A 56,128-nucleotide genomic window follows, 5' to 3' on the forward strand; every position below is an offset into this window, starting at 1 on the left:
TCTTCATAATGTCGTTGTCAGCACCCCGAACTGGGGTTGGACAGCTACAGGAAGGTCGAACAGCTATGAACAAGCTGCAGCAGTGGTGGTACGGCAGGTGGGCGATCCCAGTGGTCTCCGGGGCGCTGATCCTCATCTCGTTCTTCGTGGCCCGCGGCCTCGGTTCCGATGCGTGGAGCAACGCCTTCATGGTGGCCGCCGCCGTGGTCGCGGGTACCCCGATCGTGACCAAGGCAGCCCGGGCGCTCATGGCCCGGGTCATCGGCATCGACCTGCTGGTCTCGGTGGCCGCGATCGGCGCGGTGATCATCGGGGAGTACTGGGAGGCCGCCGCGGTGACCTTCCTCTTCGCCATCGGGCACGCCCTGGAGTCCGCAACGCTGAACAAGACCCGCTCGGCACTGGCCGAGCTGGTGGCCGTGGCCCCAGACGTGGCCGTGGTCATGCGCGACGGCGTGCAGGTGGAGGTGCCCGCTGCGAGCGTGGCCATGGGCGAGATCGTCCTGGTCAAGAACGGCGCTAAGGTCCCGGTGGACGGCGAGGTCGTGGCCGGCACCGGCGCCCTGGACGAGGCCTCCATCACCGGGGAGTCCATCCCCGTGGAGAAGTCCAAGGGCGACCACGTCTTCGCCGGAACCGTCGCCAAGGGTGGGTTCCTCCAGGTGCTCGCCACCGGCATCGGCGCCGACACCACGCTGGCCCGCATCATCCACCGCGTCGAAGACGCCCAGGACGCCAAGGCCAAGACCGCCCAGTTCATGGACCGGTTCTCCGCCTGGTACACCCCGGCCATCATGGTCCTGGCCCTCGTGGTCGGACTCATCACCGGTGACGTCGTGCTCGGGCTGACCCTGCTGGTCATCGGCTGCCCCGGCGCGCTGGTCATCTCCATCCCGGTCTCCATCGTCGCCGGCATCGGCCGGGCCGCCAAGGACGGCATCCTCATCAAGGGTGGGGAGTACCTGGAGACCTCCGGCAAGATCACCGCCGTCGCGGTGGACAAGACCGGCACCCTGACCAAGGGCCGCCCGCACCTGACCGACGTCGTCGTCCTGGCCCCAGCCATGGATCGCGCCCAGGTGCTGACCTGGGCAGCCCGGGCCGAGGCCGGCTCCGAGCACCCGCTCGCCCGACCCATCCTGGAGGCAGCAGCCGCGGAGGGGCTGGCCACGTCGGGGCTGCCCGAGGTCACCGAGCCCGTGCCTGGCAAGGGCATCACTGCCACCATCGGCGGGCGCCGGGTCCTCATCGGCAACGTGGCGCTGCTGGAGCAGTACGGCGTCGCGGACACTGTTGGCGCCGGGCAGGCCGCTGAGGAGCTCGCCGCAGCGGGCAGGACGGCGATGATCGTGGCCGTGGAGGATGCGGTGGCTGGTGTGGTCGCGGTGGCTGATGAGGTCCGTCCCGACGCGGCGCAGATGGTCGCCCGTCTGCACGACGCCGGGGTGAAGAAGGTGGTCATGCTCACCGGTGACGCCCCGCTGGTGGCGAAGGCAGTTGGTGCGGCGACCGGGGTCGATGAGGTCCGCGCCGGCCTGCTGCCCGAGGACAAGCTCGACGCGGTCGCGGACCTGCAGCGTCAAGGTCACGTGGTGGCCATGGTCGGCGACGGCGTCAACGACGCCCCCGCCCTGGCAACGGCCAACATCGGCGTGGCCATGGGCGCCGCCGGCTCTGCCGTCGCCGTGGAGACTGCGGACATCGCCCTCATGGGCGACAACCTGCTCAAGCTCCCCGAGGCCGTCGGCCTGGCCCGGCGCACCGTGAACAACATGCGCCAGAACATCACCATCGCCCTGGTCACCGTGGCCGCCCTGCTGGCCGGCGTCCTCCTGGGCGGGGTGACTATGGCCATCGGGATGCTCGTCCACGAAGCTTCGGTCCTGGTCGTCATTATCAACGCCATGCGCCTGCTGCGCCGCCACCAGGACACCACCAGCGCCGTGGCGACAGCGCCGGCGCAGAGCACCACCACCGAGGCACAGGCAATGGCCCGCCGCCCGTAAGCAGCACCGGACCAGGACACCTCAACGCCAGCCGTCCCGGCCCGCCGCTGGAAATCAGCACTACCTCAGGAGGAAACACCAGGTGAGCACCGAAGAACACTTCACCATCGAAGGCAACATCGAGCACTTCACCATCGCCGACGTCGCCCAGGACAACCCCGACTTCCGCCGGGTGCTATGGACCGGTCAGCACGCCCAGATCGTCATCATGACCATTCCCCCGGGTAGTGAGATCGGTGATGAGGTCCACCAGAACACCGACCAGATCCTCACCTTCATCAGCGGAACCGGTCAGGCAGACCTCAACGGCCATACCCACCCGATCGAGGCCGGTGACCAGTGCGCCATCCCAGCCGGCACCCGGCACAACTTCCGCAACACCGGTGCTGAGCCACTCGTGCTCTACACCGTTTATGCCCCGCCCGAGCACGCCGCCGACGGTGCCTACCCGACCAAGAACGAGGCCGACGCCGCCGAGGCAGCCGGGCAGGACGAGCCCCCCACCGCCTGACGAGCACACCAACCACCGGCTGAAGCGGCCGGCCAGGTCAGGGACCACACTCGGCTCGTTCAGCGACCAACAAGAAGGAAGAAGCAACCCCATGTCCAAGGTGTACGTATTCAATGACTTCGGTGGCCCGGAGAACCAGCAGCTGGTCGACCGCCCGGCCCCCCCGCCGGGCCCGGGCGAGCTGGCGGTCAAGGTCCGCGCCGCCGGCGTCAACCCAATCGACCACAAGATCCGCTCCGGAGCTCTGGGCACCGACCTACCGCTGCCGGCCCCCATGGGTCAGGAGGTCGCCGGCGTCGTCACCACCATCGGCGACGGCGTGGAAGGCTTCGCGGTGGGCGATGCGATCCTCGGTCCGGTCGCCCCCGGATACGGGGCCTTTGCCCAGGACACCATCGTGCGGGCCACCGAGGCGGTGGCCAAGCCCGAGGAGATCTCCTTCGCCGACGCCGCCACCATCCCCGTCGCAGCAGCCACCGCCTACGACGCCACCCACCAGATCGAGCTCGAAGCCGGCCAGACGCTCCTGATCCTCGGCGCCGGCGGCGGCGTCGGGCTCATGGCCGCCCAGATCGGCCGGGTCCACCAGTTCACCGTCATCGGCATCGCCTCGGAGACCAAGCGCCAAATCGTCGAGTCCACCGGGGCCACCTTCGTCCCCTCCGGGAAGGGCGTGGCCGACCGTGTGCGCGAGGTCGCCCCCGAGGGATTGGACCTTATCGTCGACCTGGTCGGCGGGGATGCCCTGCGCCAGGTCGCCGCACTGGCCACCAGCCCCTCGCGCATCATCTCCGCCGCCGACCCCGCGACGGCCACCGAGATCGGCGGCTCCGCCCTCGAGCGCACCAGCGAGGCCATGGCCAAGATCACCGGGGTCATCGAGTACGGCCTCGTCGACCCCCACGTCACCGCCCGCTACCCCCTCGAACAAGCCGGCGAGGCCATCGTCGCAGTCGAGACTGGCCACACCACCGGCAAGACCGTCATCGAGCCCTACAGCGCCTGACGCGGGCCGACCGGTAGCACCTGTGAAGCAGCCTTGCGCTACTGGCCCGTTGAAAGGTGTGCGCCTCGCCTCTACAGCCGCAACCCGCCTCGATATGGGTCACCAGGCTGCGGCGCGGCTGCTATTGACGGGAGAATCGCACCTACACGTCCCGCAGGACGGTGCGCCTGACGATGAAGGTTTGATGAGGTTTCTGTGGCGCGCCGCGTCAATGACTGAGCAGGTAAGGGACGCTACGGAAGGAAACTCGACCGCTGCGGTGGGGAGTTTCCGCATAGGGGTCGGGATGTACGGCGAGACAGGTATCTCTGAGGGGGTACAGGCGATCGGAGGAGACGGCGATGAGCACCATGCCGCATGGCGGGATGCACGGCCAGCACCACGAGGACACCCATACCGAACTGGGCCTGGATTGTGGCCCACAGGGATATGTGGCCGTAGATCACCTGTGCTCTGTGTCCGGGCACCTTCGCTCAGTGCCCGATGAGGAGGGCCTCGCGGGCCGCTTCGACGACCTCCGGTGTCACCGTCGGGAGGTGGTTGATCTGGCGGATGCGTTCAATCTGAGTGAGGAGTCGGTCGACGAGGCGGAAGTTGCCGCCGGTGACGCGGGCGACCGTGGTGATGGCGGCGGCCTGAGCCAAGTCGTCTTCGTCCGGGTGCTTATCTGATTGCCAGCGGCGGGTGAGGACGGCGGTGAGCTCGTCGGGCCCCAGTGATCGGTACTCGTGGGCGAAGCCGATCCTGCTGTAGAGCTGGGGGTAACGGGCCAGGCGCTTCTCGATCCCGGGCATGCCGATCAGGATGACGCCGAGGCGGTGTCGGTCGTAGTAGTCGCGGACTTGCTCCAGCCCGACGGTTCTAAGCCGGTCGGCTTCGTCGATGATGAGCAGCTCGGTGAGCGCAGAGCCCGCTGAGGCCGGGTGCACGAAGGGGTCGACCTTGCCGTACTGGTGGTAGTCGACGGCGTAGGAGATCTCCTGGCACGCGCGGGGCAAGGCCCGGTCGACTTCGCGGGTGCTCGCGTTGACCGTGGGCGTCCAGAACGCGGTCCGCGCCTGCAGGACGCGTTCGGGCACGGCACCGGGATCGGTGCCGCTGGTGAGGGTGTGCTGCCAACGCGCCCAGTGATCCGTGCCGGCGTAGTGGCGAGCAGACAGGGTCTTGCCAACCCCGGGCGGCCCCCAGCACAGCCCGACGTGGCGGTGGCGTCGCACGGTGTCGGCGAACTCTGCGAACCGCCGGTGCTCCTTCGTGACCAAGAAGGAGACCTGCTCCTCACGCGGCGCCGGCGGGACAAGCTCACCCAGTCCTCTGGTCAGGAAGCGCCGGCCGTCGTCGTTCTTGCCGAGGATGCTCCGGTCGGGGGCAGGTTCAGTCGTTGGCATAGGTCCGCAGCCTGTGACGAGGGACGGGCGGCTCGGCCGGCGGACGCTGCCCGTCCACGCCCGGCAAGCCCGCGGGCTGCACCACGGCGTAGTGGTGATCCGCGGGCAAGGCGTCGGCCAGACTCCGACGCTCGCGCAGCTCCTTCTTCAGCGCCCGCCGTCTGGCGACGCGAGCGTCCTGCAGCTGCTCCAGCGTGACTGCTTCGCGGGCGAGCTCAGGTGCGATCGCCCGGCACAGGTACTTATCGCAGTAGTAGACGCGGACCTCGGCTGCGTCGCGGGGGTCGTAGCGGATGGTGACGCTCTCTCCGACGTAGGCGGCGAGCACCGGGCTGATGTACCGGGTGCCGGAGAAGCGGATCCCGTCACGTTGGACGATGCGGCTGGTAGCCGCCGTGAGCAGGAGCGTGTCGAGGTCCTCCGGGTGGGCTGGGCTGCGAGGGATCCAACCGTCGGCGAGCCAGCGGACCACGGGCGGCTGCCGGGTCTCGGAGTGCGGCCGGCTGTGATACTCCTCGACGACGAAGCGCTCGACTGCGCTGTCGAGCTCGGCGAGGGTGAGCTGCGGCGGTGTGGTGGGTTGCCCGCCGGTGCCGTGCGGGATGTACCCCGGCAGGTGCGGCAGCAGCTCGGTGGTGATGGTCCTGAAGAGGCGCTCGATCTTGCCGCGGCCTTGCGGGACCCCGATCCGGGAGTGGATCAGGCTGACGTGGGTGTCGAGGCAGACCCGCTCGAGCCGGCTGCTGGTGAAGTCGCTGCCGTGGTCGCTGTAGAGCACGTCGGGTAGGCCTTGGACCGGCCAGGCAGGGTTGCCCTTCGCGATGACGGCCTGGTGCAGCGCGAGGGCCGTCCGCTCGGCGCTCGGCGCGCCGAGGAAGAGCGTGTAGCCGGCGACGGCACGCGAGTAGTCTCCAGCACTACCGTCAGCCACGGTCGTGCCGGGCGTCGGTGGGCATCGAGGATCTGCACGTCGAGCAGCGTGTGGTCGGCCTGCCACTGTTCGTTCGGGCGGGCCGCCGAGCGCCGGTAGACCAGCTCGAACCGATCCCGATAGGCGGTGTCGCCACCCGTCGCAAGGGTGCGCAGACCTGGGTCGATGCTGGTGACGATGTCGCGCACCGTGGAGTAGCTCGGCGGAGCCAGCCCGCGGTCGCGCGCCATGTCAGCGATCCGGCGGTGCACGAACGCGGTCGTCGGGGCGGGCCGGCGTAGAGCCAACGCCTCGACGGCCGCGATGAGGTCGTCGGGCAGCCGGCGCTGGCCGGCGTCGCTGCGCCGTCGACGTTCCAGTGAATCGACGGTCCCGTCGGCCCGGTAGGTCGTTGCCCACCGGCGCAGCGTGCGTTCCGGGATGCCAGCGTGCTCAGCCAGGCGGGTCAGCGGCACTCCGTCCTGGAGGTGCTGGCACAGCAGCAAGGCCTTCTGCTGGGCCGTCAACCGAGCCGAGACCATCGCTGTCTCCTTGCTACCTCGCGGACTCCGCTGCCGCCTGCTCGGTCGCCGGCGCAGCGGTGAGGTGCTCGACGGCCCGAGGCGGCAGGTGGCGGTACAGGCTGGTGCGGGCGATCCCCGTCTTGGCGACGATCTCCGCGATGGAGTGGCCGGCCTCACGCAGGTGGGCGGCGTAGGCGAGCTTGTCAGCGTCGACCAGGACGGGTCGGCCAATCCGCCGGCCCTTGGCTGTGGCAACAGCTCGAGCGTGGGCGGCGCGCTCGACGGTGTAGGTCCGTTCCATCTGCGCGAACAGGGCCAGCAGGACGACCGCGAGCTGTCCCATCGGGTCGCTGGGGTTCGCGGAGTCGACCTTGATCGGGTCCGCGAGGTTGCGGACCCCGACGCCGCGGTCGGTGAGGTCGTGGATCAGGTTGAGGGTGTCGCGCACCGTGCGCCCCAGGCGGTCCAGGGTGTGCACGACGATGACGTCGCCCTCACGGGCGTACTCCAACACCGCCCGGAGGCCCGGCCGGTCGGTGGTCGCGCCGGACTTCTTGTCCAAAAAGATCTTGTCCCGTGCGACGCCGGCCGCCACGAGCGCCTCGACCTGCCGGTCAAGGTCCTGCTTCGCCGTCGAGACGCGTGCGTAGCCCAACTCCACCGGCCCAACGTACCGAAGGTCGTCTCTGTACGGAACCAACGGGACGCGATTTCGGGACCTACTTCTGGCACGGCGCGTCAGCCGTGCCGCCTCGGCTCGAACAAGTCTTGGACCGCTCGTCCCACTTCCAAGGAAGTGGGACAGGCTCAACTCTGTCTGACGCGTTGACCCAGCCTGGCCCTGTGTCTTCTGGTGCGGGAGTGGGAGCATCGCGTGATGAGCCAGGACTCGAGGGAGTGCTCGTGCTGCGGGCGCAGCAAGCCGCGCCGCGCTCTTCATGCGTTGGACGGCGGGGCGTCGTACATCTGTCGGCCTTGCGGCCTATGGGTGGCCCTGAGGCTGAAGGGCGACACTGTCGGCGCGGGCTCGCACGAGCCGTGACGCGCCGGCTCGGGTGCCTATGCGCAGCAGCTCGTGGGCAGCGCTGAGCGGAACAAGCCGGCGGCGATGCGCAGGGCTTCGCTCATCGTTAGGTAGGGGGCCCAAGTGTCGGCGAGGTCGTCCACGGTGAGGCCGAACTTGATCGCGTAGGTCGCTGCGAGCATCAGTTCGCCTGCGCCGTCCAGGGCAGCGTGCACCCCGAGGATCTTGCGGCTCTCGGCGTCGATGACGAGCTTGAGGACACCGCGGGTGTCCTGGTTGACCAGGGCGCGCGGGATGTCTTGCGCTCCTAGGACGCGGCATTCGCAGGCGTGCCCAGCGGCGAGAGCTTGGTCCTCCGTCAGTCCCGCGCTGGCGATCTGGGGCGTGGTGAAGGTGACGCCGGGCAGCCCTCGATAGTCCACTGCTGAGGGCTGGCCGAGCGCGCCGGCTGCGGCGACGTGTCCTGTCTGGGCTGCGACGTAGACGTACTGCGGGACGCCGGACACGTCCCCGGCCGCGAAGACCCGTGGGTTGGTGGTCCGCTGGTTCTCGTCGACGACGACGAAGCCGCGCCTGTCAGTAGCAACACCTGCTGCATTGAGAGCCAGGTCGGACGTGTCGGCGAAGCGCCCGGTCGCCACGAGCAACCGCTGGCCCGTCAGCCGCCTCTCGCTCCCGGTCCGGACCTCAACGCCGTCGTGAGTCGCCCGCACCTCCGTCGCGCGCTCCTGCACCACGGTGATGCCCTCGTCCTGAAACACGCCGAGCAACACGTCTGCAACCTCCGGCTCCGCGTGGGGCGCGAAGCGTCCGACGATGGTGACGGCGACACCGAGGTGCGCCCACAGCTGGGCCTGCTCGAGCCCGACATACCCGGCGCCGAGCACCACCATGGATGCGGGTAGGTCCTGCTGCTCCATCGCGGTGGTGGAGGTCAGGTACGCCACGTCACCCAACCCCGGGAGGTCCGGGATGTGTGCTGCCACGCCGGTGGCCACGACGTACCCGTGCCGTGCTCGCAGGGCCTGGCCGTCGACCTGCAGTGTCTCTTGGTCGATGAAGCGTGCGTGGCCCTGCAGGATCGGGAAGCCGTGGGCGTCGGCGACGTCGGCGTACTTCGCTTGGCGCAGGCGGTCGATCAAGGCCTGCTTCTGCTCCATCAGGGCGCCCAAGGCGACCGGGCCCGCGCTGGTGGAGATGCCTTCAAAGGGGTGCGTGGCCGCACGGTGGCGCTGCCCGGCGGCGGCGAGGAGGTTCTTGCTGGGCACGCAACCGATGTTCAGGCAGGTCCCGCCTAGCGGCCCGTGCTCGACGAGCAAGACGCTGTTGCCGCGGGACCGTGCCTCGATGCCCGCGGCCATCGCAGCGCCGCCGGTCCCGATGACGATCAGGTCGTACTCGTCCATGGCATTCTCCTCGCGCGCGCGGACAGGTCATCGGACGGTAGACGTTCCAGTGCGGGGGAAGGTCAAGGTCTACGGTTGACCATGCGCATCGGAGAGCTGGCCGCCACGGCCGGCGTGACGACCAAGACGATCCGCTACTACGAGAGCGCCGGCGTGCTGCCAGCGCCGGCTCGCCAAGCGTCGGGCTACCGGGAGTACGACCACCGGGCGGTCGACCGGCTGGCGTTCGTGAAGGCCGCGCAGGCGGCCGGGCTGACCCTGGCGGAGATCGTCGACGTCGTCTCTGCCCGCGAAAGCGCCGGCGCACCGTGCGCACACGTCGCGGCAGTGCTCGAACAGCACGCCCACGATCTTGAGCGGCGGATCGCCGAGCTCACGACTCTGTTAACCCAGGTGCGCCAGCTCAGCGCGCGGGCAAAGACTCTGCACCCTGACCAGTGCACCCCCGCCCAGGTCTGTCACCTCATCCCCACCGCCTGAAGCATCCGCCGTACCTGCGCGCGAACGCCGCAGCGCAGTCAGCCGCAAGGTGCACACATGATCACGGCGCCGCCGATGGCTGCCTCTGGGCCGTAGCCCCCCGTCGATGTCATGGGCCCAGCTCAACCGCCACATTGCGGCGACAGATTCCCGCCACCCAGCGCTGAAAGCCACAGACGCGCGCCGCCCGGCCCTCCGGCGCGTGTAGCGGAATCGTTCGTTTGCGGCACAGGCTGCCGGTTCAGTCAGTGCTGTATAGTTCAGCACATGCTGAGCATTGCTACTCGCCTGGACGTGATGAACCGGTTGGGCCGGGCAATGGCCGACCCAACACGGTCACGGCTCCTGATGGCGTTGTTGGAGCGGCCCGCCTATCCGGCAGAGCTGGCACGCGACCTCGGGCTGACGCGCTCGAACGTGTCGAACCATCTGGCTTGCCTGCGCGACTGCGGCATCGTGGTCGCCGAGCCCGAGGGCCGCCAGACACGTTACGAGATCGCCGACCCGCACCTGGCACGGGCGCTCAACGCACTGGTCGAGGTCACCCTCGCCGTGAACGAGAACGCTCCCTGCATCGATCCTGCCTGCCCTGTTCCCGGGTGCGCCAACGCGGAGCCTGACGCGTGATCGTTTCCTCGGTCCTGCAGGCGATCGGCCTGTTCGTTGCCACCAACATCGACGACATCATCGTGCTCTCGCTGTTCTTCGCCCGGGGCGCAGGGCAACGCGGGACGACGGCCCGGATCACCGCAGGCCAGTACCTCGGGTTCGCCGGCATCCTGGGCACCGCCGTGCTCGTGTCACTGGGCGCGGGAGCATTCCTTCCTGAAGAAGCCATCCCCTACTTCGGGCTCATCCCCCTGGCCCTAGGCCTGTGGGCCGCATGGCGGGCCTGGCGCGGGAGCGACGACGATGACGATGACGCCAAGGTTGAGGGCAAGAACGTCGGCGTCTTGACCGTCGCCGCGGTCACCTTCGCCAACGGAGGAGACAACATCGGCGTCTACGTCCCGGTCTTCCTCAACGTGGGACCCGTAGCCGTGGTCGCCTACTGTGTCGTCTTCCTCCTGCTCGTCGCGATCCTCGTCATGCTGGCCAAGTTCATCGCCACGCGCCGACCGATCGCCGAAGTCCTCGAACGCTGGGAACACGTGCTGTTCCCGATCGTTCTGATCGGCCTGGGCATCGTCATCCTCGTCAGCGGCGGAGCCTTCGGCCTCTGACGCCCTGCCCCGGCCCATGACGCATCTCGGTTGAGAGACTGCACGCACGGAGCGAAGTGAACCGCCCCGGCTTCCATGGAGGCTCTCAATCCCCGGAGGATGAGAGTCATGGCTGCACCGAGGAAGTACCCGGACGAGCTGCGGGAGCGGGCGATCCGGTTGGTGATCGAGGCGAAGCGGGATCCGGCGACGAGGCCGGCGGCGTGCTTGCGGATCGGTGAGCAGCTCGGGATCAATCCCGAGACGCTGCGTGGGTGGGTGCAGCGCGCCGAGATCGACGCGGGCGAGCGGCCGGGTACGACCACGAGCGATGCGCAGCGCATGGCCGAGCTCGAGCGCGAGAACCGTGAGCTGCGGCGGGCGAACGCGATCTTGAAGGCGGCGTCGGCTTTCTTCGCGGCGGAGCTCGACCGCCCGCAGGTCAGGTAGTGGCGTTCATCGACGCCCATAAGGACGAGTTCGGGGTCGAGCCGATCTGCCGCCTGTTGCAGGTCGCCCCGAGCACGTACTACGCCGCCAAGACGCGCCCGCCCTCCGCGCGCGCGGTCGCTGACGCCGCGCTGAGTGAGGTGATCACGGTCGAGCACGCTGCGAACTACGGCGTCTACGGGGCTCGGAAGATGTGGAAGCACCTGCATCGGGCCGGGCACATGGTCGCCCGCTGCACCGTCGAACGGCTCATGCGCGACGCCGGGCTGCGCGGGGTCGTGCGTGGCCGCGCGAAGCGGACCACGATCCCGGCCAAGGACGGGGTGCGCGCCGGGGACCTGGTCAACCGGGCGTTCCACGCCGAGGCGCCGAACCAGCTGTGGGTCGCGGACTTCACCTACGTGCGGACGTGGGCCGGCTTCAGCTACGTCGCGTTCGTCATCGATGTCTACTCGCGGATGATCGTGGGCTGGAAGGCCGACACCCGCATGCGCGCCGACCTGGTCACCGACGCCCTGGAGATGGCCGCCTGGGCCCGCGGTCGGGCCGGGGTCGCCGACCTGACCGGGCTGATCCACCACAGCGACGCGGGAGCTCAGTACGTCTCTCTGGCCCTGACCGAGCGGCTCGCGGCGCTCGGCATGCGCGCCTCGATCGGGTCGGTGGCCGATGCGTATGACAACGCGATGGCCGAGTCCACGATCGGGCTGTTCAAGAACGAGCTCATCCGTCGCCGCGGCCCCTGGCGCACCCTCGACGACGTCGAGATGGCCACCCTGGAGTACGTCGACTGGTTCAACAACCGACGCCTGCACACCGAACTCGGCGACGTCCCACCCGCCGAACAGGAAGCCCTCTACTACCGTCAGAACCCGGCCGTCACGACAGCCGAAACCAGAGAACCGAGCCTCCACTGAACCCGGCCGTCACGACAGCCGAAACCAGAGAACCGAGCCTCCACTGAACCCGGGGCGGTTCAGTTCCTCGAGCTCATGGTCGCCCACCACCGCGGCGCCGTCGAGATGGCCCAGGCCCAGATCGGCGAGGGCGCAGACCCCGACGCCCTGGCACTCGCCCGGACGATCAGGGACGACCAGAACATAGAGATCACCGAGATGGAGAACCTGCTGCGGTCCCTCTGAGCAGCCCGCAGCACGACCGGCAGGAGGCCACCCCGCACGAAAAGGTGGCCTCCTGTCGCGTGCGTCTGCCACCGGCGCTGCGGCGAAGCGCTAGGTGCGGACGTACCGTCGCCCGGTGCCGAACTCCCCGTTTGACAAGGAAGAACCTGCCCGGCCTCACCGCGTGCAGTCTGTGTGCCGGAGAGACCCTGGGCGAAGCTGACACCGCCCCGGGTGGCCAGCTGCAGCGCCTGAGGCACCTGGCCGACTCCGGCGTGGCTCGCCTGACGACCGTCGACTGCCTCGACGCGTGCGATCGCGGCGACGTCGTGGTCGCTCGTCCGTCCGGTGCATGCCGCCGCACCGGCGCACGACCGGTGTGGTTCGAACGCCTCGCCGGGGATGAAGTCACCGGCGAGCTCGCGCGCTGGCTCCGGTGCGGCGGTCCGGGCGTCGCGCGACTGCCCGACCGACTCGTCGGCAACGTCATCCAGCGCTCTGACCCCGTGCCCGCCGGCCCTGCGGCGTAGCCGTCGGATTCACGGCCTGACGCGCGTTCGCCCTTGCGCGGCCGTCCGCCGGAGAGACCCTCATCGAACCTTCATGGCGGCGCCGTCCCTCTCACCGCGCGAACACGCGGCCCTGTCCATAGCGTCGAAAGGGTCCCCGCGGCGCACGAGCGATCGATGTGCCGCACGATCCGCAAATCAGGAGGCCGTCGTGAAGACCACGCAGATGCTCGACACCTACCCCGCGACCATCAACCTCGACCGCCAGCTGCTGGCTCGCGTCATCGAGTCCCTGGTCGCCTGCTCGCAGGCGTGTACCGCGTGCGCGGACGCGTGTCTGAGTGAGGAGATGGTCGCCGACCTGCGCAAGTGCATCCGGTCCAACCTCGACTGCGCCGACAGCTGCGCGGCCACGGCGCGGATCCTGTCCCGCCACACCGGCTATGACGCCAACATCACCCGGGCTCACCTCGAGGCCTGCATCGCCGCGTGCCGGGCCTGCGGCGACGAGTGCGAGCAGCACGCGGGCATGCACGAGCACTGCCGCATCTGCGCCGAGGCGTGCCGGGACTGCGAGGCCGCCTGCGCCGAGCTCCTCGCGGCCATCCGCTGAGCCCGTCCACGCGGTGCCGGCGGGCATCCCGCCCGCAGCACCCCGTGAGTCCGTCCGACACCCCGGCAGGTAGGAGCGAGAGGAGCCTGACCCGCTTCCCCGGACACCTGTCCTGAGGTGACGATGTCATCTCCGAGAGGAGTCCTTGTGCCTGCAGCCAAGCCGGTCCGGCTACTACGACTGGCAGGTCCGACCCCCGTCCGCCCGAGCGGTCGCCGACGCCGAGCTGACGGCCACGATCGTGGCAGTCCACCAGATGTCGCGGTGCTCCTACGGCGCCCCGCGGGTCCATGCCGAGCTGCGCCTGGGCATGGGCATCGCCTGCGGCCGCAAGAGGGTCGCGCGGCTGATGCGGGCCGCGCAGGTCAGCGGCATCAGCCACCGGCGCAAGCGCGCTCGTCACCACCCGGCGCCGGCCCCGCACGAGGACCTGGTCCAGCGCCGGTTCGTCGCCGACGGTCCGGACCGGTTGTGGTGCACCGACATCACCGAGCACCCGACGAACACCGGGAAGGTCTACTGCGCCGCGGTCCTGGACGTGTTCACCCGCAAGATCGTCGGGTGGTCGATCGCGGACCACATGCGCTCCGAGCTCGTCGTCGACGCGCTGCAGATGGCGATCTGGACCCGCCGGCCGGGGCCCGGCGCGATCGTCCACGCAGACCGCGGAGCCCAGTACACGTCGTGGATCTTCGGCCACCGGCTGCGCTCGGCCGGCCTGCTCGGATCCATGGGGCGGGTCGCCTCGAGCGTGGACAACACGATGATGGAGTCCTTCCGGTCGACCATGCAGCGCGAGCTCCTGGACCGCCGCTCCTGGGCCTGCCGCGAGGAGCTCGCCGCGGCGATCTTCGAATGGATCGAAGGCTTCTACAACCCTCTCCGGCGCCACTCCGGCCTGGACTACCGGTCCCCGAACGACTTCGAGGACCTTCACACCGCCGCCACCGCGGCGGCATGATCACCCAACCCGAACTGTCCGGGAAACCGGGTCAGGCTCCAGACGAGGAGACGCAGCGATGTCCGTGCAGCGTGAGCACGATGGCGAGTCGATGAACGACGAGCACGACGGTGACGGCGCCCATCACGGGGGTGAGCGGCACGGCGGTGGGCAGGGCCATCAGATGAAGGGCATGTACCTGCGGTTCGCCGCCATGATCCTCACGGCCATGGTGGTCATGTACTGGGTGATGTTCGTCGGCTCGTGGGAGCTGGATCACGTCCGGTTCAGCCAGAGCCGGGTCTTCATGGCGGTCACCATGGGCGGCACGATGGGGCTGATCATGCTCGCCTGGATGCTGAACATGTACAAGAACGCGAAGGCGAACATCGCCGTGGTCGCCGTCAGCGTGCTGCTCCTTGCCGGCGGCGTCGCCCTCGACCGCAGCCAGGTCACGGTCGGCGACACCGCATTCATGCGCGCGATGATCCCGCACCACTCCCTGGCTATCACCCGCTCCGAGCGGGCCCAGATCGACGACGTCCGGGTGTGCGAGCTCGCCGTCGATATCATCGAGGCTCAGCAGCGGGAGATCGCCGAGATGGACTGGCTCATCGAGGACATCGAGCGCAAGGGCATCGCAGCAACGGCGGCCGAGGCCGACGCGCGCCCCGTACCGGACTTCGAGGGCACCGCGCTGCGCTCGTGCCCGACCCCCTGACCTGACCCGCTCGGCGTCGAGGTGCCCCCGAGCCGGGAATACCGGCCATGAGCACGCCGTTGGCTGCTCATATACCCCCTGGGGGTATTTTTGCGCAGATGACGGTGGAGCACGGGTCGAGGAGAAGAGCCATGAGCAACGCGCACCAGGGCCACGACGTGCACGGCGAACGACGCAGCAGCGCGAGCCAGCGGCACGAGCTGTCCGTCGAGGACACTGATCCGCTGGCTCACGACCGCCACGGTGGGCACGACGCCGGCCAGATGGAGCACGAGGGCCACCACATGCCCGCGCATGTGGATGGGCACGACGCCGAGCACCGGCCCTCCGCGAGCCACCATGGCGAGCACATAGGCGCCGAGGGTGGCCACGGCGGGCACGGGGCACACGGCGGTGGTCACGGTGACCACGTCGCCCTGTTCCGGCGCCTGTTCTGGATCAACCTCGCGCTCGCCGTGCCGACGGTCCTGCTCAGCGGGATGTTCGCCGACCTGCTCGGCTATGCCCTCCCCGACGTCCCGGGGCTCACCTGGGTCGCGCCGGCCCTCGGCACCGTGATCTACCTGTGGGGCGGACGGCCGTTCCTCACCGGAGCGGTCGCTGAGTTCCGGGCCCGCAAGCCGGGGATGATGCTGCTCATCGGGATGGCGATCACCGTGGCGTTCGTCGCCTCCTGGGGCGCGACCCTCGGGGTGCTCTCGCACGAGCTGGACTTCTGGTGGGAGCTGGCCCTGCTGGTCGTGATCATGCTGCTCGGCCACTGGCTGGAGATGCGGTCCCTGGCGCAGACCTCCTCCGCTCTGGACTCCCTGGCGGCGCTGCTGCCGGACGAGGCGGAGAAGGTCGACGGCGACTCCGTCGTCACGGTCGCTCCGTCCTCGCTCGCCCTGGGGGACGTCGTCATCGTCCGCCCGGGCGGCCGGGTGCCGGCCGACGGGCAGGTCGTCGAGGGCGCTGCCGACGTCGACGAGTCGATGATCACGGGCGAGTCGCGGCCGGTGTTCCGGACCGTCGGCGACCAGGTCGTCGCGGGAACCGTCTCGACCGACAGCGCCCTGCGCGTGAGGGTCGACGCCGTCGGTGACTCGACCGTGCTGGCCGGGATCCGACGACTGGTCGCCCAGGCGCAGTCGTCCACGACGCGTGCGCAGCTGCTGGCCGACCGCGCCGCCGGGTGGCTGTTCTGGTTCGCCCTGATCGCCGCCGTCATCACGGTCGCGATCTGGAGCGCCGTCGGGACACCGGACTTCGCGATCATCCGCGCCATCACGGTGCTCGTCATCGCCTGCCCGCACGCCCTCGGGCTCGCCATCCCGCTGGTGGTGTCGATCTCCACCGAACGCGCTGCCCGGGGTGGCGTGCTGGTCAAGGACCGTGCCGCACTCGAGCGGATGCGCGTGGTCGACACCGTCCTGTTCGACAAGACCGGGACGCTCACCAAGGGCGAGCCCGCCGTGCACGATGTCGCGACGACCGGGATCGGTGACGACGAGCTCCTCGCGCTGGCCGCCGCCGCGGAAGCCGACAGCGAGCACCCGCTGGCACGTGCGATCACCGCCGCAGCACACCATCGAGGGCTCACGGTGCCGCGCGCCGAGGACTTCCAGGCCTCGACGGCTGTCGGAGTCTCCGTCACCGTGGACGGACGCTGGGTCGCCGTCGGCGGCCCGAACCTCCTGGCCGAGCAGGGGCTCGATCCTCTGCCGGTGACCCAGCCCTGGTCCGACCGCGGACAGATCGTCCTGCACGTCGTGGTCGACGGCCGCGTGGCCGGAGCGCTAGGGCTCGCCGACGAGGTACGTCAGGAGTCCCGCGAGGCGGTCGACGCCCTTCACGCCCTCGGCATCCGCGTAGTGATGATCACCGGTGACGCCGAGCCGGTGGCCAAGGCCGTGGGGACGGAACTCGGCATCGATCAGGTCTTCGCGGGCGTCCGCCCGGAGGACAAGAGCAGCACGGTGGCCTCCCTGCAGGGTGAGGGGCGGACCGTGGCGATGGTGGGTGACGGCGTCAACGACGCGCCCGCCCTCGCGCAGGCCGACGTCGGCGTCGCCATCGGTGCCGGCACGGACGTGGCCATCGCCTCGGCCGGGGTCATCCTCGCCTCCGACGACCCCCGGTCTGTCCTGTCCGTCATCCAGCTCTCCCGTGAGGGCTACCGGAAGATGAAGCAGAACCTGTGGTGGGCCGCCGGCTACAACATCGCCGCCGTGCCCCTCGCCGCCGGAGTCCTCGCGCCGGTGGGGTTCGTCCTGCCGATGGAGATCGGCGCGATCCTCATGTCCCTGTCCACGGTCGTCGTGGCCGCGAACGCCCAGCTCCTGCGGCGTCTTGACCTGAGCCCACAGGCCTCGACAGCCGCAGCGCACGGGGCCCAGCGCGTCGGACCGCGGACAGCGGTGCCAGCTGCCTGAGCAGACGACCCCTTCATCGAATCTTCATCGCCGACGGGCCTTCGGTCGGCGGAGCCGCGCACGACGGTGAGCGAGGATCTTCACATGCGTTCTTGACTCCGCCTCGCCGCCGTCGTCGTTGCTGCCACCGCTGTGCTCGCCGGCTGCTCCGCCACCTCGGATGACGACGTCCTCGCCGACCTCGGGCTCGACGGCCTGACCGGTCAGGAGATCGTCACGCGACTCGACACCTCGACGGACAGCCTGCCGCTGAACTTCACGGCCTCCGTGCGCGAGGACGAGGTCCTCGTCGGCGACGGGACCGCCGAGGTCGCCGTGCCCCTCGACGAGGGCGAGTTCTACGTCTCGATCGCGCCGTACATCGAGACGACGCACGAGTGCTACTTCCACAGCCTCGCGACCTGCCAGGGCGAGTTGGTCGACGAACCGGTGGAGGTCACGATCACCGACGCCGACGGTGTTGTCCTCGTCGAGGAGAGCGCCACGACCTACTCCAACGGGTTCGTCGGCTACTGGCTCCCTGAAGACGTCGAGGGAACGATCGAGATCACTCAGGGCGACCTGAGCGGCAACGTTCCGTTCAGCACGACCGAGGGCAGCCCGACCTGTGTGACCACCCTCCAACTCACCTGATCGACACGGCCGCTCCGAGCGGGCTCGGCCTCCGGTCGCCGTCGACGCACAGAAGCCGGGGGTGTTGCTCAGCTCCGCGGCATTGGGCCGAGGTTGGCCGCAGCAACCACAGGTCCGAGTCGCGGGCGACAGTGCACCGCTGCGGTGCGGTCATGACCCCGCGCTGTCGAAGAATCACCCCAGCTCCCGGACGGAACGCCCGGCCGGGCACCGCCACTTAGCCTCGGCAGAAGCCCGCCATCTTCCGCTGGAAGTCACAGGACGAGGTGCTCGCCACCGCCGGCCTTCGCGTCCAGGTCGACCCCGGCGGCAACCACTGGGGCCGCCTTGAGACGTGTCGCGCGTGCTGCCTGGGCGCGCCTCGACCTCGCGGACAGGTACGGGTACGCGACGGCGACGAGGCCCGCGCCGAGGGCGATGCTCACCCCGTTCGGCAGCGGGGTGAACCAGCCGAGGGCTACGCCGATCACGGTGCCGGCAGCAGTGCAGAGAACCCAGCGGGCAGGGTCGCTCACAGCGCCCTCCTCGAGTCGAGCGGTCGCGGGCTCGTAGTCACTGGGCACCTGCTCTCTCGTCGGGGTACAGGCCCGCCGGGGGCGGGTCGAAGGTCAGCAGCTCGCGCTCGCCGCGGTGCTCGCCTGGCTTGCAGCCCTTGAGGGGCCCGTCGCTGGCCAGCACGATCGGCATGTGGTGGTCGAGGTGATCGCGCAGCCACACCGACAGGCCGAGCGCCGGGTCCTGGCGCAGCTGCTCCCAGGACAGCCACAGCGCCTGAAGGCGGACGGTCACCTCGGGGTGCTTCCACCACTGCGGGCACCAGGTCGCCGTCTTGCGCCGGTACAGCGGCAGCAGATACTCCTCGACGAACTGGATGACGCTGCCGTAGACGAGCTCCGGCTCCTGGATCGGTGGGGCGATCTCCAGGGCGGCCGCCTGCGCCTTGAGCACCTCCGCCTTCTTGCGCTCGAGGGCGCCACGGGCGCGCTCGAGCGCCACCCGTGCGACGTGGCACTCGGCTTGCCGGTCCTCGATCGCCTCTTCGGTCAGCTGCAGCTTGCGCTCCGCCCGGCGCACCGCTTCGGCGATCTGCGCGCTGCGGGCGTCGCGCGCCCGTTCGCCGGCGACGCGGCCGGCTTCGTGCTCTTCCTGCCGGCGTCGTGCGAGGTCGAGCGCACCAGCCGCGTCCTCCATCGCCCGGGACGCGGCGGCGAGCCTGCGGTCCTCGGTCCGCACCCGGGTCTCGGCTCGCTCCACGGCGGCGTGGGCTCGGTCGATCACGTCGACGTCGCTCACGTCGGGCGCGAACCCGCCGGCCGCCGGCCGAGGGTCGGGCTCTCGTGCCGGGACCGGACTGTCTCCCCAGGACCCCAGATCGATGTTCACGCCGCCACCTCCGCGGGCTCACCTGGCGCCCAGCGCTCGGTCATCTCCGTCAGGCCGTTCGGGTTGTGGCGCTTCCAGGATGCGTTGACCGCGTCGCGGTGCGGGCCGTCCATCCAGGGCACCGGCTTGACCAGCACGGGGCGACAGCCGGCAGCGACGACGACGATGCGGCCGCGCGGGAGCGAGGCCAGGTCCGAGACGTCGAGCACGCGCTCACGTGCCGCCTGCCACGAGGTCGAGCCGCCGTGGCGGGAGCTGCTCACGGAGCGGGTCGTGCGCTCGAACTCACCGATCAGCTGCGAGAGCTTGTCCAGGAAGTCCGGGTCGGCCGTCCCCCCGCCGTAGACCCGCACCGTGGAGGCGTTCCAGAGCTTGAGCATCCCCTCCCGGCCCCACACGGCTACGCCCTGGTCCCAGGACTGGAGGAACGTCTGGACGATGATGCCGCGCGACCCGAAGTGCGAGTACATGTCGGGCAGCTCCTGCCACCGGCACACGTTCGCGGCCTCGTCCAGCACGACGACGAGCGGGGTCGCCAGCCGCCCGTCGCGCAGGTGCTTGGCGTACTCCTCGGCCGCGGTCATGACCGCGACGTTGAGCGCGAGCACGATCGGGCCGGCGGTGCCGACGCCCTCCTTGGACAGGGAGTAGAGCGTGCCCTGAGACCGGACGAACGCGTGCGGGTCGAACTCACGGCGCCCAGGCGAGGGCGTGACCCACTGGGTTGCCTGTGCGTTGAGCAGGAACGAGACGATCTGCTTGGCCGACCCGTACACGCCCGCCCGCTGGCGGTCCGGCAGAGCCAGGACCTCGGCGACGGACGCGGCCATGAGACGGTGGCCGTACTGCTCGAGGAGGTGTTGCGGCTCGTCCTCGGTCGAGTCCGCCAACCACAGGAACACCTCGGTGATCGGCTTGTCACCCCGCGCGGCCGCGAGAAGCAGGCCGGCGAGCAGGTCGCGCGCCGCGCCGTCGAAGTAGGCGTCCGTGCGGGCGCCGGGCTCACGTGTGGCGTCGATGAACACCTTCGCGAGCCGGGTGGCGCTCACCTCGTCGGTGACGAACCGCAGCGGGTTCCACCACCAGGTGACCGGTTCGTCGACGAGGGCCTGCGGGTCGAACACCCACACCTCCTCCCCCGCCCGTGCGGCGCGAACGTCGCGGGTGGCGTCGACCAGGTCGCGCTTGTTCGACGTCGCCATGACCGCGCCGGGGGCGTCGAGGATCGAGGGGATGGCACGGGAGGTCGTCTTGCCGGAGCGGGGACCCCAGATGTCGATGGAGACGTCCTCCCAGCCGGCCCAGACGCTGTACCCGCCCAGCACCGCCGTGCCGACCTTCAGCCCGATCGCGTCGGGGCAGCCGAGGCGCCGTGCCGTCCTGCGGACGTGGGCCTCGCGCAGCGCGTCGACCTGCTTCCCGCGGCCCATGTGCACCGCGGCGCGGTCGACGGGCAGCTTCGCCGGGACCAGCCGCCGGTACCCCGCGGCCGCCGACCACAGCAGCCCGCCGACCAGGGCCAGGAGCAGCAGCGCGCTGATCGTCGCCGTGGTCGACCAGGCCAGCTCCCCACGTGCGAGCCCGGCAAGGACGGACAGGGGGTTACGCCCGGTCGTGGAGTTCCGGTCATGGAGGGCGTCGTCGACGCGCAGCGCGCCCCAGGCGGTGCAGGCAGGAACCGCGAAGAACGCCACCAGGCCGGCGAGCGCGACCGTGCCCGGCTCGAGGTTGCCGGGAGTGGACCGCTTCGTGGGTGCGCTCATGCCACTGCCCGCCCCTCACCGATGCGCGACTGGGCGTGCCAGCGCTTCTGCGTGTCGTTGACGTCGCGTTCGGCGGCCGTCAGGAACGTCCGGAACGGGATCCCGGACCTGCCGCCGACCTTCACCAGGAAGTGCCCGCGGCCGGGAGGTTCGGCCTCCTGGCCGCGCTGGTCGTCCCACGCCGGCGGGTCGGTCCAGCTGATGAGCATGCGCTGCTCGGCCTTGGTGAACGGCACGACCTTGTTCAGCAAGGGCATCTCCGATTCCGGCAGGCCACCGCAGATCACCATGCCGGCGCGCTCGACGAACCCGCGGGCCTTCATCCGGTCGGCGGCGTCGGGGAGCGCCTCGAGGTCGCTCATGGTGTGCGAGGCCATGACCTGCCCCACTCCGAAGGTGCGGTTCAGGCGCGTGAGCGCGTCGACCCGGTCGACCATGCCCGTGCCCGAGCGCAGCGCCTGCCACAGCTCGTCCAGCACGATGAACCGGTGCCGGCGAGGCTCGAGGCCCGCGTCCGCGAGGACCTGGGCCACGGTGACGGAGGCGAACCCGTCTGACCAGCAGGCCATGAGCGCCGCGGCACGCAGATCGGTCTCGGTCTCGTGGATCCCCGAGACGTCGAACACGACGGGGCGGGTGCGGTCGATCGGGGTTGAGGTGGCCTGGGAGAACATCGCCCCGAGGCGCCCGCCCTGCGTCAGCGAGATCAGCGAGGCCTCCAGGTTCTCGGTGATCTCGCGGTAGCGCTCGTCCACTCCACGGTCGACCGCCACATGCCGCAGCTCCTGCGGCATCTCGCGGATGACGTCCAGCAGGTCGCCGAGCACCGGGACTCGGTCCAGGCGCGCGTCGAGCAGCCGCAGGGCCGCGTCGACGATCGCCTCCTCCCGGTCCGTCGGGGACTCCTTGCGGCTGATCGTGAGCAGCGCCGAGACCATCGTGCGGCGCCGCCCGTGCGCGTCGGCCAGAACCTCGTCGGCCAGGTCGTGACGGCCAGCGGCGCGCAGCTGCTCGGCGGCCTGTCGGGACTCTCCCGGGTCCAGGATGTTCAGGAACGAGCGGGCGTGCCCCAGCCGGATCACCTGGCCATCCATCGCCTCGATGACGTCGACCATGTCGGGCTTGAGGTCGCCGAGCACCATCGGCAGCACGCCGTAGGCCGCCAGCCCGACGGCCATGCGCCGGATCACGGTGCTCTTGCCGAGTCCGGGCTTGCCGAGGATGAACGCCGACGGGTTCGCGATCAGGTGTGCGCGCTGGAACCAGCTGATCGGGTCGCAGCAGAGCGTCGCGCCGGTCAGCAGGCTGCGGCCCAGCGGGACGCCGATCATGGGCGTCCCGGCGCCGACCGCGAACGGGAACAGGCCCGGCACCTGAGCTGTAGTCCCCCGCCAGAGCGGGACCTTCGGGATCCCGAATGCGTGACCGCTGCCGCGACCGGACCAGCCCCGGGCCCCGAGGACCCGAACCGCGCGCTTAGCTGCCTTGGCACGCTCACGGCGACGGCGGCCGGGGCCCGTGGGGGTAGGGCCGGACTCCCCCGCCGTGAGCGCTCCGTGCAGGGTCCGGCGGCTCTCGCTGGACTGTCGCCGGCGCAGCCGCAGCATCACGCGACACGCTCCGTAGCCGTGATCATGCTCGCGTACCGCGGCAGGTGCAGGCCGAGCGGGAGCGCTGCCGCGAACGCCGTGTCCTGGGACCCGTACGTCGGCCGAACCATCAGCCGGGCGGCCGCGGTGAGGTTCTGCACGGCGGCCGCCGCCTGCGCCTCTTGGGCTGCGTCCATCACGGTCGCCGTGATGAGCATGCCGAACGAGACCAGGCCCGCACCGGCGGCCTGCTCCGCGGCTGTCTTCTGCGCGGCCTGGTGCGCGCGGTACGCGCCGGCGCCTGCGCGTTCCCCGAGCATCGCTCGGGTCTGACGCACGTCGGCGTCGACCATGGCGGCGGCGCGGGCGGGGTCGTGCGGCGTGTACAGCAGCGTCACGCGCTTGCGAGAGACGTCCCGGTGCGGGGCGAGGACCCCGGACAGGATGTTCGACTGCACGACACCCTGAGGGGCACCAGTCACCATCCACGTGCGCGACAGGCCTGAGTCGTGCCGGTAGTCCTGCCACCCTGCCTCCGCGGCCGCCGGGCCGACGTCGGACCAGGTGAGGTCCACCCGGACGCCCTGGGAGGCGGCCTCGTCGAAGATGACCGCGGAGGCGGGGTCGTAAGCCGTGCGGACCAGCTCGCACAGCTCGGCGGCCGTCGCGGGGTGTGTGGCCCCCGCGCCTGTCGCCTCGAGGGTGCCGGTGAGGTTCGGCAGCTGGGCGGCCAGGTCGCGGCCCAGATCTTCGATCGAGCGCTTGCGGCCCGCGACGCTGCGGGCGAAGGTCAGGGCGACGTACGCGCTGACCTTGTTGGACCCGACCGGGTAGTTGTCGACGACCTCGGCCAGGACCTCCCGAGCGAACGGCGGGGCCGCGGGGTCCAGGTTCAGCGTGACCTCCTGCCGCAGCCTGGTGCCGGTGTCCGGCGCGGTCTCCACCGTGACCGATGCCGCGATCAAGCCGAGGTAGTCGCTGAGGCCGGCGAGCCAGCCGCCGAAGCGCGACACCCACCGGTCCACCTGCTCCTGGTCGACCAGCGAGTCGCCCTCGGGCTGGCTGGCCAGTACGACCGTCACGGTGCCGACGGGGGAGCTGAGTAGCGCGAAGGGGCGCTCGTAGACGTCGACGAACTCCGTCAGGCGAGTCGCGGCGGCGATGCCCGGGAGTTGGCACGTCCCCCAGGGCGTGCGGCCCAGCGGACCGGAACGGTAGAGGTTCGAGCCGCTTGAGCGGGACTCCCACCACCGCACCCTCTCCTTGGTGCGGTCGGCGACGTTCAGCCCGTGCTTGTCGCGCGTCACGGTCATGGCCACGACCGCGGCAACCACTGCGAACGCGAGCAGCGCTGCCAACCACCCCTTGACGTTGGCTACGACGACCACGACGACTAGGCCGACCATCGCGACCATCGTCCCGGCGAAGCTCAGACCGACGAGGCCAGCGCTCGTGGGCTTCTTCCAGTTGCCGTAGCCGGCAACAACACCATCGTTCGACATGGTCACTTCTCCTCACCGGTTACGTCCGTCGCGGTGCGACGGACGGAGTCCACTGCCGCGCTTCCCGCGGCCGTCACAGCGGCGGCGCCCTGCGCGGCGCCTGATCCCGCCCCCGCGCCGCCAGCCATCGGGCCGCCGCTACCGCCGCCGGCCGACGAGCCGCTCAGACCCGGTGCGCCTCCCGAGGTCGGCGTCCCGGCCGGGGCGGGTCCAGCGGGCGCGGTGCCAGCGGGCTGCTCCGAGACCGCAGCGGCCGCGCCCTGGATCGCGCCCTTGACCGCACCCGCGGCCTTCTTCGCGCCATCGACGCCCGCGCCCACTGCGAGGCCGACAGGACCCGCGGCGGCTCCCGCCGCGGCGGCGCCTCCGCCCGCTGCGGCGCCTCCGCCCGCCGCTGCTCTGCCGCTCGCTGCTGCTCCGCCGCCGCCCGCGCTGCCCCCTGCTGGGGTCCCGGGAGCTGGCATCGGGTTCGCCCCCTTGGCTGCGGGCTGCGCTCCGCCTCCGCCTCCGCCGGTGTTCTTGGAGCCGGAGTAGATCTGCCCGCCAGCAGCGATCGCACCCATGCCCGCGGCGGCGCCCATCCCGCCGCCTCCGCTACCGCTCATCGCAGCTGCGACGGCTGGGGCGATCGCCTTGAACAGGGGCGGTAGCGCGAAGAGCGCCATGAGCATGAGCGCGAGGCCGCCGAGGGAGGACACCCAGCCGGTGCCGTCGTCGGCATAGAACGGCGTCGCTGTGAGCATGAACGCGGCCGCGTAGATGAACGCGGCGATCGGCTTGTAGAGCATCCAGCCGAACATCCAGCTCAGGAGTTTGTTCAGCCAGTCCCTGCCGGTGCGCGTGCTGGACCCCGCCGCGGCGGTTGGCAGCAGACCGGCGAACACGACCATCAGCGCAGAGCGCACCACCATCAACACGATCTGCACCGCGGAGGCGAAGATCGCGACGACTGACAGCAGCAGCAGGAGGAACGCGGGCAGTCCCGTCGCGCCGGCGGCGGAGGTGAACACCAGCAGCGTGCTCACCGATCCACCGAAGCACGAGGAGTCGGCCGCTGGCCCGCACGCGAGCGATCCGTTGATCAGCTTGTTGGCCAGCGAGTCCAGGGCGCGGATCAGCAGGTTCATCCCCGTGACCCCCGCGCCCGAAATCACGATCATCGTGATGAGGCCCTGCACCAGGTCGCGGCCCGGCTCGAGGCGGTGGGTCGCGATCATGCGGATGGCGCCGACGATGATGCCCAGCACCATCGCAGCGATCGAGTACCACCACATCGTTCGTTGCAGGTACATCACCGTGTTGGAAGCTGCTTGAGGGCCGCTGCTGACCAGCGCCTGCGCCACGGGGCCGGCGGCGCCGAGCAGCACCGTCGAGAACAGCACGATCGCGAGCCGTTTCGTCGCGAACAGGGCCTCGCCCCGTCGGTGGTTGACCATCGCCATCGCGAAGATCGCGATGAGCGACAGCGCGGCGATCGTGTACCCGAGGAACTGCGCCCAACCGAGCACGGTGACGATCCCCTCGGCGCCGGCCGCGCGCGATCCAGGCTTGACCTTCACGGAGCCGTCTCCGGTCACCAGATCGGGAGTGGGTACCGCGACCCACAGCGTTCCCAGGCCCGCGACCGCGCGACCGGCCGCCTCGGCCGCCTCTCGGGCCATCTGCCCGAGAGTCGACTCCAAGAAGCCGGCCGCCGCCTCGCTCACGTGGCACGTCAGCTCGAACGTCCCGCAGCTCACTGCGCACCGTCCCACGCCGTGTAGCCGGCGAGCGACTGCACGGCGCCCATGGGCGTGCGCATCTGGCCGTCGTCGGCGAGCGCGACCTTCCAGTCGCCCTCGACCCATGTCAGGTCGATCATCTGGGCGAGCAGCGCCTGGTTGCTGGCTCGGATGACCACGTCGACGCTGGCGTTGCGGCCGTCGTACGCGGACATGGTGAACCCGGCGATCTCGTACCGGATTGTCGAGTCGCCGCCGGTGACTCGACCGGCCAGGTCGGCGAGTGCAGCGTCACGGCCCGGACCCGGTGCCGAGAGCCGGTCCGTCAGCGGGGTGACCAGCGCCGGGCTCGACCCGGAGGCCATGATGTTCGCCGCCGCGAGGAGCGCGCCCAGCGGCGTGCGCGCGAAGCACCGCCGCAGCCCGTCGTCGTCCTGCAGACCCGGGCCGGCGGCCGGGTCCTTCGGTGCGAGCGTGGTGCCGACGAGCTCCCAAGTGACCTCGGGCGCCTCTGTGATGCCGCCGGTCATCTGCACGTCGCCGAGCCCGCACACGCTGTCGCTGGTGGGCTGCTCTGCCGCCGAGGGCGCTTCCTTGGCCGGCGTCGTCGTCGCGGGGACGGTGGCCTGGTTCGGGGTCGACGAGCACCCCGACACCGTCAGCGCGGCGACCAGCGCCGCGCTGACGGTGACCAGGACCGTGCGGGTAGGAGGCATCAGCCGGCCAGGACGTTGATCAGGCTGAACGCGGCGCCGATGCCCACCACACCGAACAGGACGCCGAGGATCGCGCCGGTGTGCTGCATCGCCTCGCCGCGGCGGTTGTTCAGCACCAGGACGACGATCGCGCCGATGAGAGCGAGCGCAGCGACGAAGAAGCCCGCGAACTTGGCCCACCCGGCCACGACCCAGATCCCGTCGGTGCCCGGCGGCTGCTCGGCCTTCGGGTCGATGAGGACCCCGGCGGCCACGTTCATCAGGTGCAGTGCGGTGTTCATGCCAGATACCTCTCTTCGGTGGTCCCCTGGGCGGTCGCCAGGGAAGTCGTCATCGCAGTCAGGTCCCGGATGGTCCGGGTGACCGCGCGAGGGACGCTCTGCAGAGACGGGGCCGGCTCGACGCGCCAGGCCTCGACCCACTCCAGGAGCCAGAGCTGCTGAACGCCGCCGCGCAGGATCGCGAGGAACTCCCGCAGCGGTCGTGGCAGGCGCCCCGGTGCGTCCGCGACAGCCACGAGGCCGTGCAGCTCCACGCCTGCCGGCGCCGCGCCAGCCGCCCACTGCGTCATCGCGGTCTGAGCCGCCCGCAGGCCGGCGACGTTCGTGCGGCACACGAGCACGCAGTGCGCGACCCCGTCGATCGGGTCCGGCCATGCGGGGCCGACGGCGGCCGTCCCGGGGACGAGCGTGGCGAGAGTGGACCCGCCGGCGCCGCCGTGCGCGGCGACCCACCACATCGCCGCGCGCGGGCGCACCGGAATGGCGGGCAGGCCCACGCGTGGGGCCGGGACGCCGCGCTGGGGTCGCGCGACGCCCACCAGCGTGCTGCTCGCCGGCACCGGGTCCGCGGGGGTCGGCTTGTCAGGGACGGGTGCGGGCGCGGGAGCCCACGGGTTGACGGTGCTCACGGCAGCGTCACCCCCCTCTCTTGCATGAAGGGGACCGGGTCGATCGGGGTCCCGTCGATACGCACCTCGTAGTGCAGGTGGCAGGCGGTCGAGCTCCCGGCGCTGCCGACCGCGGCGATGAGCTGGCCGGCGTCGACGACGTCGCCGGGCTGCACGAAGATCCCCGAGGGGTACATGTGCATGTAGAGGGTGTTGACCCCTCCGCCGTGGTCGATGCGCACCAGGTCGCGTTGCGCGCTCGTGCCTGCGCCGTTGGCGGCGATCACCGTGCCCGCAGCGGCCGCGTAGATGGGCGTGTCGCAGGTCGCGCCGAGATCGGTGCCCGCATGCAGCTTGTACACGCCGAGGATCGGGTGCAGGCGCATCCCGAAGCTCGAGGTGATCTTGCGGGCCGCGGGCGCCGGGCTGGTCCAGCCGTCGGCGACCACGACACCGCCCGCCGGACGGCACTCCGCCGGCGTCTGCGGGTCGTACGTCGCGCCCGCCAGCGCAGCCACGATCTGCTTGGCCGTCGGCTCATACTTCGCGTAGTGGTCCGGGTCGGCGTTGCGCTGCACCGCGTGGGCGGCGGCGGTGCCGGTCATCTGCTCCCAGCCCGAGACCCGCTGCAGCGCCTTGAAGAAGTTCGTGGCGCTGATGAACGGATCCATGCGGTCCGCGTAGCTGCCCCATGCCCCGTTGTCGCGCTGCTGGAACAGTCCACGCGAGTCCGGGCCGGCGGCATCGCCGTAGTCGATGACCCTCAGGCTGGATTCGCCCATCGCGGTCATGACGCCGATCTCCTGCGCTCGGGTGTTCAGCCCGAGCGCGGCCGCGGCGTTCATGATGTACGCGGCGTTGCGCAGCTGCTCGAGGCGAACCGCCGCGTCCTTCGAGATCGCGGGCCCGGAGATCTCCGGGTGGTCGGCGATCGCGTCGACGTTGAGCGTGGTCGCGTTGGTGGCGGAGGCGAGCGTCTCCTGGCACGTCGCCAGCAGCTGAGCCTGCGTGCTCACCAGGACGCCGCAGGATCCGAGGGCGAGGACCGGGCCGATCACGAGCGCTACGCCGGCGGCCGCGATCACGCCGAGCTTGCTGTCGCTCATCGCGTCACCTCGTGGCTTCGCGTGATCCGGTCGACGATCCACGACCCGTCCGGCTGCCACGCGACCAGCACCCACCACGGCCCGTCGTCGGTGTCCGCTTCCACCCAGCCGACGTACGCGGTTTCGCCCTCGTCGGGCAGCTGCACGGCCGTCACCGTCGTGACCGGGATGTTCGCCGGGTCAGTCAGGACGACGACCTCCCGGGCGCCGGGCGACAGGTACCCCTGCAGACCGGCCCACCACTGCTCGTGAGGGAGATCGGGGCGAGCCCACGCCTGCATCGCGGCCATCGCGACGTCGAGCGCAGCGCGACGCGACTCTTCCGTCCACGTCGGCACGACCTCGCGCGCTTCAGGGTCGACGAGGGCGTCGAGGTCCTCGCTGGCGACGTCCGCGGGTCCGAGCGTCGGGTACCCGGTGCTCGGTTCGCTCGGAGCAGGCGCGGCCGGCGCCGCGGAGCCCGGCGCAGCGCAGCCAGCGAGGATCACCAGGACCGCGACGCCGGCGGCCGCACCCTTCACTGAGCGGGGCACGGGACCACCACGGTCTTGGACCCAGAGACGACGAGCCCGTCCGCCGACACGGACCACGAGTAGGACCCGGCGGGAAGCCCCTTGAGCGTGCCCGAGAAGGACCCGCTCCCCGTCCCGATCGTCTGGGAGACGCCACCGATCGTCACGACGACCGGCCCGCTTACCCCGCCGGTAGTGGCACTCACCGAGAAGTCGTACGGGTCCTTCGTCGTGCACCCCACAGAGCCCGGTCGGATCCACAGCTCTGTGCTCGCCCCGGCCCCGCTCGTCGAGGCGGGGGGAGCAGCGTTCGCCGCCGGCGGCTGCTCCTGTGCGGGTGACCGCGATCCCCCCGCGGCTGGCGTCGTCGGCCGCGCGGCCGCTTGGGCAGCCGCAGCCGCAGCCGCCCGCTCCTGCTCCGCGAGCCAGGCTGCCTGCGCGTCGCGCACGGCCTGGGTCGGTGCAGCGAGGCCCTTCGTCTCGGCGGTGGCCGCCGCCGCAGCCGCATCCAGCGCCTCGGCGGTGGCGTCGTCGACGTCGACGTCGCGGACGTCGATCGCCTGCGCGACGGCGTCAGCCAGCGCCTGGCGCACTCCGTCGTCCGCAACCTGGTTCACGCTCGAGGCGATGACCGCGTTCGCGTCGTCGATCGCCGCAGACAGGTCCGAGCGCGCCTTCTGCCACGCCTTCGTCGCCCGCTCAAGCTCCCATGCGGCCCGGGACTCCTCGACCGCGCTGACGGCGCTTCGCAGCACAGCGCCGGCAGCGATCACCTCACGCTCAGCCTCACGCCAGGCCGCGGCCGGAACGCTCGATCCCGCCTCGCTCGGATCAGCACGCGCGTCGAGCGCCCGGGCGATCGCCGCCTGAAGGTCCTCCAGGAACGCGTCGTCCGTCACCTTGCCTTCCGAGCTCGCGAGCAGCTCCTGCGCCGCCTGCACGTCGGTCGTAAGCCCGAGCTGCTCCTCGGTCCACTGGGCGTGCGCGGCGGTCACCTCCCGGGCGACCCAGACCCGCTGGGCCTGGGTCGCCCCGACGGCCACGAGGGCGATCGCGACCGCCACTGCGATCCAGGTGCGCGCGCGCGGTCGGCGCCGACCGGAGGCAAGCGCCCGCGCCACCTGGTCGCCGTCGACGACAGCGACTTCGTCCGGCTTGGTCTCGGAGGCGCCGTCGGGCGCTTCGCCCAGGAAGTCGGGCGCCTCCACCGACCGGGCCGCGTGCAGCGCAGCCGCGGTCGCGCTCGACGCCGAGGCCGCCTCTGCAGCCCGCCGCTGCTCGAGCTGCGCCGCCGCGTCGTCGTACTCGAGCACGAGCCGTCGCACGGCCTCGACGACCTCGTCGACATCGCCGGCGAGGGTCGCCGCCTCCTGTGCCGCCCTAGGCACGTTGGCGGCCGCGCTCCCCCGCGCGTAGCGCGCCAGCTCGCTGGCCCCGCGGATCGCCTCGGAAAGTGCCGCCTCGAGGTCGGCCGGAACCTTGCCGGCGGCGGCCCGCCGCACCGCGGCAGCCTCAATGACGCGGGCCTCGAGCGCTCGAACCGCCGCCTCGAGGTCGGCGCGCTCGGCGGCCTCTCGCTCGGCGCGCTCGGCGGCTTCCCGCTCGGCGCGCTCGGCGGCTTCCCGCTCGGCGCGCTCGGCGGCTTCCCGCTCGGCGCGCTCGGCGGCCTCTCGCTCGGCGCGCTCGGCGGCCTCTCGCTCGGCGCGCTCGGCGGCCGCTCGCTCGGCCGCATGCAGGGCTGCGGTGAAGGGAGGGCGCGGCTCCCGGTCATGGCCAGTCGGGGGAACCCCACGACCGGGCGTGACCGCGCCCTCCCGCTTGCGGGACGCCGGCGAGGTCGCCGGCGTCGTGCGCGCCCTCTTCGGGCGCCTGGGTGCACGAGTCGAGTCCGAGTCGACGCCGCGCACCGACCCGTCGGGCGAGACGACGATCTCCCACTCGCCCTCGGGGTCCTGAGTCGCCGCCTGCACCGGTCGCCCGAACTGCTTCGCAGTCGCGGTCAGGTGCCTCGTGGCCTCCTGACGTGCGCTGGCCGCATCGGTGGCAGCGATCTCGGCCGTGACCATCCCAGCGACGCGCACCTGGCCGGTGCCGTCGTCGCGAATCACGACGCTGATCCGCGGCCACGCGGCGGCCGCGGAGGTCGCGCTCCTGCTCTTGCTCTTCATCAGTCCCCCGACTGGTAGGTGTGGTTCGGCGCCGACGCTCAGCGCTGCGGCGGCGAGTTACCCGGGCGCAGGGGCGCGTGCAGGGGGTGTCCGCTCCCCTGCACCCGGGTCGGTGCCGGCGCGGTGGGCCAGGGGGTGCCCGTGCGTCCGGCGGTCGGTAGGGAGGCCACAGCCGGTGAGCCGCAGTGTTGAGCGACGGCCGTCGAACCGGTGGCCGTGACCTCCCAGCTGGTGCGCGCACTGCCGCGGGCGGACCGGGGCCCGGTGGGCTCCGCCCTACGCTCGGCGCGCTCGAGGATCGGGTCCCACACCAGCGTGGCGAGGGCTCCCAGAAGGTGGTGTGCGCAGCGCATCGCACGGCCCGCGGTCATGCGCTGTACTCGCGAGTGGTGCGGTGCAGCAGACTCGCCAACGCGAGGAACACCACCCACGCCCCGCCGGCGCGCAGCGCGTACGCGCTGGTGGGCCGTGGGATGAACGCCGTCAGGTCGAGCACGCGCAGCAGGCCCGAGGCGGCCAGCAGCAGCGTGAGCGTCACCGCCAGGCCCAGGCACACCACGACGCCGGCGGCCAGCGCGGCGATCCGCAGACCGCGCAGCGCCGCGGATGCGCGCAGCGAGTGGTGGATCGTTGCAGACATCAGTTCCTCCCGATCGCGAGCCACGCCAGGGCGGCGTCCGCACCCGGGGCATCGCCAGGAGAGCTTGGCGAGCCGATCTTGGAATGCAGGTGGACCCACCGGCCGCCGGCGGGCGTGGTGCGCACGATCGCCGCGCACCAGTCGGGGTGACCCGCGACCGTCGCCACGCAGAGCGCCCCGGCGGCCACGCTGGTGATGGGCCGGCCGGTCGTGTCGACCGTCCAAGTCCCGAGCGGGCCGGGCGTCCACGACGGGAACTGCGGCGAGAGGGACCCTCGGACCGACGCCGACGCGGGAACGGATCCACCGAACGGGTAGTCGGCTCGCAGGTCCCCTTGCGAGCCGATGAAGTTCGGCAGCGTGGCCGCCCCGGTGTCGTTCCCCGTGGAGAGCACCGACCCGCCGGCGGCGGTCCAGTCTTCGGCCAGCGCGCGCGACGCGGCCGAGATGGTCCAGGACTCCCCGGCGATCATGACCACGTCGCAGCCCGCGAGGTCCGCAGCTGTGCTCGCGGCCCTCTTGTCCAGGACCGTCGTCCAGCCGCGGTCGCGCAGCAGGTCGCTCGAGGTGAGCGTGTAGGCGATGTCCGGGCGTGTCTCCGGGGACTGGATCACGCACACGCTCGTGGCCCAGTGAGCGCCGCGGACCTCGAGCTGCACGGTCGCCGAGTCGGTGAACGCCGCCGAGGTCGACGCGGACGCCAGACCCGTCACCGTGAGCAGTACGCCGAGAACCGCAGCCAGCAGGCGGGCGGGGTGTCGCACGAAGGAGGTGGCCATCGGTCAGTCCCGCCCGATCGCGAGCCAGGCGAGCGCGGCGTCGGCCGCGGGCACGTCTCCACGCATCTGGAGCGAGCCGATCTTGGTGTGAAGGTGGACCCACCGGCCCCCGGCGGAGTTCGTCCGCGCGACGGCCGCGCAGAACTCCGCGTGGCCGGCCACGGTCCCCACGCAGACGGCACCTGCTGCCACTGCGGTGATCGGTCGTGCGCCCGTGTCGAGCTCGTAGGTCCCCGCAGCACCGGGTGTCCACGAGGGGTACGCCGGCGAGATCGCCTGCCGCGCTGCGGCGCTGGTGGGGACCGAGCCGCCGTAGGGGTAGAGCGGGAACGCCTCACCGGTGGCCCCGATGAGCTCGGGAAGGGGGTAGTTGCTCACTCCGGTGTCGTTGCCGGTCGACAGCACGGATCCGCCGGAGGCCATCCACGCGAGAGCGAGGTCCCGGGAGGCGGGCTTCACGCCCCACGCCTCGCCGGCGATCATCACCACGTCGCACCCCGCCAGCTGCGCGGGCGTGGTCGCGGCGGTCTTGTTCAGGATCGTCGTCCAGCCGACCTGACCCAGCGGCGCGCTGGCGCCGATCGTGAACACTGCGTCGGGCCGGGCTTCGTTGGACTGGATGACGCACACGCTGGTGGCCCAGTGCGCACCGCGGACCTGGAACTGCGCGCTGGCGGTGTCCGTGAACGCCGCCGTGGTGGGCACCGCCGCGCCTGCGAGTGCGACCACCGCGGCGAGTGCGACCGCCGCGTGGACGAGCTTCCTGAACGTAGTCATCGCCTGGTTCCCTTCGTGTGCCGGCGCAGCGCCACTCCCCCAGCCACGGCCGCGATCGCGGCCGCGGCGAAGCCGGCGGTGTCCGCGCCGGTGAGGGCCAGCACCGGGGCGGGGGCCGGGTCGGTGGCGAGCGCGGTGACGTCGAAGCTCGCCGACCAGGTCTGCCCCTGGGCCCCGGGCCCGGCATGCTCGCCGAGGCCGGCGCTGATGAGCAGGTGGATGGAGTCGCCGGCCTCGAGCGGCACCGCCGCCAAGCTGCCGCTCGAGGCCTCGACCTCCCCGGAGTCGCACCGAGTGGACACCGGTCCCACGGTCGGCTCGACGGGGACGCCGGCCCAAGGGCCGGCGCAGCCGGCGAGGGAGACCTGCAGCAGGTCCTCCTCGCCGACGGGTCCGTTCGGGGAGGACAGTCGGCCGGTGACCGAGATCTCGACTGCCTGCCCGGAGTTGTTGGTCACGCTGACGTCGGCCGCCCCGGTCGACCCGGGGGTGAGGCCGGCGATCACGACGTGTGACGGAGAGAGCTGGATCGGTGCCGGGTCGGCGGGCGACCCGGCCAGAGCGATCAGGAGAGCCGCGGCGATCATGTGCGCACCACCTCGGGCTGCAGCCCGTCCGGCCGCCGGCGCTCCCAGGGGGCAGCTGCCACGATCCCGCCGGCGACGAGCGCGAGGAAGTACGGACTGTGCATGAACAGGCGCAGGTAGCGCAGCGACGCGCCCAGCTTCGGCACCGCGACGACGACCCGGTCCAGGGACTGCCCGCTGTACGGCTCGGGGTCGCTGACTGCGTTGGCGTCCCCGCGCGTGGTGATCGCGCCCGTCGCCGCGTCGACGTCGACGACCCGGTGCGTCACGCGAACTCCGGTGTTGCGCACGAGCGACACGACGTCGCCCACGGCGACGTCGCCGACTCGCTCGGGCGTCGTCACCAGGAGCGACCCGTTGGCGATGGTGGGCTCCATCGACCCGCCCTGCACCTCCAGGAGGCGCACGAAGCCGGCGGCCTGGGCCAGGCCGAGCCCGACCGCCAGCAGCACAGTGGCGACGCACACCACGGTCACTGCTCTGCGGCCGAGCCCGACCATCCGCGACATGTTCACCGTCACTCCTGGACGGCGGTCAGGGTGAGGGTGAGCTTGTCGTCCTTGTTCTGCCACTCGTTCCCGGTGTTGGCCGGCAGCGACAGATCCAGGCGAAGCGGGACGGTTCCGCCCGGTGCGATCGTGAACGCGTCCAGGGACGCGCCGTTGGCCTTCCCGCCCTTGGTCAGGACGGGCGCCCCCGACGGGGTCGCGGTGAGCGTGGCGTCCAGCTGCGCGCCGAGCGAGGTGGCGCCGAGGCCCGCGAGCTTGGTGGTGACGACCGCGGGCAGGGTGCCGGGGTTCTCGACGTTGATCGTGGTGCTGAGGGTGTCGCCGGGCGCGAGTCGGTCGGTGCCGTCGGGCAGCGTCAGGGCGACGTCGATCGGACCCTGCTGCCCGTTGACCGCGAGGTCGAGCGTCCCGGTGCCGACCTCGGCGGTGATCTGGACGTCGTCGACCCAGCCGGCCAACGTGCCTGAAACGCCGAGCGCGCCCAGCAGGGTGGCGGTGACGGCGGCCTTGCCGGCGGTGGTGCGGATCCAGGACCGCTCAGCGAGCGGCAGCGAGGTGGTGGTCGGGCGCCCGCTCATCGTGACGATCGGGCGGGGGGCGTGCTCACGGTGCTTCGGCATGAGAGGTCTCCATCAGGTTCGGAACGTGCGTGGCGCAGGGTGGTGGGGCGCGCCTGGGCCGGCGGAAGGGTCGCCGGCCCAGGCGGAGTGCCTCAGGAGGAGGCGAGGTGCTGCACGCGGCGGCGCTTCTCCCGCATGTGCACGAGCTGGCCGCCGACGAGCGCCATGACCAGCGCGGCCCCGAACAGCCACCCGAGCCGCTGCACGCCCGTGATAGCGAGCTCGCCGGACGCCTGGCTCTGCTGCCCGGACGCGCTGTCGGACCACTGCGACCACGGGTCGACCGTCATCGGCAGCGTCTCGGCGGCCAGACCGCACTTCGAGACGACCGTCAAACCGCGTGACACCGTCGTCTCCTGGAACCCGTAGACGAGGTTCGTGCGGTCCTCGGGGGTCCTGTAGACCGGGCCGGTGTCGTACGTCGACAGCGACGGGGTCAGGTCGAGCTTCACGGTGGCGAGCGGCTCGCCCGTGCACAGCGGCGGGTTGCCCTTCTCCCACGCGTAGAGCCGCACCGTGACCGAGTCGCCGGGCAGGATGTCGCCGGTGACCTCGATCAGGTCACCGATCTCGTCGCCGTAGAACGGACCGCGCGGGTTCGTCGAGTACGCCTTCGTGGTGACCTTGATCGGCGGGAACGTCACCGTGGTGGTCTGCTCGGGAAGCCCAGCGGCCTCCTGGACCAGCACCTCGCCGTCCGGATCGCTAATCCGCGGCGCCCAGGAGAACCGCAGCCCCAGGTCCGGCAGCAGCCCGCCGTACGTGGTCGTGTGCTCCGGCGACTCGACCGTCAGGGTCTCCCCGACCGCCAGCGCGGGAAGCACCAGACCGGTCGAACCGTCCTCGAGGACCGGAACGTCCGCCACAGCGGTGGCGTCCTGCCGGCACTCACGCGACCCGTCCTCGACCTCGATCCAGTAGCAGCCGGACCACGTGATCCGCGAGCCCGCCTCGAGCGGACCGGTGATCGTCACGGTGTCCTGCGTCGGATCCCCCAGCACCGCGGTGCTCGTCGCCTGCGAGGTCATCGACGGCAGCGGGTAGTCCACGACCGTCACCTGGCCCTCGGTGCCCCACGGCTCGCGCAGTAGCTCGGCACCCAGCGCGTCGCGCAGGATCGGCTGCATCCCGACGCGCGGGCTCGTGCCCGGCTTCGTGCCCGCCGGCACCTGCACCCTCAAGCCCGGCGACTCCATCGAGCTCTGCGTGGGGTCGACCTGCGTCGGTTCGCCCAGAGCGAACGCGGCGCCCTCGGGGCAGGTCTCGTCCGCCGAGAGCCAGCACGCCTCCCACTGGACCGTCCAGTCCGCGCGAGTCGCACCGTCGAACGTCACCACGTCGGTGATGACGTCGCCCGGCTTCGCGGTCGGTGTCGCGACCGACGACCAGGTCGGCAGCTCGGCGGTGATGTGCGTGGTCTGCGACGGCGTCCCGAACGGCTCCCGGTCCAGGACGGCCCCGTCCGGGCTGGTCAGCACCGGTGCCCAGCCGTAGTCCGCCTCGAGCGTGCCCGCGGGCAGCTCGGCGAGCGTGGGTGCGTCGAGCTCGGGGTGGTTGTAGAACCCGGTGCCGTTGACGGTCGTGGAGTAGGTGTCCACCGGCTGCGCGCAGCCGGGCGAGGCCGGGTCGACCCACATGCAGGTCTGCCACGTCAGGGTCGAGCCCGCCGGGACAGATGTGCCGGTCACCAGGACCGTGTCGGACATGACGCCGCTGCCCGCCGTCACGTTCTGCGTGGCGGTCGACATGATGTCCAGCCACCCCGCGCCGTCGGTCGGGACGTAGAACGATTCGCGGATGTCGTTGGCCGGCGACGCGAACGGCGCTACGCGAGCGTCACCCTCGAAGCTGTACACGATCACGTAGTGCCCCGGCTGGGTCGGGCTGATGACGTCCGACGTCCCGTACCCCACGTTGTAGGTGCCGTTCTTGGCCGGCAGCGGGATCGTCTTGAACACCGGCGTGCCGTCGGGCACCGCCGCCGTCGTGATCCGGTTCTCCGTCGGCCCGTACACGGTCGCGGTCGCGGTCGCGACGTCGGCCTGCCAGCCCCCCAGCCCCGTGAAGCTCCCGTGGTCGTCCGGGTACCCCCCGGGCGTGATCGAGTCGAACACGCGGCCGCCAGCCACGACGTTGTACTCGCGGACCTCGGAGTAGTGCGTGAGGTTGTGGCGTGCGGACGTCGTCTCGCTCTCGAGCATGAACCGAGCTGCGACCGCCCCCTGCAGGTGCTTTCGCATCTCCGCGCTCTGGTCGGACAGCCGGATCTCGGCCACCCACGGATAGAACCCGGGGCCGTCGCGCTTCACCGTCCCCGGCGTCGACTTCGTCCCGGGGGCGGTGAACGTCACCATCTCCGTGCCATGCACCACGGCGCCCGAGGGCACCGCGGTGCTGGAAGCGCTCGGAGTGTTCGACGGCTTGTAGGCGGTGTTCCGCACCACCAGAGGCAGCGGGGTCCCCGAGGAGTCCTGCGGCCAGAGGTCGCCGGCGCCCAGCGACACCGTCACCTGGTCGACGAGGGCGCCGCCCTCGACGTCGACGTAGCGGTCACGGACCTGCGTCGAGAGCTGCGGGTTGATCCGCGCCGTGGTGATCTCGGTCGGCGCCATGTAGGAGTCGCTGGCGTCCGCCCGCACATACCGGCCGTTCGCCTCGCTGTCCGCCTTCCGGACCTCCCACACGAACGAGTACGTCCCGGACTTCGGCGCCGTCCACGTCGCACGCTTCGTCCCCGGCCCCGCGAAGTCCAACCACAACGTGGCGGCGACCGGCGTTCCCGACGGGATCGTCGCGCGGGTCGGCTTCTCACCAGCGACCGGACCGGCGACCGTGCCGCGGGCGCGGATCGTGACGTTCTGACCACCGACGGACGCCCACTGGTCCCCCGCCGCCAGGGCGATCGTCACGTCATCGCCGAACGATTCGCCCTTGTCCACGTACCGGGTCGTCACCTGCGTGGAGATGACAGGCTGGAACTCGACCTGCGGCTCGAACTCGTTCAGCGCGACGCACGTCATGTACCTGCCCGACGACGGGTTCGCAGCGATCACCGAGTCCACATGCGACCGCCACGTCGACGCGATCGCATCCAGCGCCGGCACACCGTCCTGCTGAAACTGCGCGTACCGGGTGCGGTCGTTGTCGTAGGTGAAGCCCGGCAGGCTCGGGTCGGTGACCTCGCTCGCCCAGGAGGGAGCGAAGGCGTCCGAGTACTCACCGGCGGGCACGCTCGACATGAACCAGTTGACGGAGCCCACCGCGTACGTGAAGTAGACACCCACCACCCGGGAGTCCGCCGGCGAGGCCGGGTACCCCATGGCCGTTGCGCGGTCGGCCGCGTTCTGCAGAGCAGCCCCGCACACGGCATTGAACGAGTCCTGCGGTGTTTGTCCGGGCTGCACGCCCTGAGTCCCTGGCGTCCGTCCGATCTGGTCCTGGAATGCGCTGACCGTCAGGCCCCAGAAGTAGTCGATCGACGCCTGGCCGCGGCCCTGGAGCGTCGGCTGCCCGACTCCGTTGAAGCCGTCGCGCGCGATCATCAGGGTGCTGGCCGAGTCGAGCAGACCGGTTCCGGCGCCGCCAGAGGAGCTACCGCCGCCGCCGGTCGCGGCCTGGGCGAGCCCGCTGCCGCTGGCCAGCAGGGCGGCGGCAGCCATCGCCGCACCCCAGCGCAGCGCGCCTCGCCGGCTAGAACCCGGCGCCTGGTTCCCGATGCGCTTGCGCACCAGGGCATGCCAAGATGGGCGTGCCTTCATCGAACAAACTCCTCGCGAGTGGGACTGACTGCACAGGTCGGGTACCTAGGTGTGGGCTCCGAGGCGGTCCCTGCTGGAATCAGGGACCGCCTCACCCATGTCGGGGCAACGTTGCCGCTCCCCCGACATAGCTCATCTGGGCGGCATCGCGCGCCCCCTCTCAGCGGCCATCAGAACGTGATCCCGCACGATGGTGTCGTGCACTCAGGGGCGGTTCCCGTGCCGAAGTTCGACCCTGACGGGCTGTGGACGCGCGGCGCCGACGAGGTACCGCCCCCACCGCCGCTGGAACCGCTCGGGCTCGCCGACCGGCCGCCTCCCGCCGATGAGCCGGAGGAACTGGCCGACGCCTTGCGCGCCGCGGCGGCCGCCTGCTCGGCGGCCGCTCGCTCGGCTGCCGCCCGCTCTGCGGCGATACGGTCCTGCTCCGCCTGCCAGGCGCTCTGCGCCTGGCTCGTCGCAGTGGTCGCCGCGGTAACCGCGTCCGTGGCCTCAGCCGCCGCGTGCGCCGCCGCCGTCAGCGCCCCAACTGTCGAGGCGATGGCCTTCTCGCGAACGGCTGAGGCAGCATCGATGGCGTCCGCGAGGTCCTGGCGCACTTGGTTGTCGGCGACCTTGCCCTCGCTGCCCGCGAGCACCGCGGCAGCGGCGTCGACGGCAGCGACCATGTCACTCAGGGCCTGGTCGTACCCGTCCTGAGCCTGGGCGAGCTCCCAGGCGGCGCGCGCCTCGGAGACCGCCGAGGTCGCCTGCTCGATCTCGCCGGCATGAGTTCGGGTCGACGAGGCGAGGGCGGTGATGGCAGTGATCTGGTCCGACCTGCTCCCCCGCTCGGATGCGGAGCCGGGGACCCCATCATCGAGGAGGTCGGCCAGCGTCTGGCGCACCTGGTCGTCCGCGACCTTGCCCTTCGAGGACTCCAGAGCCGCGGCACCGGCCTGCGTGACGTCGGCGAGCTGCACCTCAGCCTGGCTGAGCTCGTCCTGGGCGGCCGCGAGCCGCGCGTCGAGATCCGCGTCCCAGCGCGCGTAGGTCACGCCACCGCCGCCGACCACGAGCGCGGTCACGACACCGAGCACCACCAGGACGCTCGCACGCCGCGAACGACGCACCGGCGGGTCCTCCTGACCCTGACGCTCGGCGACGCTCTCCTGCTCCGTCATCACCATGTCACCCCTCCATGGGTACGTGTGGCCACGCTAGAAATCGCCCAACATGAATCTCGGGACTTATGTCCCGGGCGCCTTAACCGCCGAATGAGGAGGGCATGCCCCGCATCGTCGTACCCCGCCCCCAACCCCACTACGTCAGCCGAGCGATCGAGGTGCTCGGAAGTCACACTCGGGTCGAACTCCTCCACCAGCTGATGCGCAACGCTCCGCTCAGCAGCGACGCTCTGGCCCAGGCCCTCGAGCTCGGCGTTCGGCACGTCAACGAGCACCTCCGCGAACTCCGAGCATTCGGCTTGGTCGTCGCGGAGCCGGTTCCTGGCCCGCACGGACACCTGCGTGCCGGCTGGACGGTTGATCGACACCGGCTCGAGTACGTTGCGGCGGTGTGCTCCGAGTACCTGCTCGGATCTTGAGGCTCTGGTCGGCACATTGCCGGATTCGGGCTCGCTTGTCGCATTCGACCGTGTATCGGCGAAATGTCCGAGTCTGTCAGGTTGGGCAAGAGCAGCGGGCCGGCCGGACCCGCGCCTGGCGTTGCTCATCGACGATCCCCTGACAGCTGGCGCTCCTCGCGGAGCGTGGCTCCGAGTGACTCGGGGATCGTAGCGTTATATTGCGCTCACGTCGCAAGGTTGGGCGGATGGCGTCACCCGACTGGCTGCCATCCTGGGCGCGTGCCCCGCTTCGTCCGCCCCGCGACGCCGCTGACGTCTCGGGAGGCAGCGATGCTGTACGCGATCGACATGCCGTTGGCGCAGTCCATCCTGCGGGAGCTGTCGTCGCGAGGGCCGCTGTTGCGAGCGGAGATCGCGGATGGGCTCGGCGTCTCGGCGAGCTCGCTTCGCCTCCACCTCGAGCAGCTTGAGAACGCGGGCATCATCCAGGCGGACGTCCCTGCAGGACAGCGGCGTGGGCGTAGCGTCCGCTACTCGGTGCGGGTGAAGGGCGTCGTCGACGCCGTCGACACGCTGCTCGCGTTCGTCCTGACCACGAACGAGTACCGCGTCGCGCGCCACCACGACCCGCGAGGCGACGCGCGGGGATCGGACAACTAGCTCGGTACGCTCCCGGCGCCTCGCCCGTGCGTCTGGGCCGCCGCCAGATAGGAGCCTCGACCGGAATCCGGACAGAGTTGCCCGACACGCCGTGTCGGTTTCTGATTCAGAGTCCGCGCATGGTGTTAGGTATCGACCATGAGCACCCGCGGACACGGTGGTCGCCCCTCTAAGGGCCCCCGAGGACAGCACACAGTGCGCGCTCCGCTGCCCGTCAGCGAGGCCGGACGGGCGCGGGCCGAAAGCCTGGGCCTCGACTTCAGCGAGTACGTCACGCTGCTCATGGCCCACGACCTCGGCCTCGACCAGTTCGCGCCCACGCCGAGGCCTCAAGCAGACCAGGGCGTGCTACCCATCGGAAGAGGTGACGTGCGACTGGTCCAGTCCGCATAGACCCAGAGAACGAGTGAGGGCCCGCCCCAAAGGGGGCGGGCCCTAGCCCAGAAGCTCTGACCGGCTAAACGTTTGGCGACGGCGGCGGTCACGAGCTCCCCTCAGCGCACCCTTCGGTGTGCCTAACACTCGGGAGACACGATACCTGCGCCCGGGCGCCTTGCGCACCCCCACACGGGCGACACGCCGAGTTCGCGTGCCGCTTCACCCCCGCTCACCGCCTCCGTTGAGACCAGGCGGGCTGTCGTCGACCCCGCGATGGGCGGGCCTGCGCAGCAGTGGGCGGCTACCGCGATGCTGTTGGCAGGCGTCGACCGCGTGCGAGAGGGACGCCCCCGACGCGGCGGCGTGGAGTACCGCGCGGCCGACGAGCGGCGCCTCACCGACCGGCTCCCGGCCAAGCCCGCCGCCGTGCGCGTCTACGGCCACGACGGCTCCTGCAGCACGCTGTTCCTCGACCTCGACTCCTCACGCGGCGGCGCCGACGCCGTGGCCCGCGAAGCGACACGCCTGGTGAAGTGGTTGGCCGAGTGCGGCGCCCGCGTCATCGAGGACGTCTCCCCCAACGGCGGCCGGCACATCTACGTCCCGCTCGCTCAGCGCCTCGACCTGGCGGCCGCGCGCGAGATCGTCGAAGCCCTCGCGCTGCGCTTCCCCACCATCGACGCCTCACCCCACCGCTCCGCCCGCTCCGGGTGCATCCGCACACCAGGCTCACGGCACAAGACCGGTGGCCACCAGCAGCTCGTCACCACCCTGGCGACCGCTGTCGACGTCCTGCACCGCCGCAACACCCCCGACGTCGTCGACGCCCTGCGGATCCGCCTGGCCCCGCAGATCGCCGCCTGGCACGCCGCCCACACCCCGGCGCCCCTCTCCCCCACCGACCCGCCCGCCGTCGGCGAGCCGGCCGGCGGCGCGCCCCGCGCGCTCAGCGCGGTCGTCACCCGGATCGCCCGTGAAGGCATCTACGACGCCACCCGGTACGGGTCGCCGTCCGAAGCACGAGCCGCGGTCATGGCCGCAGCCGCCCGCGCCGGCTGGCGCCTGGCCGACGTGGTCGTGCGCCTCGAGGACGGCCGCTGGCCTGGCCTGGCCGGCATGTACGAAGCCAACCGCCCCAAGGCCGACCAGCGGCGCGAGCGAATTGCCGCCGACTGGCGCAACGCCCAAGCGCTCATCGCAAGAACCCCCCGCCGGGCCGGGAGTTCGTATGTCCGCAGATCCCACACAAGCCGTCTGGAGTCACTAGCGGGGGGGCTCAGAGGCGCTCCCTACGGACCGCCGGCCGACCCCCACCTGGAGCACCAGTTCATCCGAACCTGGACCACCGCAGTCCTGGCCTACGAACGACACCGCTTCGCACCGATCGGAACGAAGATTCGCTGGCTCCTGCGCGCCCTGGCTGAGGCTGGCCACAAGAGCGCAAGCCGGTACTTCGGATTCGGGTCACGCGCGCTCGCCGTGGCGACAGGCAGCGACCACAGCACGATCGCAGCGATGCTCAAGGTCCTGACCGAGCTCGGGTGGCTCGACCTGATCCAAGCCGCCCACGGCACCGCAGCAGACCTCTACGCGCTCACGATCCCGAAGGACGTCCAAGCCGCTGACCTGCGGTGGCACTCCGGAACCATCCACGCCAAGCGGCCGGCGTTCCGCGAGCTCGGCGACATCGCCGGCCTGGTGTTCGAGGCCCTTGAGCACGGCCGCGCGCGCAGCATCACCGCCCTCGTCGAGGCAGTCGGGTGCTCGCGATCCAGCATCGCCGAAGCCGTCGACCTCCTGTGCGAGCACGGCCTGGTCGAACGCACCACCGACGGCCTACTCCCCCACCCCGAACTCCTCGCCCGGATCGCTGAGGACCTCGGCGTCACCGAAGCGATCGCACTGCAACTGGCCACCTACGCCCGCCAACGCCGGAGGTGGCGCGCCTACCTCGCCCGACACGACCAGCAGGCCGCCTGCGGAATCTCGGAGCGCGACATGTACGACTCGGAGATAGACGAGTACTGGTTCCCTCCGCCAGGAGACGTCACGTGGACCCTCGCGGGTGTCCTTGTCGCGTAGGGCGCCTGTGATGTCAGCCCCCCGCACTCGGCTTGCCCGGCCCGCCCAGTCGAGCCCGGGCGGCTTCGCCCCAGCCTTCAACCCGGTGCACGCAAGCGATACAAGCAACCCAAGCACGGCAAGCAAACGAAGTGAGGCAACAAACCCAAGCAACACAAGACTTGTGTAGATCGTTCGCGAGGCGTACCGTCGACGCGAGCAGGCATGCAACGCATGACAACCAAGACATGCATTGCGCGTAAGGTATACAAGTCTTGTGTTACTTGGAGGGCTGATGACGTTCACCGCAGCGATCGCCAACAACAAGGGTGGGGTCGCGAAGACCGACACGACCGTCCAGCTCGCCGCCGCCCTCGGCCGCCGCAAGCTGGGCGTCCTGGTCGTTGACCTCGACCCACAGGCCAACGCCACTCGACGGCTAGGGGTCACATGGGACCCGCAGAACCCGACGCCGACCATGTCCGAGGTCGTCGCCGCGAACCAGGAGGGCGCGGGTGCGGGTGCCGTCGTCTCGTGCGGCTGGGATGAGAAGTCCATCCCCGAGGCCCAGTACATCGACGTCCTGCCTGCGCGCTTCGACCTGGGCAACCGGGAACACGAAGCCGGCGCGGTAGGTGCGGTCCGGCGTCTGCGCAAGGCGCTGCGTGGCTGGACAGAGGACTACGACGTCATCCTCATCGACACCAGGCCCGACCTCGGCCACCTGGTGCAGATGGCCCTCGCCGCCGCCGACACGACGCTGATCGTCACCACACCGGAGTACGACCCGGTCGAGGGCGCCGTCCGTGTGCGCGACTTCGTCCACCAGCACGCCGAGGACATCGGCAACGAGGGCCTGACCGTCGGCGGCGTGATCGTCACGATGCGCAAGCACACCGCGGAGCACGCCTTCCAGCTGGAGGGGCTGCGTGAGACCTTCGGTGACCTGGTGTGGGACCTGCGAACGACGCGGCGTCTGCTCGACGGGGGAGAGGTCGAGGTGACCCCCTCGTATATCCCGCACCGCACTCGTATCAACGAGGCCGACGGAGCCGCCACGTCGCTGTCGGTCTACAAGGACCCGGTCGGGCTGGAGACGACCGCCATCTTCGACCAGCTCGCCGCCCACTTCGCCCGCACGTTCCTGTCCGCCTAGGAGATCGACATGACCCGCCCGCCCCGCAGTCGCCCGTCCGGCCAGAGTCCCATCCTCGGCGTCCAGGTCGAAACGGTGCGAATGCCCGTCAAGGACGACTCTGAGTCGGCCACCACGCCGCGGAGCCCCGCTGACGAGCCAGCACCCGAGCAGACGCCCGCACCTGACCCGGTACGTCAGGAGCCCGCGGCGCCGCCCAGCGAGCACGCCCGGGCCCGCCGCCGCGGCGCAGCGCGCAACCCCGCGGACTACCTCGTCGGTCAGAAGGCCACGACCTCCCTCCAGATCTACCTCGAGCTCAAAGCCAGGGCCGAGACGGCCGTGCTGCGCACCGCCGGACAGGAAGGCGGAGTCCGGTCGCTCACCGCCCTCGTCAACGAGGCCCTCGCACGCGAGGTCATCCGACTCGAGGAGCAGTTCAACGCCGGTGAGCCGTTCGAGCCCAACCGCGGCGCGTTCCGCATGGGCCGTCCGTTCGGCAGCTGAGATGCGACGCGAGACGGAGGAGTCCCAATGAACACGGGAAACAACCCGAGCGGTCACCACGCCGCCAGAGGATCCGCCGAAGGTCTGACGGTGTCCGAACTCATCGCCGGCCTGCGCGCCGGCGCGGAGGGCAGCTACCCGGCCGAGGCAGCCACCGAGCTGCTGGTTCGGCACGGCGCATGGCTCGCACGACCGTGGTTCGTGCAGGAGTGCGTCTATGCCCTCGACGACCGTGCGGATGTGCTCGCGGTGGACTGGCGGGCGGTGCAAACCCACGTGGGTGCTGCGCAGGGCTCGCCGGCGGAGCGGGCGATCGCGCTGGTGGCCGCGCAGCTCGGCGGCTACCCCGATCCCGCTGATGAGCCGATCGACCTGCAGGGCATGCCTCCGCTGGCGTGGCTACTGGTCAACCTCGAGCGCAGGGACGTCGACCTGGTTCTCGCCGCCGTATCGCACGCCGCCGGCACGCAGGACCACGTCGACCATGTCATGGAGCCGGGGGAGTCAGGGGAGTGGCGGGTAACCTCTACGAGCCCGAGGCTGCGGCCCGGGCCGCTTCACCCCTGGCCTGAGTTCCCCCCACCGAGCAAGGATCTCGAGGGTTCACGATGAACGCTGACCAGCCGACGCGGCTCAACGCGACGGCCGTCGCGTTGCTCGAGGCGATCGGTGTCAGTGTCAGGGACTTCGCGCTGTACTACTGGGCTGACGGCGTCTGGCACGGCGACACCTGCGGGTGCCCGGACGACCGCTGCGCCGGCCACCACCACGCCGAGGGCGTTGAGTGCTGCGAGTGCTTCTCGGCCGAGTACGACGATCTCAAGGAACGCCAGTACGACGCGATGAAGGCCGCCAGGCGTGAGCCACCGCCGCCGAGCGGCACCCCATCGAGGGCCTGATGAAGAGAGGTGCGAGACGTGCGGCTACCCGGCACACCGTCGAGCGTCAGGATCTACCGCCGCAAGGTCCACTAGAGGTGGGCGAGCAGACGGCGGGACCGGAGGAGAGGCACATGCGAGTGGTGAGGCCCCGAGCAGTCCGCAGTGCCGCATCGAGCGACGAAGCGGCGCGCGAGGTGGAGCCGGGTTCTGGGGGTGCCGAGAATGCTCGGCCGGCAGCGGGACCGCTCTCAGGGTTCTTCTCGTGGCTGATTCTGTGCGTGGTGTTCTGGGTGGGCTTCCCGCGGCTGGAGCTGGCGCCGCCGGAGGTGTCGGACGACGCGCCTGCGGTGCTCACGTTCGCCGCCTCCGTAGCCGCCCGAGTGCCCCACCTGGTGCTGGTCATGGCCGGCGCCGCGGTGGTGACCTACCTTCTGCAGGCGTTCCTCCTGGGCGGCCGCCGGCGCGGGTAGACCGAGGTCTAGCGGTGTCGGTGTTCCTGGGCGACGGGGTGCGGCTCGAGCCCGAGCAACCGCCGCCGAGCAGCACCCCACCCAGGGCCTGAGGACCTCAGATCCGACGAACGTCCACGGCCGGGACCCACACGGCGCCCGTCATGACCCGCAGGTCCGTAAGCCGCACGCGCACAAGCTCGCGCGTCCACTCCACCGCGACCGTCTCGACGAACTCGTCCCCGGCCGGCCACCGCAGGACGACGCGGACCGGGACGGGGTGGTCGACGTCATGGTGCACGCCAGGCGGGACGTCGTGGCCGTTCAGCAGAGGCACGGCCGCCCGCACGCGGGCCATCCCACCGGGGACGACCTCGGGGAGCGAGAGTCGCGGCCGGTCATCGCTCACGGCCGCCTCGTGACAGCTGAGGCCCAGACCCACACCCAGCCCTCGCGGCCGTGCTCGTCGAGGTAGTGCACGTGTACGACCCGCGGGGTCCAGGCCACGGCCTCGCCGTCGACCTCGACGTCCCGCCCGCGGCCGTCGACGATCCACGCCCGCACGGCCGGTGGCAGGTTGTGACTTCTGCCGGTAGATGGCGGTGTTCTCTGGGCGACCGATGGCGGCTCGCTGTGCCGTCGATGCGGCGGCCGCCGCTCACTGGCGGTGTCCTGCTGGCTGTCTTCGGCGGGACATCGCGACAGACGGTGCTTGGTTAGCCGTTGCTGGGAATCGGACCGACGGTGAACCGCCCAATCAGTCCTTGGTATCACCCTAGCCAGTCCAGGTAGACGCCCGTGGTCCACGCGATGGCCCGGTGGCTCCGCGAGCAAGGCGGCGCCGATGATCAGCCCTTCCGGGTCCCTGTGTGCCACACCCAGGTGCGCGGGGTTGCTCGAAGTGGCGCCCGTAGGATCGGGACATGGGAGATCGACGTGCTTCGGAGATGGGGGAGAACTACCTCCGGATCATCTGGAAGGCGCAGGAGTGGCCTGGCAGTTCCGTGTCTACGAACGAGATCGCCGAGACTTTGGCGGTAACGCCCTCGTCGGTGTCAGCCAATCTGAAGAAGCTCGCCCGGGACGGATTGATCGACTACGAGCCGTATGGGCGCATCGGACTTACCCCCGCCGGTCACGAGATCGCCGTGATGGTTGTGCGTCGCCATCGCGTCTTGGAGACCTACCTGGTCGAGCGTCTAGGTCTCGGTTGGGATGAGGTGCATGTAGAGGCGCATGCCCTCGAGCATGCGGTGTCCGACCTTGTTCTGGACCGCATGGATGAGGTGCTCGGCCACCCTGCCCGCGACCCGCACGGAGACCCGATCCCTCGCTCCGATGGGAGCATCGAGCGCGCTGTGGGGTCCAGCTCCGCAGCGCGTCTGAGTGAGATCGACCCCGGCGCTCACGGATGTGTCATTCGCATCTCGGATCACGAGCCCGAAATTCTGCGGTATCTCGAAGCGCGGGAGATCAACCTCGGGACCCGTATTCACCTGGATGAGAGGAACCTGGCAGTTGGTTCCGTGTTGATCTCCCATTCAAGCGTGACGGGTGAGCGCGTGGGGGATCGCGTCGAGGTCGCCATCGGCGCGGCCGATGCGGTGTGGGTCAGCGTCGACTCATACCCTGTCGACCCTCCTGGTCGCTGATCAGGCTGCAACTACTCCGGCAGGATGTCACCCACGGGTAGCCCGGTGATCGCGTCAGTGGCGGCGGTCGCTCCATCGACAACGCTGGTCGCCTCGTCAACGAGGCCGGTTGCGGAGTTCGTGAAGTCCTGCACTACGGTCGTGGCCGACTCGCCGAGGGAGCCCAGGTCGGCTGGCAGCCCAGGGATCTCAAGCCCCACCGCCTCCTTCACACCGATGATTGCGTTCTTGAGCGCTTCCCACATGGGGTCCTCCGTCGTTGTCGGTCAGTACGGTCTGGGTATGGGGATGGGTGAGTTCAGGGTCTCCGGGTCATCTGGGCGCGCAGCCGTGCCAGATGGCGACGGTTCTCCGGCTTGGCCGCCTGCCGTCGGGCTTGGTCGATCACGGTGCGGCCCTGGGGGCTGCGGACGAATGCGGTCAGCTTCTGGATGAGGTTGGACATCGGGTTTCTCGCTCTCGGGTGGATTCGGCGGGCGTTTCAGGCGGCGGAAGCAGCGACCCACGGGTCGTGTCGGCCCACTGCTGCGGCTCAGTTGCCAGTGCTGCGTGCTCCGGTGGGCACGAGGCTGAACGCACCCTCTTCTTCCTGGGCGTTGTGCAGGCGTAGGACTGCGTACAGCCCGTAGAGCAGTCGTCGGAGCTCGACGACGTCTTCGGGTTGGACGGTGTCGTTGTCCAAGTTGGTAAGCAGTCGGCGCAGGCGGCTGACCTGGTGCTCGATTTCCGCGTGGGTGCGGCTGATCGCGGCGGTCGTGTCGGAACTGCCGAGGGCCCGGTCGACCAGCGGCACGAGCAGCGACTCGTCGGCCCGCTCGTGCGGGAGGAGTTCTCCCTCGAGACGGTCGAGCAGGGTGTGTGCCGGAGCGAGATCGCAGTTCTGCGTGGAGAGGGTGTCGGCCACGGCCCGGATCTGCTCGACGACGGCGAGCACCGCGTCGTGCTCGACCTTCAGTTCGTGCGCGATGGCGATGTCGGCTGACGGCATCGCGATCGTGTGGACCTTGCCGGGAAGGACGGCCCGCAGGGCGATGCCGATCGCGAGGATATCGATGACTTCCTGGGTGACCGCACCGGCCGCCGGCGGGAGCAACCCGACCGCTGCTGCGACCATCGCGACCAGCGACAGGCCCATACCCACCAGGACCGCCTGCAGGGCGATGCGCTTGGACCGGCGGGCGATGAGGATCGCATCGGCGAGGGCATCGAGCCGGTCGACTGTCAGGACGACGTCGGCGGCCTCCGATGACGCGGTCGCTCCCCGCGCGGCCAGGGCCACGCCGACCCCCGCGGCGGCCAGCGCCGGGGCATCGTTCACGCCGTCACCGACCATGATTGTCGCGGCGTGCGCGGCCTCGGACTCGATCGCGGCGAGTTTGTCGGCCGGGTCGCAGTCGGCCAGCACGGTATCGACCCCGACGATCCGCCCGACGGTGTCGGCGATGTCGGCCCTATCTCCGGTGACCAGGACGACCCGGCTGATGCCGGCCTCGCGCAACGTGCGGATCATTCGCGGCGCGTCGGACCGGATCGGGTCCTGGAGAAGGAACGCCCCCGCCGGTTCGCCGTCGATCGCGACGAACACGGTGAGTGAGCCGTCCAGGTCCGCGCGCCGGCGCACCTGACGCACCCATGCGGGCTGCGTGTCGCCGACGATCCACTCGGCCTTGCCCACTTGCACCTCGTGGGTGCCGACCCGCCCGCGCAGCCCGTACCCGTGCTCTTCCTGCACGTTCTCGGGCATCTCCAGCGTCAGGCCGCGGCGGGTCGCTGCGGTGACGATCGAGGAGGCGAGGACGTGCGGGGATACCTGGTCGAGCGAGGCCGCCAGGCGCAGGACCTCGTCGGCGTCCACCCGGTCGCTGGCTGTGACGACGTCGGCCAGGGTCGGCTGCCCCTGGGTCAGGGTGCCCGTCTTGTCGAAGAGCATGACGCGCCCGGCAGCCAGCCGCTCCAGCGCGCCGCCACCCTTGACGACAACACCGATGCGCGCAGCGCGGGACAGCCCGGACATGATCGCGATCGGTGCCGCAAGCAGCAGCGGGCACGGCGTCGCGACCACCAGAACGGCGACCGCGCGCACCGCGTCCCCGCTGAGTACCCACGCCACGCCAGCTAGCACCAGGGTGAGCGGGACGAAGACAACCGCGATCCGGTCAGCCGCGCGCACGAACGGCGCCGACGACGCCTGCGCTTGCTCCACGAGGCGCACCACACCCGCATAGGTGGACTCCGCAGCCACCGAGGTCGCGACGAGGTCGATCGGCGGCCCGGCGTTGACCACCCCGCTGCGCACTTCATCCCCTGCCGGTCGCTCGACCGGCAGGGACTCCCCCGTCAGCGCGGCTTCGTCCAGGATCCCACCCGACACGAGGCGCCCGTCGACCGGAACGACCTCCCCCGTGCCCACCAGGATCCGGTCCCCCCTGCAGACCTCGTCCACAGGGACCTCGACGACACTGCCCTCCAGCCGGCGCCGGGCCGTGCGCGGGGCCCGCTCTACCAGCAGGCTCAGCTCGCGCCGCGCCCGTGCCGCCGCCCTCGCCTCAAGCAGTTGGCCCGAGGCGAGCATCACCGTGATCATCGCGCCTGCGAACGGCTCGTCTACCCACAGGGCACCAGCCAGTGCGAGCAGCGCGATGACGTCGACGCTCGGCTGACGGCGCCGGATCGCGCCCGCCGTCCACGCGATCGAGAACGCCAGCCCGAGTACCGTCCCGGCAACCCACAGCGACTCCGAGAACGGCATGGCACCCAGCAGCCACGCCGCGCCGCCCCCGAGCAACAGCACGGTGGAGGAGACGAAAAGCAGTAGCTGCACACGACTGCGAATCCACGTCATCTGAACAGTCTGTGAACCCGCCCGGCTATGTGTCTACGCGCAAAGGAAGTTGTGGCACGCCTCATGAGCGATTGCACGGATCACCACAAATCGATCCAGGGCCTTCGCGTGCGTGCGCCTCGGCCATCGCAAGGGGATGGTGGCGCGCTCAGCGCGCAGCACTTGCGTAACTTGCCCCGCCCGTGTCGGGGGGTCAGTCGCGCAGGTCGAGGATGTGTTCGACGGCTTGGTGGACGAGGGTGACGATGTGGGGGTCGGTGACTCGGTAGAGCAGGCGTCGGCCATCGCGGCGTGCGTCGATCCATCCGGCCAGGCGCAGCTTGGCCAGGTGCTGGCTGATGCCGGCCTTGGTCCCGCCGACTGCGGCGACGAGCGTGGTGACGTCGACCTCGTCGTTGGACAGGATCCACAGCAGGTGCAGGCGGCCGGGGGCGCTCAGGAGAGCGAAGACTTCGGCGGCGTCCTCGAGGACGTCACGAGCCGGCGCGTCGCGGCTTGTCGGCTGGGTCATGACTGTCTCCGGATCGTCGAGTAAGGCAAGACTATAGTTGCGCAACCACTTGACAGTCCATGTACGGCGCGCTCTACTTCTCGTGTCGACCGGACGTCTCTGCGCGCCATGGCCGCGCCGGACCCGAAGAGGAGGTGAGGGGTATGAATCCCGGACATAGTTGCCCGCCCAGCGATCTCCCTTCATCGCCGGTCGGCCCGCGTCTCGGAGAGCTGTAACCCGCTTCCGTCACCATCAGGTCGGCCTCGCACGTGGCTCCTCGGCGTTGAGGATGTCCGCACCAGGTCGCGCGCCAGCATGCGTGCTCGTCCCCTCTTCCTTCTGCGCCGCCCTCGGGGTGCGCGCTGCTGCGCTTGGAGCATGTGATGACCGCTGAGACGACTGGCCGCAGCGCGGTTCTCGACAGCGCCCACGAGGGCGACATCCAGGGTGCGTTCGGCACGATCCGCCAAGGCGATGTCGCGCCCCGCACCCGGACCTCGATGCGCCTGAAGACACTGCTGGCGGTCATCGGTCCCGGCCTGATCGTGATGGTCGGCGACAACGACGCCGGTGCGTTCGGCACCTACACCCAGGCTGGTCAGAACTACGGCACACGCATGCTGTGGACGCTGCTGCTCCTGGTTCCGGTGATCTACGTCAACCAGGAGATGGTCCTGCGCCTGGGCGCGGTCACAGGCGTGGGACATGCACGGCTGATCCTGGAGCGGTACGGGAAGTTCTGGGGCGCGTTCAGCGTGATCGACCTGTTCGTCCTGAACGCGCTGACGATCGTGACCGAGTTCATCGGCATCAGCCTCGGTCTGACCTACCTGGGCCTGCCGAAGATCCCGGGCGTCTTCGCCGCCGCCGTCATCGTGATCGCGTCGGTCTCCACCGGGTCGTTCCGACGCTTTGAGCGCGTCAGCCTGTTCCTCGTCGCTGGCTCCATGACGCTGATCCCGATCTTCCTGGCGGTCCACCCGCCGGCCGGGCAACTCGTGCACGACTTCGTCGTCCCGGGCCTGCCCGGGGGGTCAGAGCTGTCCACCGTGATGCTGCTGATCATCGCCATCGTCGGGACGACCGTCGCGCCGTGGCAGCTGTTCTTCCAGCAGTCGTACCTCATCGACAAGCGCATCACCCCCCGGTTCATCCGCTACGAGCGGGTCGACCTGTGGATCGGGATCCTCTTCGTGGTCGTCGGCGCCGGCGCGATGATGGCGTTCACCGCGACGGCGTTCGCCGGCACGCGCGGGCAAGGCAACTACACCGACGCGCTCGGCGTCGCCCAGGGGCTCGCGGCCCACGCCGGCCACTGGGCCGGGATCCTGTTCGCGATCGCCCTCATCGACGCGTCGATCATCGGTGCAGCCGCCGTGGGCCTGTCGACGTCCTACGCGCTCGGCGACGTGCTGGGCCTGCGCCACTCGTTGCACCGGCGCCCGTCAGAGGCCAAAGCGTTCTACGCGATCTTCGCCGGTCTGCTGCTCGTGTCCGCGGTGATCGTGATCATTCCGGGCAGCCCGCTGGGCCTGCTGACCGAGGGCGTGCAGACGCTCGCGGGCGTGCTGCTTCCCTCGGCCACGGTGTTCCTGCTGCTGCTGTGCAACGACCGCGGCGTGCTCGGACCGTGGACCAACGGGCGCGGCATGAACATCTTCAGCGGCGTCATCATCGCCGTGCTGGTCATGCTGTCCACGGTCCTGACCGCCAGCGTGCTGTTCCCCGGCATCACCTCGGTCCAGATCATCGCGATCTTCGTCGTCGGAACGGTCCTCACCGTTGTCGCCGGGGCGTACCTGGCCTGGACCGCACTTCGCCACCGGAACAAGGCGCCAACTGTTCCGGTCGATCCCGCGCGCCCCGCCGAGCCGGAGCTCGACCGCGCCACCTGGCGGATGCCTCCGATCGCACTGCTGAGCAAGCCCGTCATGAGCGCCGGTAGCCGGACCGGACTGGCGGTCTTGCGCGGCTACCTCCTGGTGGCTTCCGCACTCGTCGTCGTCAAGGTCGTCCAGCTCGCCATGGGCTCTTGACCACCTGCGCTACCGCGTACCGACCAGAAAGAGCACGATGACCAGAGTGACCGAACCCCAGCCCGCCCCCACGGGCCAGCTCCCCGGAGTCTTGCTGCTGTCCGCACTGCTGCGCCGGACGGCCGTCGACGGTGCCGGTCACGGCCTGGGCCGGCTCAGCGACATCATCGTGCGCCTGCGCGAGGGCGACTACCCCGCAGTGACCGGCTTGGTCGCCCACGTCGGAGGTCGCGACCTTTTCGTCCCCGCCAACGAGATCCTCGCCTGGGACGACCAACGCCTCGAGCTCGCCTCGGCCCGCCTGGACCTGCGGCCCTTCGAGCGCCGCACCGGCGAGGTCCTGCTGCGCCGCGACGTCCTGGGCCACCGACTGGTCGACGTCGAAGAACCCGGCCTGGTGACCGCGCACGACGTCCGGCTCTCCCGCACCGGCGACGGATGGGCCGTCAACGCGGTCGACATCCACCCGCGGGGACTACTGCGCCGGCGAGGGGGTCACACCTGGCGCGACTGGTCGGGGTTCGAGGCCCTGATCGGCCACGACGGCTCATTGCCCGCACGCACACCGATGGGTGGGCTGCACCGGTTGAAGCCTGCCGAGCTCGCGGACATCATCGAAGACGCCTCCGACAGTGAGCAGCACGAGCTGCTCACCCGCGTCCATGCCCACCCCGAGCTTGAGGCCGACGTCTTCGAAGAGCTGGACGAGGACCAGGCCTCCGACCTCCTCGAAGCCCGCACAGACCCGCAGATCGCCGACATCCTGGGACGGATGCGCGCCGATGACGCCGCCGACGCGCTGCTCGACCTGCCCCAAGAGCGGCGCCTGAGCGTCCTGGGACTGCTCCCGGACATCCAGCGGCAGAAGATCACCGTCCTGCTCGGCTACCAGGAGACCACCGCCGGGGGTCTGATGAGCGTGGACTACCTGCTGCTGCCCGCCACGACCACCGTCGCGGAAGCGCTCGGTGCCGTCCGGGCGGCCACGCAGATGCAGCACGAGGCCATCGTCGTCGTCTTCTGCCACGACGAGAACCAGCACGTCGTCGGGGCAGTGGGCCTGGTCGCCCTGGTCCAGGGCGACCCGCGTGCCACGCTCGACGTGTTGGCCGAACCCGACCCCGTGCACGTGCACCCCGACGCCGACCTCACCGAGATCACGCTGGCCATGGCCGACTACAACCTCCTGGTCCTGCCGGTCCTGGACCACGATGACCACCTCATCGGGGTCCTGACCAGCGACGACATCCTCGAAGCCGCCATCGCACCCGAATGGCGCCGACGGCGCGGGTAGCGGGCGATGAACACGATCGACGGACCGATCCTCGTCGTCTACGCGAGCAGGCACGGGGCGACCCAAGCAATCGCCGACCGCATCGCCACCACACTCACCGGTGCAGGGCACCGCGTGGACCTGCGAGCGGCCCACGAGCGGCTCGACGTGAGCGACTACGACACGTTCGTCATCGGGAGCGCCATTCACGGCAACTGCTGGCTCAGGGACGCCTCGGACTTCGTCGACCGCAACATCGACCACCTAACTACGCGCCCCGTGTGGCTGTTCAGCAGCGGCCCCCTGGGCACAGACACAACAGACGCCGCCGGGCGCGACCTGCGCACGAGCTCGGTGCCCACGGATGTCACCGAGTTCTCCCAGGCGATCCACCCACGGGATCACCGAGTCTTCTTCGGCGCACTCGATGCCGCCACCCTGAGCGCGAGCGAGAAGGCAGTGCGCAGACTGCCCGCCCTGCGAGGACTCATGCCTGAAGGCGACTTCCGCAACTGGGCTCAGATCGAGGCATGGGCACGCGACGTCGCCGCGCAAGCACGACAACCCGACCCCCCTACCGGAAGGACGAAGCCGTGCCACGATCAGTGAGGGGCAACACCAACAACCACGACGAAGCAGTCCGGGCCTTCAACGACGCAGGCCAGGGAACAGACCCGACCGAGATTCGCATCGCCCTCGCGGTTGCCCAGTATCACGCGACCATGGCGACCTACGAGACCGGACTGCAGATCGCCGCCCGGCTCGACGCACTCACAACCCTGCTCGCCAGCGCCCCGATACCCACCGCGACCCCTGACGCCGACGAAGGCACTTGAGGACTGCGGCCCGGGCGCGGTCCCCACCCCCCCATGGGGCACACCCGCTGCCAGGTCACCGCCCGCGACTGACCTCAAGGCGCGTTATCGACATCCTCCACCGTTTCGCATTCGAACGTTTCCGCTACATCGGCGCCGGGGTCGCGGTGAGGTCCGTAGCGGCCCGGATCGCGTAGCGGAACTCTGTGACCTTCGCAGGCAGGTCGGGGCGAGTGATCCGGCCGCCGGCGATGGCGCCGGCCGGCACCTGGCGCGCCATGTCGCGCATCGGTACCTGGGCCACCATGGACCAAGAATCGAACAGGTGTTCGATTCGGCGCAAACGTGCAGGCGGGCCGCACATGGCCCCCGGGAGGACCTGTATAGGGGTAGACAGGCGCGTGTCTACCCCTATACAATCGTGCTGTGACCGCGAGCTACTACCGCATCCAGGAAGCCTGCCGCCCGGTTGCCCAGCTCCTCGACGCGGAGTACCAGACCT

Annotated in this window: 58 protein-coding genes, 1 pseudogene and 1 other annotated feature (1 of these 60 cut by a window edge); of the genes and pseudogenes, 27 read left to right on the forward strand and 32 right to left on the reverse strand. The window is 70.6% G+C overall.

Going from position 1 to position 56,128, the window contains the following annotated elements; translation table 11 throughout:
* Positions 1-65: 65 nt before the first annotated feature.
* From K5O09_RS18425 to K5O09_RS18435, 3 genes are all read left to right on the forward strand, one after another.
* The gene (locus tag K5O09_RS18425; protein WP_013882305.1) at positions 66-2,006 is read left to right on the forward strand and encodes a cation-translocating P-type ATPase; all 1,941 of its coding nucleotides are present in this window, start codon (positions 66-68) and stop codon (positions 2,004-2,006) included.
* Between the two features lie 82 nt (positions 2,007-2,088).
* On the forward strand, positions 2,089-2,517 hold the full coding sequence (locus K5O09_RS18430; protein WP_013882304.1) for a cupin domain-containing protein: 429 nt from the start codon (positions 2,089-2,091) through the stop codon (positions 2,515-2,517).
* Positions 2,518-2,608: 91 nt separating this feature from the next.
* Entirely contained in the window at positions 2,609-3,523 is a 915-nt protein-coding gene (locus tag K5O09_RS18435) for an NADP-dependent oxidoreductase (RefSeq protein ID WP_013882303.1), read from the forward strand.
* Between the two features lie 473 nt (positions 3,524-3,996).
* Here the strand turns inward: K5O09_RS18435 and K5O09_RS18440 are convergent, their stop codons facing one another.
* From K5O09_RS18440 to merA, 5 genes are all read right to left on the reverse strand, one after another.
* Positions 3,997-4,911 carry an AAA family ATPase gene (locus K5O09_RS18440; protein WP_171201712.1) on the reverse strand — a complete coding sequence of 305 codons (915 nt, stop codon included), beginning with the start codon at positions 4,909-4,911 and terminating at the stop codon, positions 3,997-3,999.
* Positions 4,898-5,689 carry a Mu transposase C-terminal domain-containing protein gene (locus tag K5O09_RS19370; protein WP_239073676.1) on the reverse strand — a complete coding sequence of 264 codons (792 nt, stop codon included), beginning with the start codon at positions 5,687-5,689 and terminating at the stop codon, positions 4,898-4,900. Before K5O09_RS19370 ends, K5O09_RS18440 begins: the two co-directional genes overlap by 14 nt.
* Positions 5,611-6,363 carry a helix-turn-helix domain-containing protein gene (locus tag K5O09_RS19375; RefSeq protein WP_239073675.1) on the reverse strand — a complete coding sequence of 251 codons (753 nt, stop codon included), beginning with the start codon at positions 6,361-6,363 and terminating at the stop codon, positions 5,611-5,613. Before K5O09_RS19375 ends, K5O09_RS19370 begins: the two co-directional genes overlap by 79 nt.
* Positions 6,364-6,376: 13 nt before the next feature.
* Positions 6,377-7,006: a recombinase family protein gene (locus K5O09_RS18450; protein ID WP_146840845.1), complete on the reverse strand. Its 630-nt coding sequence runs from the start codon at positions 7,004-7,006 to the stop codon at positions 6,377-6,379.
* Between the two features lie 398 nt (positions 7,007-7,404).
* The gene (gene merA, locus K5O09_RS18455) at positions 7,405-8,775 is read right to left on the reverse strand and encodes a mercury(II) reductase (RefSeq protein WP_168631479.1); all 1,371 of its coding nucleotides are present in this window, start codon (positions 8,773-8,775) and stop codon (positions 7,405-7,407) included.
* Positions 8,776-8,856: 81 nt separating this feature from the next.
* On the opposite strand from merA, the gene K5O09_RS18460 reads away from it, so the two are divergent.
* From K5O09_RS18460 to K5O09_RS18505, 10 genes and pseudogenes are all read left to right on the forward strand, one after another.
* On the forward strand, positions 8,857-9,255 hold the full coding sequence (locus tag K5O09_RS18460; RefSeq protein ID WP_013884816.1) for a heavy metal-responsive transcriptional regulator: 399 nt from the start codon (positions 8,857-8,859) through the stop codon (positions 9,253-9,255).
* Between the two features lie 267 nt (positions 9,256-9,522).
* Complete coding sequence (locus K5O09_RS18465; RefSeq protein ID WP_090034559.1) at positions 9,523-9,882, forward strand: helix-turn-helix transcriptional regulator; 360 nt, start codon at positions 9,523-9,525, stop codon at positions 9,880-9,882.
* Positions 9,879-10,478 (forward strand): cadmium resistance transporter, encoded by a 600-nt coding sequence (locus K5O09_RS18470; RefSeq protein WP_013115601.1) that lies wholly within the window; start codon positions 9,879-9,881, stop codon positions 10,476-10,478. The genes K5O09_RS18465 and K5O09_RS18470 overlap by 4 nt, the downstream gene beginning before the upstream one ends.
* A 108-nt stretch (positions 10,479-10,586) precedes the next feature.
* A protein-coding gene (locus tag K5O09_RS18475) for an IS3 family transposase (RefSeq protein ID WP_239073674.1) occupies positions 10,587-11,824 on the forward strand; the annotation gives its coding sequence in 2 pieces (ribosomal slippage) (positions 10,587-10,866 and positions 10,866-11,824; 1,239 coding nt in all).
* Positions 10,865-10,978: a sequence feature (AL1L pseudoknot), on the forward strand. Its footprint overlaps the gene before it by 114 nt.
* A gap of 48 nt (positions 11,825-11,872) precedes the next feature.
* Positions 11,873-12,049, forward strand: a pseudogene (locus tag K5O09_RS18480) (DUF305 domain-containing protein); the annotation flags it as partial.
* 699 nt (positions 12,050-12,748) lie between these two features.
* A complete protein-coding gene (locus K5O09_RS18485) occupies positions 12,749-13,150 on the forward strand; it encodes a four-helix bundle copper-binding protein (protein WP_094180445.1) in 402 nt (133 codons plus the stop codon).
* 145 nt (positions 13,151-13,295) lie between these two features.
* Positions 13,296-14,111 carry an IS3 family transposase gene (locus K5O09_RS18490; RefSeq protein WP_168631478.1) on the forward strand — a complete coding sequence of 272 codons (816 nt, stop codon included), beginning with the start codon at positions 13,296-13,298 and terminating at the stop codon, positions 14,109-14,111.
* A gap of 163 nt (positions 14,112-14,274) precedes the next feature.
* Positions 14,275-14,811 carry a DUF305 domain-containing protein gene (locus K5O09_RS18495; protein ID WP_168631525.1) on the forward strand — a complete coding sequence of 179 codons (537 nt, stop codon included), beginning with the start codon at positions 14,275-14,277 and terminating at the stop codon, positions 14,809-14,811.
* Between the two features lie 131 nt (positions 14,812-14,942).
* The gene (locus tag K5O09_RS18500) at positions 14,943-17,225 is read left to right on the forward strand and encodes a heavy metal translocating P-type ATPase (RefSeq protein ID WP_222172924.1); all 2,283 of its coding nucleotides are present in this window, start codon (positions 14,943-14,945) and stop codon (positions 17,223-17,225) included.
* Between the two features lie 132 nt (positions 17,226-17,357).
* Positions 17,358-17,858 carry a CueP family metal-binding protein gene (locus K5O09_RS18505; protein ID WP_222172925.1) on the forward strand — a complete coding sequence of 167 codons (501 nt, stop codon included), beginning with the start codon at positions 17,358-17,360 and terminating at the stop codon, positions 17,856-17,858.
* 254 nt (positions 17,859-18,112) lie between these two features.
* Here K5O09_RS18505 and K5O09_RS18510 read toward each other — a convergent pair whose 3' ends face one another.
* The 20 genes from K5O09_RS18510 to K5O09_RS18605 all read right to left on the reverse strand — a co-directional run bounded on the left by K5O09_RS18510 (position 18,113) and on the right by K5O09_RS18605 (position 40,046).
* Positions 18,113-18,373 carry a hypothetical protein gene (locus K5O09_RS18510; protein ID WP_222172926.1) on the reverse strand — a complete coding sequence of 87 codons (261 nt, stop codon included), beginning with the start codon at positions 18,371-18,373 and terminating at the stop codon, positions 18,113-18,115.
* 37 nt (positions 18,374-18,410) lie between these two features.
* Positions 18,411-19,151 (reverse strand): DUF4913 domain-containing protein, encoded by a 741-nt coding sequence (locus tag K5O09_RS18515; RefSeq protein WP_255596440.1) that lies wholly within the window; start codon positions 19,149-19,151, stop codon positions 18,411-18,413.
* Between the two features lie 86 nt (positions 19,152-19,237).
* Entirely contained in the window at positions 19,238-21,004 is a 1,767-nt protein-coding gene (locus K5O09_RS18520) for a type IV secretory system conjugative DNA transfer family protein (protein ID WP_168631476.1), read from the reverse strand.
* Entirely contained in the window at positions 21,001-22,566 is a 1,566-nt protein-coding gene (locus tag K5O09_RS18525) for an ATP/GTP-binding protein (protein WP_370635589.1), read from the reverse strand. Before K5O09_RS18525 ends, K5O09_RS18520 begins: the two co-directional genes overlap by 4 nt.
* Before the next feature lie 44 nt (positions 22,567-22,610).
* Positions 22,611-24,095: an SCO6880 family protein gene (locus tag K5O09_RS18530; RefSeq protein WP_203767588.1), complete on the reverse strand. Its 1,485-nt coding sequence runs from the start codon at positions 24,093-24,095 to the stop codon at positions 22,611-22,613.
* Between the two features lie 2 nt (positions 24,096-24,097).
* A complete protein-coding gene (locus tag K5O09_RS18535; RefSeq protein ID WP_168631474.1) occupies positions 24,098-25,801 on the reverse strand; it encodes a hypothetical protein in 1,704 nt (567 codons plus the stop codon).
* Positions 25,802-25,830: 29 nt separating this feature from the next.
* Positions 25,831-26,532, reverse strand: coding sequence for a hypothetical protein (locus K5O09_RS18540; protein ID WP_222172928.1), 702 nt, complete (start codon positions 26,530-26,532; stop codon positions 25,831-25,833).
* The gene (locus K5O09_RS18545) at positions 26,532-26,813 is read right to left on the reverse strand and encodes a hypothetical protein (protein WP_168631472.1); all 282 of its coding nucleotides are present in this window, start codon (positions 26,811-26,813) and stop codon (positions 26,532-26,534) included. The genes K5O09_RS18540 and K5O09_RS18545 overlap by 1 nt, the downstream gene beginning before the upstream one ends.
* Entirely contained in the window at positions 26,810-27,442 is a 633-nt protein-coding gene (locus K5O09_RS18550; protein WP_168631471.1) for a DUF6668 family protein, read from the reverse strand. Before K5O09_RS18550 ends, K5O09_RS18545 begins: the two co-directional genes overlap by 4 nt.
* Positions 27,439-28,527 (reverse strand): M23 family metallopeptidase, encoded by a 1,089-nt coding sequence (locus K5O09_RS18555; protein WP_168631470.1) that lies wholly within the window; start codon positions 28,525-28,527, stop codon positions 27,439-27,441. Before K5O09_RS18555 ends, K5O09_RS18550 begins: the two co-directional genes overlap by 4 nt.
* Positions 28,524-29,060, reverse strand: coding sequence for a hypothetical protein (locus tag K5O09_RS18560; protein ID WP_222172929.1), 537 nt, complete (start codon positions 29,058-29,060; stop codon positions 28,524-28,526). The genes K5O09_RS18555 and K5O09_RS18560 overlap by 4 nt, the downstream gene beginning before the upstream one ends.
* Entirely contained in the window at positions 29,045-31,207 is a 2,163-nt protein-coding gene (locus K5O09_RS18565) for a hypothetical protein (protein WP_222172930.1), read from the reverse strand. The genes K5O09_RS18560 and K5O09_RS18565 overlap by 16 nt, the downstream gene beginning before the upstream one ends.
* A gap of 367 nt (positions 31,208-31,574) precedes the next feature.
* The gene (locus tag K5O09_RS18570; RefSeq protein ID WP_168631467.1) at positions 31,575-31,847 is read right to left on the reverse strand and encodes a hypothetical protein; all 273 of its coding nucleotides are present in this window, start codon (positions 31,845-31,847) and stop codon (positions 31,575-31,577) included.
* Positions 31,847-32,626 carry a hypothetical protein gene (locus K5O09_RS18575; RefSeq protein WP_168631466.1) on the reverse strand — a complete coding sequence of 260 codons (780 nt, stop codon included), beginning with the start codon at positions 32,624-32,626 and terminating at the stop codon, positions 31,847-31,849. The genes K5O09_RS18570 and K5O09_RS18575 overlap by 1 nt, the downstream gene beginning before the upstream one ends.
* A gap of 3 nt (positions 32,627-32,629) precedes the next feature.
* A complete protein-coding gene (locus K5O09_RS18580; protein WP_222172931.1) occupies positions 32,630-33,403 on the reverse strand; it encodes a hypothetical protein in 774 nt (257 codons plus the stop codon).
* The gene (locus K5O09_RS18585) at positions 33,400-33,990 is read right to left on the reverse strand and encodes a hypothetical protein (protein ID WP_222172932.1); all 591 of its coding nucleotides are present in this window, start codon (positions 33,988-33,990) and stop codon (positions 33,400-33,402) included. The genes K5O09_RS18580 and K5O09_RS18585 overlap by 4 nt, the downstream gene beginning before the upstream one ends.
* Complete coding sequence (locus K5O09_RS18590; protein WP_239073788.1) at positions 33,987-34,499, reverse strand: signal peptidase I; 513 nt, start codon at positions 34,497-34,499, stop codon at positions 33,987-33,989. Before K5O09_RS18590 ends, K5O09_RS18585 begins: the two co-directional genes overlap by 4 nt.
* 8 nt (positions 34,500-34,507) lie before the next feature.
* On the reverse strand, positions 34,508-35,119 hold the full coding sequence (locus K5O09_RS18595; RefSeq protein ID WP_168631462.1) for a TasA family protein: 612 nt from the start codon (positions 35,117-35,119) through the stop codon (positions 34,508-34,510).
* A 92-nt stretch (positions 35,120-35,211) separates the two neighbouring features.
* On the reverse strand, positions 35,212-38,778 hold the full coding sequence (locus tag K5O09_RS18600) for a hypothetical protein (RefSeq protein ID WP_168631461.1): 3,567 nt from the start codon (positions 38,776-38,778) through the stop codon (positions 35,212-35,214).
* A 269-nt stretch (positions 38,779-39,047) separates the two neighbouring features.
* The gene (locus K5O09_RS18605) at positions 39,048-40,046 is read right to left on the reverse strand and encodes a hypothetical protein (protein ID WP_168631460.1); all 999 of its coding nucleotides are present in this window, start codon (positions 40,044-40,046) and stop codon (positions 39,048-39,050) included.
* 98 nt (positions 40,047-40,144) lie between these two features.
* Here K5O09_RS18605 and K5O09_RS19630 point away from each other — a divergent pair, with 98 nt between their 5' ends.
* The 8 genes from K5O09_RS19630 (at position 40,145) to K5O09_RS18645 (ending at position 46,536) form a co-directional block, all read left to right on the forward strand.
* A complete protein-coding gene (locus K5O09_RS19630) occupies positions 40,145-40,462 on the forward strand; it encodes a winged helix-turn-helix domain-containing protein (protein ID WP_168631459.1) in 318 nt (105 codons plus the stop codon).
* Between the two features lie 261 nt (positions 40,463-40,723).
* A complete protein-coding gene (locus K5O09_RS18615) occupies positions 40,724-41,104 on the forward strand; it encodes a helix-turn-helix domain-containing protein (protein WP_168631458.1) in 381 nt (126 codons plus the stop codon).
* Between the two features lie 693 nt (positions 41,105-41,797).
* The gene (locus K5O09_RS18620; protein ID WP_222172933.1) at positions 41,798-43,564 is read left to right on the forward strand and encodes a MarR family transcriptional regulator; all 1,767 of its coding nucleotides are present in this window, start codon (positions 41,798-41,800) and stop codon (positions 43,562-43,564) included.
* 274 nt (positions 43,565-43,838) lie between these two features.
* Positions 43,839-44,699, forward strand: a complete 861-nt coding sequence (locus K5O09_RS18625) for a ParA family protein (RefSeq protein ID WP_168631456.1) — start codon at positions 43,839-43,841, stop codon at positions 44,697-44,699.
* Positions 44,700-44,774: 75 nt separating this feature from the next.
* On the forward strand, positions 44,775-45,185 hold the full coding sequence (locus K5O09_RS18630; protein WP_222172934.1) for a hypothetical protein: 411 nt from the start codon (positions 44,775-44,777) through the stop codon (positions 45,183-45,185).
* Between the two features lie 90 nt (positions 45,186-45,275).
* On the forward strand, positions 45,276-45,797 hold the full coding sequence (locus tag K5O09_RS18635; protein WP_222172935.1) for a hypothetical protein: 522 nt from the start codon (positions 45,276-45,278) through the stop codon (positions 45,795-45,797).
* The gene (locus tag K5O09_RS18640) at positions 45,794-46,084 is read left to right on the forward strand and encodes a hypothetical protein (RefSeq protein WP_168631453.1); all 291 of its coding nucleotides are present in this window, start codon (positions 45,794-45,796) and stop codon (positions 46,082-46,084) included. Before K5O09_RS18635 ends, K5O09_RS18640 begins: the two co-directional genes overlap by 4 nt.
* 260 nt (positions 46,085-46,344) lie before the next feature.
* Positions 46,345-46,536, forward strand: a complete 192-nt coding sequence (locus K5O09_RS18645; protein ID WP_222172936.1) for a hypothetical protein — start codon at positions 46,345-46,347, stop codon at positions 46,534-46,536.
* A 97-nt stretch (positions 46,537-46,633) separates the two neighbouring features.
* Here K5O09_RS18645 and K5O09_RS18650 read toward each other — a convergent pair whose 3' ends face one another.
* Together K5O09_RS18650 and K5O09_RS18655 are read right to left on the reverse strand one after the other, a co-directional pair.
* Positions 46,634-46,924, reverse strand: coding sequence for a hypothetical protein (locus K5O09_RS18650; protein ID WP_168631451.1), 291 nt, complete (start codon positions 46,922-46,924; stop codon positions 46,634-46,636).
* Positions 46,921-47,079, reverse strand: a complete 159-nt coding sequence (locus K5O09_RS18655; protein WP_168631450.1) for a hypothetical protein — start codon at positions 47,077-47,079, stop codon at positions 46,921-46,923. Before K5O09_RS18655 ends, K5O09_RS18650 begins: the two co-directional genes overlap by 4 nt.
* 359 nt (positions 47,080-47,438) lie before the next feature.
* Here K5O09_RS18655 and K5O09_RS18660 point away from each other — a divergent pair, with 359 nt between their 5' ends.
* Complete coding sequence (locus K5O09_RS18660; RefSeq protein WP_168631449.1) at positions 47,439-48,167, forward strand: metal-dependent transcriptional regulator; 729 nt, start codon at positions 47,439-47,441, stop codon at positions 48,165-48,167.
* A gap of 11 nt (positions 48,168-48,178) precedes the next feature.
* Here K5O09_RS18660 and K5O09_RS18665 read toward each other — a convergent pair whose 3' ends face one another.
* The 4 genes from K5O09_RS18665 to K5O09_RS18680 all read right to left on the reverse strand — a co-directional run bounded on the left by K5O09_RS18665 (position 48,179) and on the right by K5O09_RS18680 (position 51,520).
* The gene (locus K5O09_RS18665) at positions 48,179-48,412 is read right to left on the reverse strand and encodes a hypothetical protein (RefSeq protein ID WP_168631448.1); all 234 of its coding nucleotides are present in this window, start codon (positions 48,410-48,412) and stop codon (positions 48,179-48,181) included.
* A gap of 53 nt (positions 48,413-48,465) precedes the next feature.
* Positions 48,466-48,612 carry a hypothetical protein gene (locus tag K5O09_RS18670; protein ID WP_168631447.1) on the reverse strand — a complete coding sequence of 49 codons (147 nt, stop codon included), beginning with the start codon at positions 48,610-48,612 and terminating at the stop codon, positions 48,466-48,468.
* An 87-nt stretch (positions 48,613-48,699) separates the two neighbouring features.
* Positions 48,700-51,009, reverse strand: coding sequence for a heavy metal translocating P-type ATPase (locus K5O09_RS18675; protein ID WP_168631446.1), 2,310 nt, complete (start codon positions 51,007-51,009; stop codon positions 48,700-48,702).
* A 193-nt stretch (positions 51,010-51,202) separates the two neighbouring features.
* The gene (locus K5O09_RS18680; RefSeq protein ID WP_168631445.1) at positions 51,203-51,520 is read right to left on the reverse strand and encodes a helix-turn-helix transcriptional regulator; all 318 of its coding nucleotides are present in this window, start codon (positions 51,518-51,520) and stop codon (positions 51,203-51,205) included.
* 365 nt (positions 51,521-51,885) lie between these two features.
* On the opposite strand from K5O09_RS18680, the gene K5O09_RS18685 reads away from it, so the two are divergent.
* The 4 genes from K5O09_RS18685 to K5O09_RS18700 are packed head-to-tail and all read left to right on the forward strand — an operon-like array spanning position 51,886 to position 55,647.
* Positions 51,886-53,538 carry an NRAMP family divalent metal transporter gene (locus K5O09_RS18685; RefSeq protein ID WP_168631444.1) on the forward strand — a complete coding sequence of 551 codons (1,653 nt, stop codon included), beginning with the start codon at positions 51,886-51,888 and terminating at the stop codon, positions 53,536-53,538.
* Between the two features lie 46 nt (positions 53,539-53,584).
* A complete protein-coding gene (locus tag K5O09_RS18690; RefSeq protein ID WP_255596441.1) occupies positions 53,585-54,832 on the forward strand; it encodes a magnesium transporter MgtE N-terminal domain-containing protein in 1,248 nt (415 codons plus the stop codon).
* Positions 54,833-54,838: 6 nt separating this feature from the next.
* Positions 54,839-55,420: a flavodoxin domain-containing protein gene (locus K5O09_RS18695; protein WP_168631442.1), complete on the forward strand. Its 582-nt coding sequence runs from the start codon at positions 54,839-54,841 to the stop codon at positions 55,418-55,420.
* Entirely contained in the window at positions 55,417-55,647 is a 231-nt protein-coding gene (locus K5O09_RS18700) for a hypothetical protein (protein ID WP_168631441.1), read from the forward strand. Before K5O09_RS18695 ends, K5O09_RS18700 begins: the two co-directional genes overlap by 4 nt.
* Before the next feature lie 124 nt (positions 55,648-55,771).
* Here the strand turns inward: K5O09_RS18700 and K5O09_RS18705 are convergent, their stop codons facing one another.
* Positions 55,772-55,933, reverse strand: a complete 162-nt coding sequence (locus K5O09_RS18705; protein WP_168631440.1) for a hypothetical protein — start codon at positions 55,931-55,933, stop codon at positions 55,772-55,774.
* A 119-nt stretch (positions 55,934-56,052) separates the two neighbouring features.
* Between K5O09_RS18705 and K5O09_RS18710 the strand changes: the two genes are divergently transcribed.
* Positions 56,053-56,128: the start of a hypothetical protein gene (locus K5O09_RS18710; RefSeq protein WP_168631439.1), read on the forward strand. It continues 266 nt past the right edge of the window; only the first 76 of its 342 coding nucleotides appear in the window; the start codon lies at positions 56,053-56,055; its stop codon lies beyond the right edge, outside the window.

Source organism: Cellulomonas sp. C5510 (assembly GCF_019797765.1).
Taxonomy (GTDB): Bacteria; Actinomycetota; Actinomycetes; order Actinomycetales; family Cellulomonadaceae; genus Cellulomonas.

What these genes read in the sequence shown, in the direction of transcription:
- K5O09_RS18425 (WP_013882305.1), top strand. Translation starts at nt 66, where the DNA reads ATGAACAAGCTGCAGCAGTGGTGGTACGGCAGGTGGGCGATCCCAGTG.
- K5O09_RS18435 (WP_013882303.1), top strand. Translation starts at nt 2,609, where the DNA reads ATGTCCAAGGTGTACGTATTCAATGACTTCGGTGGCCCGGAGAACCAG.
- K5O09_RS18440 (WP_171201712.1), bottom strand. Translation starts at nt 4,911, where the DNA reads ATGCCAACGACTGAACCTGCCCCCGACCGGAGCATCCTCGGCAAGAAC.
- K5O09_RS19375 (WP_239073675.1), bottom strand. Translation starts at nt 6,363, where the DNA reads ATGGTCTCGGCTCGGTTGACGGCCCAGCAGAAGGCCTTGCTGCTGTGC.
- merA (WP_168631479.1), bottom strand. Translation starts at nt 8,775, where the DNA reads ATGGACGAGTACGACCTGATCGTCATCGGGACCGGCGGCGCTGCGATG.
- K5O09_RS18460 (WP_013884816.1), top strand. Translation starts at nt 8,857, where the DNA reads ATGCGCATCGGAGAGCTGGCCGCCACGGCCGGCGTGACGACCAAGACG.
- K5O09_RS18465 (WP_090034559.1), top strand. Translation starts at nt 9,523, where the DNA reads ATGCTGAGCATTGCTACTCGCCTGGACGTGATGAACCGGTTGGGCCGG.
- K5O09_RS18495 (WP_168631525.1), top strand. Translation starts at nt 14,275, where the DNA reads ATGAAGGGCATGTACCTGCGGTTCGCCGCCATGATCCTCACGGCCATG.
- K5O09_RS18500 (WP_222172924.1), top strand. Translation starts at nt 14,943, where the DNA reads ATGAGCAACGCGCACCAGGGCCACGACGTGCACGGCGAACGACGCAGC.
- K5O09_RS18520 (WP_168631476.1), bottom strand. Translation starts at nt 21,004, where the DNA reads ATGAGCGCACCCACGAAGCGGTCCACTCCCGGCAACCTCGAGCCGGGC.
- K5O09_RS18530 (WP_203767588.1), bottom strand. Translation starts at nt 24,095, where the DNA reads ATGTCGAACGATGGTGTTGTTGCCGGCTACGGCAACTGGAAGAAGCCC.
- K5O09_RS18540 (WP_222172928.1), bottom strand. Translation starts at nt 26,532, where the DNA reads ATGCCTCCTACCCGCACGGTCCTGGTCACCGTCAGCGCGGCGCTGGTC.
- K5O09_RS18545 (WP_168631472.1), bottom strand. Translation starts at nt 26,813, where the DNA reads ATGAACACCGCACTGCACCTGATGAACGTGGCCGCCGGGGTCCTCATC.
- K5O09_RS18555 (WP_168631470.1), bottom strand. Translation starts at nt 28,527, where the DNA reads ATGAGCGACAGCAAGCTCGGCGTGATCGCGGCCGCCGGCGTAGCGCTC.
- K5O09_RS18565 (WP_222172930.1), bottom strand. Translation starts at nt 31,207, where the DNA reads ATGAAGAGCAAGAGCAGGAGCGCGACCTCCGCGGCCGCCGCGTGGCCG.
- K5O09_RS18570 (WP_168631467.1), bottom strand. Translation starts at nt 31,847, where the DNA reads ATGTCTGCAACGATCCACCACTCGCTGCGCGCATCCGCGGCGCTGCGC.
- K5O09_RS18575 (WP_168631466.1), bottom strand. Translation starts at nt 32,626, where the DNA reads ATGGCCACCTCCTTCGTGCGACACCCCGCCCGCCTGCTGGCTGCGGTT.
- K5O09_RS18580 (WP_222172931.1), bottom strand. Translation starts at nt 33,403, where the DNA reads ATGACTACGTTCAGGAAGCTCGTCCACGCGGCGGTCGCACTCGCCGCG.
- K5O09_RS18585 (WP_222172932.1), bottom strand. Translation starts at nt 33,990, where the DNA reads ATGATCGCCGCGGCTCTCCTGATCGCTCTGGCCGGGTCGCCCGCCGAC.
- K5O09_RS18590 (WP_239073788.1), bottom strand. Translation starts at nt 34,499, where the DNA reads ATGTCGCGGATGGTCGGGCTCGGCCGCAGAGCAGTGACCGTGGTGTGC.
- K5O09_RS18595 (WP_168631462.1), bottom strand. Translation starts at nt 35,119, where the DNA reads ATGCCGAAGCACCGTGAGCACGCCCCCCGCCCGATCGTCACGATGAGC.
- K5O09_RS18600 (WP_168631461.1), bottom strand. Translation starts at nt 38,778, where the DNA reads ATGGCTGCCGCCGCCCTGCTGGCCAGCGGCAGCGGGCTCGCCCAGGCC.
- K5O09_RS18605 (WP_168631460.1), bottom strand. Translation starts at nt 40,046, where the DNA reads ATGGTGATGACGGAGCAGGAGAGCGTCGCCGAGCGTCAGGGTCAGGAG.
- K5O09_RS19630 (WP_168631459.1), top strand. Translation starts at nt 40,145, where the DNA reads ATGCCCCGCATCGTCGTACCCCGCCCCCAACCCCACTACGTCAGCCGA.
- K5O09_RS18625 (WP_168631456.1), top strand. Translation starts at nt 43,839, where the DNA reads ATGACGTTCACCGCAGCGATCGCCAACAACAAGGGTGGGGTCGCGAAG.
- K5O09_RS18640 (WP_168631453.1), top strand. Translation starts at nt 45,794, where the DNA reads ATGAACGCTGACCAGCCGACGCGGCTCAACGCGACGGCCGTCGCGTTG.
- K5O09_RS18660 (WP_168631449.1), top strand. Translation starts at nt 47,439, where the DNA reads ATGGGAGATCGACGTGCTTCGGAGATGGGGGAGAACTACCTCCGGATC.
- K5O09_RS18665 (WP_168631448.1), bottom strand. Translation starts at nt 48,412, where the DNA reads ATGTGGGAAGCGCTCAAGAACGCAATCATCGGTGTGAAGGAGGCGGTG.
- K5O09_RS18670 (WP_168631447.1), bottom strand. Translation starts at nt 48,612, where the DNA reads ATGTCCAACCTCATCCAGAAGCTGACCGCATTCGTCCGCAGCCCCCAG.
- K5O09_RS18675 (WP_168631446.1), bottom strand. Translation starts at nt 51,009, where the DNA reads ATGACGTGGATTCGCAGTCGTGTGCAGCTACTGCTTTTCGTCTCCTCC.
- K5O09_RS18680 (WP_168631445.1), bottom strand. Translation starts at nt 51,520, where the DNA reads ATGACCCAGCCGACAAGCCGCGACGCGCCGGCTCGTGACGTCCTCGAG.
- K5O09_RS18685 (WP_168631444.1), top strand. Translation starts at nt 51,886, where the DNA reads ATGACCGCTGAGACGACTGGCCGCAGCGCGGTTCTCGACAGCGCCCAC.
- K5O09_RS18695 (WP_168631442.1), top strand. Translation starts at nt 54,839, where the DNA reads ATGAACACGATCGACGGACCGATCCTCGTCGTCTACGCGAGCAGGCAC.
- K5O09_RS18705 (WP_168631440.1), bottom strand. Translation starts at nt 55,933, where the DNA reads ATGGTGGCCCAGGTACCGATGCGCGACATGGCGCGCCAGGTGCCGGCC.